Annotated in this window: 55 protein-coding genes, 4 tRNA genes and 1 pseudogene (1 of these 60 cut by a window edge); 14 read left to right on the top strand and 46 right to left on the bottom strand. The window is 70.3% G+C overall.

Features of this window, described 5'->3' with window-relative positions:
* The 12 genes from rpsQ to gdhA form a co-directional block, all read right to left on the bottom strand.
* Positions 1-238 carry the 5' portion of a 30S ribosomal protein S17 gene (gene rpsQ / locus AB0398_RS00300; RefSeq protein ID WP_366371028.1) on the bottom strand. 47 nt of this gene lie to the left of the window's left edge, so only the first 238 of its 285 coding nucleotides appear in the window; the start codon lies at positions 236-238; the stop codon falls past the left edge of the window.
* Positions 238-462 (bottom strand): 50S ribosomal protein L29, encoded by a 225-nt coding sequence (rpmC, locus tag AB0398_RS00295; protein WP_017239580.1) that lies wholly within the window; start codon positions 460-462, stop codon positions 238-240. Before rpmC ends, rpsQ begins: the two co-directional genes overlap by 1 nt.
* A complete protein-coding gene (rplP, locus tag AB0398_RS00290) occupies positions 462-881 on the bottom strand; it encodes a 50S ribosomal protein L16 (protein WP_015035580.1) in 420 nt (139 codons plus the stop codon). The genes rpmC and rplP overlap by 1 nt, the downstream gene beginning before the upstream one ends.
* A gap of 5 nt (positions 882-886) precedes the next feature.
* Positions 887-1,738: a 30S ribosomal protein S3 gene (gene rpsC / locus AB0398_RS00285; RefSeq protein ID WP_030214015.1), complete on the bottom strand. Its 852-nt coding sequence runs from the start codon at positions 1,736-1,738 to the stop codon at positions 887-889.
* Positions 1,738-2,085 carry a 50S ribosomal protein L22 gene (gene rplV, locus AB0398_RS00280; protein WP_016645177.1) on the bottom strand — a complete coding sequence of 116 codons (348 nt, stop codon included), beginning with the start codon at positions 2,083-2,085 and terminating at the stop codon, positions 1,738-1,740. The genes rpsC and rplV overlap by 1 nt, the downstream gene beginning before the upstream one ends.
* 42 nt (positions 2,086-2,127) lie before the next feature.
* The gene (gene rpsS / locus AB0398_RS00275) at positions 2,128-2,409 is read right to left on the bottom strand and encodes a 30S ribosomal protein S19 (RefSeq protein ID WP_015035577.1); all 282 of its coding nucleotides are present in this window, start codon (positions 2,407-2,409) and stop codon (positions 2,128-2,130) included.
* Positions 2,410-2,421: 12 nt separating this feature from the next.
* On the bottom strand, positions 2,422-3,258 hold the full coding sequence (gene rplB, locus AB0398_RS00270; protein WP_030208986.1) for a 50S ribosomal protein L2: 837 nt from the start codon (positions 3,256-3,258) through the stop codon (positions 2,422-2,424).
* 39 nt (positions 3,259-3,297) lie between these two features.
* Positions 3,298-3,621, bottom strand: a complete 324-nt coding sequence (rplW, locus tag AB0398_RS00265; protein WP_053646169.1) for a 50S ribosomal protein L23 — start codon at positions 3,619-3,621, stop codon at positions 3,298-3,300.
* Positions 3,621-4,271 carry a 50S ribosomal protein L4 gene (rplD, locus tag AB0398_RS00260; protein ID WP_366371027.1) on the bottom strand — a complete coding sequence of 217 codons (651 nt, stop codon included), beginning with the start codon at positions 4,269-4,271 and terminating at the stop codon, positions 3,621-3,623. The genes rplW and rplD overlap by 1 nt, the downstream gene beginning before the upstream one ends.
* A gap of 7 nt (positions 4,272-4,278) precedes the next feature.
* Complete coding sequence (gene rplC / locus AB0398_RS00255; RefSeq protein ID WP_366371025.1) at positions 4,279-4,923, bottom strand: 50S ribosomal protein L3; 645 nt, start codon at positions 4,921-4,923, stop codon at positions 4,279-4,281.
* A 13-nt stretch (positions 4,924-4,936) separates the two neighbouring features.
* Positions 4,937-5,245 (bottom strand): 30S ribosomal protein S10, encoded by a 309-nt coding sequence (rpsJ, locus tag AB0398_RS00250; RefSeq protein ID WP_003948644.1) that lies wholly within the window; start codon positions 5,243-5,245, stop codon positions 4,937-4,939.
* A gap of 441 nt (positions 5,246-5,686) precedes the next feature.
* Positions 5,687-7,054 carry an NADP-specific glutamate dehydrogenase gene (gdhA, locus tag AB0398_RS00245; RefSeq protein WP_366371024.1) on the bottom strand — a complete coding sequence of 456 codons (1,368 nt, stop codon included), beginning with the start codon at positions 7,052-7,054 and terminating at the stop codon, positions 5,687-5,689.
* 307 nt (positions 7,055-7,361) lie between these two features.
* Here gdhA and AB0398_RS00240 point away from each other — a divergent pair, with 307 nt between their 5' ends.
* Positions 7,362-9,353: a PIG-L family deacetylase gene (locus tag AB0398_RS00240; protein ID WP_366371023.1), complete on the top strand. Its 1,992-nt coding sequence runs from the start codon at positions 7,362-7,364 to the stop codon at positions 9,351-9,353.
* Positions 9,354-9,461: 108 nt separating this feature from the next.
* Here the strand turns inward: AB0398_RS00240 and tuf are convergent, their stop codons facing one another.
* From tuf to rpsL, 4 genes are all read right to left on the bottom strand, one after another.
* Complete coding sequence (gene tuf / locus AB0398_RS00235) at positions 9,462-10,655, bottom strand: elongation factor Tu (protein WP_026058274.1); 1,194 nt, start codon at positions 10,653-10,655, stop codon at positions 9,462-9,464.
* 151 nt (positions 10,656-10,806) lie between these two features.
* A complete protein-coding gene (gene fusA, locus AB0398_RS00230) occupies positions 10,807-12,933 on the bottom strand; it encodes an elongation factor G (protein WP_053646178.1) in 2,127 nt (708 codons plus the stop codon).
* A 39-nt stretch (positions 12,934-12,972) separates the two neighbouring features.
* Positions 12,973-13,443 carry a 30S ribosomal protein S7 gene (gene rpsG / locus AB0398_RS00225; protein ID WP_015035567.1) on the bottom strand — a complete coding sequence of 157 codons (471 nt, stop codon included), beginning with the start codon at positions 13,441-13,443 and terminating at the stop codon, positions 12,973-12,975.
* 2 nt (positions 13,444-13,445) lie between these two features.
* Positions 13,446-13,817, bottom strand: coding sequence for a 30S ribosomal protein S12 (gene rpsL / locus AB0398_RS00220; RefSeq protein WP_003948652.1), 372 nt, complete (start codon positions 13,815-13,817; stop codon positions 13,446-13,448).
* Positions 13,818-14,155: 338 nt separating this feature from the next.
* On the opposite strand from rpsL, the gene AB0398_RS00215 reads away from it, so the two are divergent.
* Positions 14,156-16,570 (top strand): YfhO family protein, encoded by a 2,415-nt coding sequence (locus tag AB0398_RS00215; protein ID WP_366371020.1) that lies wholly within the window; start codon positions 14,156-14,158, stop codon positions 16,568-16,570.
* 125 nt (positions 16,571-16,695) lie between these two features.
* On the opposite strand, the gene AB0398_RS00210 is transcribed toward AB0398_RS00215, so the two are convergent.
* From AB0398_RS00210 to AB0398_RS00165, 10 genes are all read right to left on the bottom strand, one after another.
* Positions 16,696-20,595, bottom strand: a complete 3,900-nt coding sequence (locus tag AB0398_RS00210; protein ID WP_366371018.1) for a DNA-directed RNA polymerase subunit beta' — start codon at positions 20,593-20,595, stop codon at positions 16,696-16,698.
* A gap of 100 nt (positions 20,596-20,695) precedes the next feature.
* Complete coding sequence (rpoB, locus tag AB0398_RS00205; protein WP_366371016.1) at positions 20,696-24,178, bottom strand: DNA-directed RNA polymerase subunit beta; 3,483 nt, start codon at positions 24,176-24,178, stop codon at positions 20,696-20,698.
* Positions 24,179-24,739: 561 nt separating this feature from the next.
* The gene (gene rplL, locus AB0398_RS00200) at positions 24,740-25,126 is read right to left on the bottom strand and encodes a 50S ribosomal protein L7/L12 (RefSeq protein ID WP_366371014.1); all 387 of its coding nucleotides are present in this window, start codon (positions 25,124-25,126) and stop codon (positions 24,740-24,742) included.
* A gap of 113 nt (positions 25,127-25,239) precedes the next feature.
* Entirely contained in the window at positions 25,240-25,770 is a 531-nt protein-coding gene (gene rplJ, locus AB0398_RS00195) for a 50S ribosomal protein L10 (protein ID WP_062752794.1), read from the bottom strand.
* A 252-nt stretch (positions 25,771-26,022) separates the two neighbouring features.
* Positions 26,023-26,952, bottom strand: coding sequence for a hypothetical protein (locus tag AB0398_RS00190; protein WP_366371012.1), 930 nt, complete (start codon positions 26,950-26,952; stop codon positions 26,023-26,025).
* Positions 26,953-27,069: 117 nt separating this feature from the next.
* Positions 27,070-27,798, bottom strand: coding sequence for a 50S ribosomal protein L1 (gene rplA / locus AB0398_RS00185; RefSeq protein ID WP_121831424.1), 729 nt, complete (start codon positions 27,796-27,798; stop codon positions 27,070-27,072).
* A gap of 77 nt (positions 27,799-27,875) precedes the next feature.
* Positions 27,876-28,310 carry a 50S ribosomal protein L11 gene (gene rplK, locus AB0398_RS00180; protein ID WP_030318720.1) on the bottom strand — a complete coding sequence of 145 codons (435 nt, stop codon included), beginning with the start codon at positions 28,308-28,310 and terminating at the stop codon, positions 27,876-27,878.
* Positions 28,311-28,468: 158 nt separating this feature from the next.
* Entirely contained in the window at positions 28,469-29,350 is an 882-nt protein-coding gene (nusG, locus tag AB0398_RS00175) for a transcription termination/antitermination protein NusG (protein WP_366371009.1), read from the bottom strand.
* Positions 29,351-29,394: 44 nt separating this feature from the next.
* Entirely contained in the window at positions 29,395-29,682 is a 288-nt protein-coding gene (gene secE / locus AB0398_RS00170; protein WP_030208944.1) for a preprotein translocase subunit SecE, read from the bottom strand.
* Positions 29,683-29,785: 103 nt separating this feature from the next.
* Positions 29,786-29,858: transfer RNA gene (locus AB0398_RS00165), tRNA-Trp, on the bottom strand.
* Between the two features lie 215 nt (positions 29,859-30,073).
* Between AB0398_RS00165 and AB0398_RS00160 the strand changes: the two genes are divergently transcribed.
* From AB0398_RS00160 to AB0398_RS00150, 3 genes are all read left to right on the top strand, one after another.
* Positions 30,074-31,300: a pyridoxal phosphate-dependent aminotransferase gene (locus AB0398_RS00160; RefSeq protein WP_351972183.1), complete on the top strand. Its 1,227-nt coding sequence runs from the start codon at positions 30,074-30,076 to the stop codon at positions 31,298-31,300.
* Between the two features lie 116 nt (positions 31,301-31,416).
* Positions 31,417-32,439 carry an adenosine deaminase gene (locus AB0398_RS00155; protein ID WP_366371007.1) on the top strand — a complete coding sequence of 341 codons (1,023 nt, stop codon included), beginning with the start codon at positions 31,417-31,419 and terminating at the stop codon, positions 32,437-32,439.
* Between the two features lie 28 nt (positions 32,440-32,467).
* Entirely contained in the window at positions 32,468-33,106 is a 639-nt protein-coding gene (locus AB0398_RS00150; RefSeq protein ID WP_366371006.1) for an NAD(P)H-binding protein, read from the top strand.
* 14 nt (positions 33,107-33,120) lie between these two features.
* Here the strand turns inward: AB0398_RS00150 and AB0398_RS00145 are convergent, their stop codons facing one another.
* The 6 genes from AB0398_RS00145 to AB0398_RS00120 form a co-directional block, all read right to left on the bottom strand.
* Entirely contained in the window at positions 33,121-34,176 is a 1,056-nt protein-coding gene (locus AB0398_RS00145; protein ID WP_366371004.1) for a UDP-N-acetylmuramate dehydrogenase, read from the bottom strand.
* Between the two features lie 104 nt (positions 34,177-34,280).
* Positions 34,281-34,709, bottom strand: coding sequence for a MaoC family dehydratase (locus AB0398_RS00140; RefSeq protein WP_366371002.1), 429 nt, complete (start codon positions 34,707-34,709; stop codon positions 34,281-34,283).
* 2 nt (positions 34,710-34,711) lie between these two features.
* Entirely contained in the window at positions 34,712-35,164 is a 453-nt protein-coding gene (locus tag AB0398_RS00135) for a MaoC family dehydratase N-terminal domain-containing protein (protein WP_366371000.1), read from the bottom strand.
* Positions 35,165-35,247: 83 nt separating this feature from the next.
* Complete coding sequence (gene rpmG / locus AB0398_RS00130; RefSeq protein WP_003956487.1) at positions 35,248-35,412, bottom strand: 50S ribosomal protein L33; 165 nt, start codon at positions 35,410-35,412, stop codon at positions 35,248-35,250.
* 89 nt (positions 35,413-35,501) lie between these two features.
* Positions 35,502-35,574: transfer RNA gene (locus AB0398_RS00125), tRNA-Met, on the bottom strand.
* 43 nt (positions 35,575-35,617) lie between these two features.
* Positions 35,618-35,690: transfer RNA gene (locus tag AB0398_RS00120), tRNA-Thr, on the bottom strand.
* A 206-nt stretch (positions 35,691-35,896) separates the two neighbouring features.
* On the opposite strand from AB0398_RS00120, the gene AB0398_RS00115 reads away from it, so the two are divergent.
* On the top strand, positions 35,897-37,198 hold the full coding sequence (locus AB0398_RS00115) for an amidohydrolase family protein (protein WP_366370998.1): 1,302 nt from the start codon (positions 35,897-35,899) through the stop codon (positions 37,196-37,198).
* Positions 37,199-37,200: 2 nt separating this feature from the next.
* Positions 37,201-37,857, top strand: coding sequence for an SDR family oxidoreductase (locus tag AB0398_RS00110; protein WP_366370996.1), 657 nt, complete (start codon positions 37,201-37,203; stop codon positions 37,855-37,857).
* A gap of 63 nt (positions 37,858-37,920) precedes the next feature.
* Here AB0398_RS00110 and AB0398_RS00105 read toward each other — a convergent pair.
* A tRNA-Tyr gene (locus AB0398_RS00105) sits at positions 37,921-38,002 on the bottom strand.
* Between the two features lie 171 nt (positions 38,003-38,173).
* Between AB0398_RS00105 and AB0398_RS00100 the strand changes: the two genes are divergently transcribed.
* From AB0398_RS00100 to AB0398_RS00090, 3 genes are all read left to right on the top strand, one after another.
* Positions 38,174-38,665 (top strand): YajQ family cyclic di-GMP-binding protein, encoded by a 492-nt coding sequence (locus AB0398_RS00100; RefSeq protein WP_366370994.1) that lies wholly within the window; start codon positions 38,174-38,176, stop codon positions 38,663-38,665.
* A gap of 96 nt (positions 38,666-38,761) precedes the next feature.
* Positions 38,762-39,259, top strand: a complete 498-nt coding sequence (locus AB0398_RS00095; RefSeq protein ID WP_366370992.1) for a methylated-DNA--[protein]-cysteine S-methyltransferase — start codon at positions 38,762-38,764, stop codon at positions 39,257-39,259.
* Positions 39,256-39,882 carry an alpha-ketoglutarate-dependent dioxygenase AlkB gene (locus tag AB0398_RS00090; RefSeq protein WP_366370990.1) on the top strand — a complete coding sequence of 209 codons (627 nt, stop codon included), beginning with the start codon at positions 39,256-39,258 and terminating at the stop codon, positions 39,880-39,882. Before AB0398_RS00095 ends, AB0398_RS00090 begins: the two co-directional genes overlap by 4 nt.
* A gap of 5 nt (positions 39,883-39,887) precedes the next feature.
* Here the strand turns inward: AB0398_RS00090 and AB0398_RS00085 are convergent, their stop codons facing one another.
* The 13 genes from AB0398_RS00085 to AB0398_RS00025 all read right to left on the bottom strand — a co-directional run bounded on the left by AB0398_RS00085 (position 39,888) and on the right by AB0398_RS00025 (position 51,723).
* Positions 39,888-40,295 carry a YccF domain-containing protein gene (locus AB0398_RS00085; RefSeq protein WP_366370988.1) on the bottom strand — a complete coding sequence of 136 codons (408 nt, stop codon included), beginning with the start codon at positions 40,293-40,295 and terminating at the stop codon, positions 39,888-39,890.
* Positions 40,292-41,155 carry a zinc metalloprotease HtpX gene (htpX, locus tag AB0398_RS00080; protein ID WP_366370986.1) on the bottom strand — a complete coding sequence of 288 codons (864 nt, stop codon included), beginning with the start codon at positions 41,153-41,155 and terminating at the stop codon, positions 40,292-40,294. The genes AB0398_RS00085 and htpX overlap by 4 nt, the downstream gene beginning before the upstream one ends.
* 147 nt (positions 41,156-41,302) lie before the next feature.
* Positions 41,303-41,758, bottom strand: coding sequence for a large conductance mechanosensitive channel protein MscL (gene mscL, locus AB0398_RS00075; RefSeq protein WP_366370984.1), 456 nt, complete (start codon positions 41,756-41,758; stop codon positions 41,303-41,305).
* A gap of 34 nt (positions 41,759-41,792) precedes the next feature.
* On the bottom strand, positions 41,793-43,334 hold the full coding sequence (locus AB0398_RS00070) for an NADH-quinone oxidoreductase subunit N (RefSeq protein ID WP_366370983.1): 1,542 nt from the start codon (positions 43,332-43,334) through the stop codon (positions 41,793-41,795).
* The gene (locus AB0398_RS00065; protein WP_366372314.1) at positions 43,331-44,884 is read right to left on the bottom strand and encodes an NADH-quinone oxidoreductase subunit M; all 1,554 of its coding nucleotides are present in this window, start codon (positions 44,882-44,884) and stop codon (positions 43,331-43,333) included. The genes AB0398_RS00070 and AB0398_RS00065 overlap by 4 nt, the downstream gene beginning before the upstream one ends.
* 27 nt (positions 44,885-44,911) lie before the next feature.
* On the bottom strand, positions 44,912-46,888 hold the full coding sequence (locus AB0398_RS00060; RefSeq protein WP_366370981.1) for an NADH-quinone oxidoreductase subunit L: 1,977 nt from the start codon (positions 46,886-46,888) through the stop codon (positions 44,912-44,914).
* On the bottom strand, positions 46,885-47,262 hold the full coding sequence (nuoK, locus tag AB0398_RS00055) for an NADH-quinone oxidoreductase subunit NuoK (protein ID WP_366370979.1): 378 nt from the start codon (positions 47,260-47,262) through the stop codon (positions 46,885-46,887). The genes AB0398_RS00060 and nuoK overlap by 4 nt, the downstream gene beginning before the upstream one ends.
* Complete coding sequence (locus tag AB0398_RS00050; protein WP_366370977.1) at positions 47,262-47,837, bottom strand: NADH-quinone oxidoreductase subunit J; 576 nt, start codon at positions 47,835-47,837, stop codon at positions 47,262-47,264. Before AB0398_RS00050 ends, nuoK begins: the two co-directional genes overlap by 1 nt.
* Entirely contained in the window at positions 47,834-48,382 is a 549-nt protein-coding gene (locus AB0398_RS00045) for an NADH-quinone oxidoreductase subunit I (protein WP_366370975.1), read from the bottom strand. The genes AB0398_RS00050 and AB0398_RS00045 overlap by 4 nt, the downstream gene beginning before the upstream one ends.
* Positions 48,382-49,350, bottom strand: a complete 969-nt coding sequence (locus AB0398_RS00040; protein ID WP_366370973.1) for a complex I subunit 1 family protein — start codon at positions 49,348-49,350, stop codon at positions 48,382-48,384. Before AB0398_RS00040 ends, AB0398_RS00045 begins: the two co-directional genes overlap by 1 nt.
* Positions 49,347-50,711, bottom strand: a complete 1,365-nt coding sequence (locus AB0398_RS00035; protein ID WP_366370971.1) for an NADH-quinone oxidoreductase subunit C — start codon at positions 50,709-50,711, stop codon at positions 49,347-49,349. Before AB0398_RS00035 ends, AB0398_RS00040 begins: the two co-directional genes overlap by 4 nt.
* Positions 50,708-51,304: an NADH-quinone oxidoreductase subunit B family protein gene (locus AB0398_RS00030; RefSeq protein ID WP_366370969.1), complete on the bottom strand. Its 597-nt coding sequence runs from the start codon at positions 51,302-51,304 to the stop codon at positions 50,708-50,710. The genes AB0398_RS00035 and AB0398_RS00030 overlap by 4 nt, the downstream gene beginning before the upstream one ends.
* Entirely contained in the window at positions 51,295-51,723 is a 429-nt protein-coding gene (locus tag AB0398_RS00025) for an NADH-quinone oxidoreductase subunit A (RefSeq protein WP_366370968.1), read from the bottom strand. The genes AB0398_RS00030 and AB0398_RS00025 overlap by 10 nt, the downstream gene beginning before the upstream one ends.
* A 153-nt stretch (positions 51,724-51,876) precedes the next feature.
* Here AB0398_RS00025 and AB0398_RS00020 point away from each other — a divergent pair, with 153 nt between their 5' ends.
* The 4 genes and pseudogenes from AB0398_RS00020 to AB0398_RS00005 all read left to right on the top strand — a co-directional run.
* On the top strand, positions 51,877-53,076 hold the full coding sequence (locus tag AB0398_RS00020) for a sensor domain-containing protein (RefSeq protein ID WP_366370966.1): 1,200 nt from the start codon (positions 51,877-51,879) through the stop codon (positions 53,074-53,076).
* 166 nt (positions 53,077-53,242) lie between these two features.
* On the top strand, positions 53,243-54,529 hold the full coding sequence (locus AB0398_RS00015) for a sensor domain-containing protein (protein ID WP_366370964.1): 1,287 nt from the start codon (positions 53,243-53,245) through the stop codon (positions 54,527-54,529).
* Positions 54,530-54,689: 160 nt separating this feature from the next.
* The gene (locus tag AB0398_RS00010) at positions 54,690-55,349 is read left to right on the top strand and encodes a response regulator transcription factor (protein WP_366372313.1); all 660 of its coding nucleotides are present in this window, start codon (positions 54,690-54,692) and stop codon (positions 55,347-55,349) included.
* A 321-nt stretch (positions 55,350-55,670) separates the two neighbouring features.
* Positions 55,671-55,873 (top strand): annotated as a pseudogene (locus tag AB0398_RS00005) (2-oxoglutarate ferredoxin oxidoreductase subunit alpha); the annotation flags it as partial.

Below are 55,873 nucleotides of genomic sequence, written 5' to 3'. Positions count from 1 at the left end.
CGGACAGCTTCCGGGTCTCCATCAGGAGGACGCGGTCGCCGATGCCGGCAGCGTTCTGCTCGTCGTGAGCCTTGAGCTTGTTCGTACGGCGGATGACCTTGCCGTACAGCGCGTGCTTGACGCGGTCCTCGACAGCGACGACGACGGTCTTGTCCATCTTGTCGCTGACGACGAGGCCCTCGCGGACCTTGCGAGCGTTGCGCTCGGTCTTCTGCTCAGTCACGTTGCTCTCGCTCATCAGGCGTTCTCCACCGTCTCGATGCCCAGCTCACGCTCACGCATCAGGGTGTAGATCCGGGCGATGTCCTTACGGACGGACTTGAGCCGACCGTGGTTCTCGAGCTGACCCGTCGCCGCCTGGAAGCGGAGGTTGAACAGCTCTTCCTTGGCCTCGCGGAGCTTGTTGAGAAGCTCCTCGTTGCCCAGCTCGCGCAGCTCGGACGCCTTGGTACCGGCCGACATCACAGCTCACCTGCTTCGCGCTTCACGATCTTGCACTTCATCGGCAGCTTGTGGGCCGCACGGGTCAGGGCCTCGCGCGCGATCTTCTCGTTCGGGTAGGACAGTTCGAACATCACCCGACCCGGCTTGACGTTCGCGATCCACCACTCGGGAGAACCCTTACCGGAACCCATGCGGGTCTCGGCGGGCTTCTTCGTGAGGGGGCGGTCCGGGTAGATGTTGATCCAGACCTTGCCGCCACGCTTGATGTGGCGGGTCATCGCGATACGAGCCGCCTCGATCTGGCGGTTGGTCACGTACGCCGGCGTGAGGGCCTGAATGCCGTACTCGCCGAACGCAACCTGCGTACCACCCTTGCTCATGCCCGAGCGCTTGGGGTGGTGCTGCTTGCGGTGCTTGACCCTACGGGGGATCAGCATTTCGGTCAGGCCTCCGTTCCGGTGCTCTCAGCCGGAGCGGCAGCGGCGGCGGGAGCGTCGGCCTTGGGGGCCTCGGCAGCCGGCGCGGACTGCTGCTGCGGCTTGCGGCCGCGGCCGCCACGCTCGCCACCGCGGCCACCACGGCCGGCGGGACGGTCGCCAGCGCCACCCGCGCCACGGGCCGGGCGGTTACCCGCACGGGCCGCGGCGTTCTCGGCGCGGACCTCGGCGATGTTCTTGACGTCGCCCTTGTAGATCCAGACCTTCACGCCAATGCGACCGAAGGTCGTCTTGGCCTCGAAGAAGCCGTAGTCCACGTTCGCGCGGAGCGTGTGCAGCGGCACACGGCCCTCGCGGTAGAACTCCGAGCGGGACATCTCGGCGCCGCCGAGACGGCCACCGCACTGGATCTTGATGCCCTTGGCGCCGGCCTTCATGGTGCCCTGCATGCTCTTGCGCATGGCACGGCGGAAGGAGACGCGGGAGGAGAGCTGCTCGGCGACGGCCTGGGCGACCAGCTGGGCGTCCATCTCGGGGTTCTTGACCTCGAGGATGTTCAGCTGGACCTGCTTGCCCGTCAGCTTCTCGAGGTCGCCGCGGATGCGGTCGGCCTCGGCGCCGCGGCGGCCGATGACGATGCCGGGACGCGCGGTGTGGATGTCCACACGCACACGGTCACGGGTGCGCTCGATCTCCACCTTCGAGATGCCGGCGCGCTCCATGCCGGACGTCATCATCCGACGGATGGCGACGTCTTCCTTGACGTAGTCCTTGTACAGCTTGTCGGCGTACCAGCGGGACTTGAAGTCCGTGGTGATGCCGAGCCGGAACCCATGCGGGTTAACCTTCTGGCCCATTACCGGGTTCCTTCCTTGCTGCTGACGACCACGGTGATGTGGCTGGTCCGCTTACGGATCCGGTAGGCACGGCCCTGGGCACGCGGACGGAACCGCTTCAGGGTCGGGCCCTCATCCACGTACGCCTCGCTGATGACCAGCGAAGAGGCGTCACTGTGGTCGTAGTTGTGCGCGGCGTTGGCGATGGCGCTGTCCAGCACCTTGCCGACCGGCACGCTCGCGGCCTGCGGGGCGAAACGCAGGACCGCCTGAGCCTCCGTGGCATCCATGCCACGGATAAGGTCCACCACGCGGCGGGCCTTCATGGGCGTAACGCGGATGTACCGCGCCTGGGCCCTGGCTTCCATGGTTGTCCTTCCAGTGTCTGTCATGGTCATTCCACCCCGCTACTAGCGGCGCTTCGACTTCCGGTCGTCCTTCACGTGACCCCGGAAGGTGCGCGTCGGCGAGAACTCGCCGAGCTTGTGGCCGACCATCGACTCGGTGACAAACACCGGAATGTGGGTCTTGCCGTTGTGCACCGCGATCGTGTGGCCGAGCATGGCCGGGATGATCATCGAGCGACGGGACCAGGTCTTGATGACGTTCTTGGTACCGGCTTCGTTCTGGGCGTCCACCTTCTTGACGAGGTGGCCGTCGACGAAGGGTCCCTTCTTGAGACTGCGCGGCATCTAAACCCGCTCCTAGCGCTTCTTGTTCGTCTTGCGGCGGCGGACGATGTACTTGTTCGAAGCCTTCTTCGGCGAACGAGTACGACCCTCCTTCTGACCCCACGGGGAGACCGGGTGGCGACCACCGGAGGTCTTGCCCTCACCACCACCGTGCGGGTGGTCGACCGGGTTCATCGCCACACCGCGGACGGTCGGGCGAACACCCAGCCAGCGCTTACGGCCGGCCTTGCCCCAGTTGATGTTCGACTGCTCGGCGTTGCCGACCTCGCCGATGGTGGCGCGGCAGCGGGCGTCGACCAGACGGATCTCGCCGGAGGGCATGCGGAGGTGGGCCATCGTGCCCTCCTTCGCCAGCAGCTGCACGGAGGCACCGGCCGAGCGCGCGAACTTGGCGCCGCCACCGGGACGGAGCTCGATCGCGTGGATCGTGGTACCGACCGGGATGTTGCGGAGCGCCAGGTTGTTGCCGGGCTTGATGTCCGCGCCGGGGCCGTTCTCGACGCGGTCACCCTGCGTCAGACCCTTGGGGGCGATGATGTAGCGCTTCTCGCCGTCCACGTAGTGGAGGAGCGCGATGCGCGCGGTGCGGTTGGGGTCGTACTCGATGTGAGCGACCTTGGCCGGCACGCCGTCCTTGTCGTGACGACGGAAGTCGATCACGCGGTAGGCGCGCTTGTGGCCACCGCCCTGGTGACGGACGGTCACACGACCGGTGTTGTTACGGCCGCCCTTGCTGTGCAGGGGGCGGACCAGCGACTTCTCCGGCGTGGACCGCGTGATCTCGACGAAGTCGGCTACGGAGGAGCCACGACGGCCCGGCGTAGTCGGCTTGTACTTGCGGATACCCATTTCTCAGTCCTCGTCCGATATCGGACGACTCGACCGCCGTCAGGCGGTCGGGCCGCCGAAGATGTCGATTCGGTTGCCCTCAGCAAGGGTCACGATGGCGCGCTTGGTGTCCTTGCGCTTGCCGAAACCGGCCTTGGTCCGCTTGCGCTTGCCCTGGCGGTTGATCGTGTTGACCCCGGTGACCTTGACCGAGAAGACCGCCTCGACGGCCTGCTTGATCTGGGTCTTGTTGGAGCCGGGCGCGACGATGAACGTGTACTTGTTCTCGTCGAGCAGGGCGTAGCTCTTCTCCGAGACGACCGGCTTGACGAGGATGTCACGCGGGTCCGAGAAGGTCTTGCTGGTGACGACGGCCTCGCTCATCAGGCGTCGCTCCCTTCGGTCTCAGCGGTCTGGGGGCCAGACACGAAGGACTCGAGGGCGGCCTTGGTGAAGACCACGTCGTCGGAGACGATCACGTCGTACGTGTTGAGCTGGCCCGGCTCCAGGATGTGCACCTGGGGCAGGTTACGAGCGGACAGCCACGCGGCCTCGTCGGAGCGCTCGGCGACCAGGAGCAGGTTCTTGCGCTCCGAGATCTTGCCGAACAGCGTCTTCGCGGCCTTGGTGGAGATCTCACCCTCGACCACGCCGGAGACGACGTGGATGCGGGAGTGGGTGGCCCGGTCCGAGAGGGCACCACGGAGAGCGGCGACCTTCATCTTCTTCGGGGTCCGCTGCGAGTAGTCACGCGGCTGGGGGCCGTGCACGACGCCACCACCGGCGAACTGCGGGGCGCGGGTCGAACCCTGACGGGCGCGGCCGGTGCCCTTCTGGCGGTAAGGCTTCTTGCCACCACCGCGGACTTCGCCACGGGTCTTGGTCTTGTGCGTGCCCTGACGGGCCGCGGCCAGCTGCGCGACGACGACCTGGTGGATCAGCGGAACGCTGACCTTGGCGCCGAAGATCTCCTCGGGGAGCTCGACGGTCCCGGTCTTGTCGCCTGCCGGCGAAAGGATGTCAATGGTGCTCATCGGTTCCTCAAACCCCCTTGGCCGCGGTGCGGACCAGGACGAGGCCACCGTTGGGGCCGGGGACGGCGCCCTTGATGAGCAGCAGACCCTTCTCGGCGTCAACGGCGTGGACGGTCAGGTTCTGGGTGGTCACGCGCTCGTTGCCCATGCGACCAGCCATCTTCATACCCTTGAAGACACGGCCCGGGGTGGCACAGCCACCGATGGAACCGGGCTTGCGGTGCACGCGGTGGGCACCGTGCGACGCCTTGCCACCACGGAAGTTGTGGCGCTTCATGACGCCGGCGAAGCCCTTGCCCTTGCTCTTCGCGGTGACGTCGACCTTCACGCCGGCCTCGAAGAGCTCGGCGGTGATCTCCTGGCCGAGCGTGTACTCGGAGGCGTCGGCGGTGCGGAGCTCCACCAGGTGACGGCGCGGGGTGACGTCGGCCTTGGCGAAGTGACCCTTGAGGGGCTTGTTCACCTTGCGCGGGTCGATCTCGCCGAAGGCGATCTGGACCGACTCGTAGCCGTCGTTGTCGTTCGTGCGGACCTGGGTCACGACATTCGGACCGGCCTTGACGACGGTGACCGGGACGACCCGGTTGTTCTCGTCCCAGACCTGCGTCATGCCGAGCTTCTCGCCCAGGATGCCCTTGATGTTCTTAGCCATCTCGCGCGTCACCTCAGAGCTTGATCTCGATGTCGACGCCCGCCGGCAGGTCGAGACGCATGAGCGAGTCGACCGTCTTCGGCGTGGGGTCGAGGATGTCGATGAGGCGCTTGTGCGTGCGCATCTCGAAGTGCTCGCGCGAGTCCTTGTACTTGTGCGGCGACTTGATGACGCAGTACACGTTCTTCTCAGTGGGCAGCGGCACCGGGCCCGCGACCGACGCACCAGTGCGGGTCACCGTCTCGACGATCTTCTTCGCCGAGGAGTCGATGACCTCGTGGTCGTAGGCCTTGAGCCGGATGCGGATCTTCTGTCCCGCCATGGCTACTAGTAGTCCTTTGTCTCGTAACGCTCTGGCACTCGGGGGTTCTCACGACTCCGCCTCCGACCCACGCGGTCGGGCGTGTCGCGCTCCCTCTACGCAGAAGTCCCTGAGGACTTCCCAACCAAGGGGGCGCGGTCCCGAGAACCGCGAGCCGGGGGCAGAACACCCACCGAGCGCCTGGCCGGTACCCCGCTGACGCTTCCCAGAAGATTCCCGTACGTCCGCCCCTGACGAGGGGCGACGAGTACTGTGGGACTCGCTTCCGGTCCTCCCGACGGGAGGCGCGCAGCATCGGCACTCAACCGAGCAACCCCGACAGTCTGCCACACCGGGCCGTCCCGCCGCCAATCGGGGTCGAAGACTGTACCCCACGTCACGTGGACCCATGCGCCGGGGCGCACGCGCCGAAGCGGTGCGCCCCTCCGTCGGCCTCGGGGATCAGATGACGCCCTGCGCCAGCATCGCCTCCGCGACCCGCTCGAAGCCCGCGATGTTGGCCCCCGTGACGTAGTCGCCCGGAGCGCCGTACCGCTCGGCCGTCTCGTGGCAGGCGGTGTGGATCGAGGTCATGATCCCGGCGAGCTCCGCCTCCACCTTCTCCGCGCTCCAGGACGTGCGGGAGTGGTTCTGGGCCATCTCCAGGGCGCTGACGGCGACGCCGCCCGCGTTGGCGGCCTTGCCCGGGCCGAAGGCGACGCCGGCCCGCTGGAACAGGTGCACCGCCTCCGCCGTGGTGGGCATGTTGGCGCCCTCGGCGACGGCCTTCACGCCGTTGCGGACCAGGGTCGCCGCGTCCTCCTCGCCGAGCTCGTTCTGCGTCGCGGACGGCAGGGCGACGTCGGCGGGGACCTCCCAGACCCGGCCGCCGGGCACGAAGCGCGCGGAGGCGCCCCGGCGCTCGGCGTAGTCGGCGACCCGGCCGCGCTCGACCTCCTTGATCCGCTTCAGCAGGTCGAGGTCGATGCCCTTGTCGTCGTACACGTACCCGCTGGAGTCGGAGCAGGTGAGCGGGTTGGCGCCGAGGGCGAGCAGCTTCTCGATCGTATACAGCGCCACGTTGCCGGAGCCGGAGACGACGGCCGTCTGGCCCTCCAGGTCCTCGCCGCGCTCGCGGAGCATCGCCGCCGTGAAGAGCACGCTGCCGTAGCCGGTGGCCTCCGGGCGGATCGCGGAGCCGCCCCAGCCCGCGCCCTTGCCGGTGAGGACGCCGGCCTCCCAGCGGTTGGTGATCCGCCGGTACTGGCCGAAGAGGTAGCCGATCTCCCGGCCGCCGACGCCGATGTCACCGGCCGGCACGTCGGTGTGCTCGCCGAGGTGCCGGTACAGCTCGGTCATGAACGACTGGCAGAACCGCATGACCTCGGCGTCGCTGCGCCCGTGCGGGTCGAAGTCGCTGCCGCCCTTGCCGCCGCCGATGCCGAGACCGGTCAGCGCGTTCTTGAAGATCTGCTCGAAGCCGAGGAACTTGACGATGCCCAGGTTCACGGAGGGGTGGAAGCGCAGGCCGCCCTTGTACGGGCCGAGCGCGCTGTTGAACTCGACGCGGAAGCCCCGGTTGACGTGCGTCCGGCCCCGGTCGTCCTGCCACGGCACCCGGAAGACGATCTGCCGCTCGGGCTCGACGAGCCGCTCCAGGAGGCCGGGCTCGGCGAACTCGGGCCGGGCCACGAGCACCGGGGCGAGGCTGTCGAGCACCTCGTGGACGGCCTGGTGGAACTCGGGCTGCGCCGGGTTGCGGTGCTCGATCTCGGCGCGGAGGGCGTCGAGGGTGGAGCGGGCGGTCTGCGGGTCGGGTCGGTTCGGCACGTGGAACCCCCTTCTGGCACGGCTGGACGCCGGCGGAGAACCGGGTGGGAGCGCTCGGCGCCGTTGCCGCGCGCGGGGAGGGATGGACGGCCGCTCCGGGACTCCGTCGTCCCCGCCGCCGTGCCCACTGTTACATCCATGTGAATGCAAGCACCAGTAAGCGGACGTCGGGGTCCGCCATCCGAGACGGTCGCGGACCCTCCGTACGCCCGTCCCCTCCTCCGGCGCGCACGCCCCTCTCGCACACGCACAACCCCTTCGCACAGATTTCCGTCTTCCAGGGGACCGACGAGCGAAGGGCCCCGCAGTGCAGCACACCCGACCCCCCAGACGGGCGGTGCTCGCCACCGCCCTCGCCGTCACCGCGGCCGCCGCCGGGTGCTCCGTACCGGAGCCGCGCCGGAGCGCGCCGACCGCCGACCCGGCGCCGGGGAAGCCGATCGCCTCGGCACGGGCCGGCCGGGCGCTCCTGATGCAGTTCGCCGCACACCCGGACGACGACCTGTACTTCATGAACCCCGACTCGCAGCGGCTGCTCGACGCGGGCGTCCCGCTCGTCTCCGTGTACGTGACGGCCGGCGAGCACAACGGCGTGAACCGCGTCGCGGGGATGCCCGGGACGCCCCCGGACCCGGCCGCCTACTCCGCCGCCCGCCACCAGGGCCTGCGCCAGTCCTACGCGGCGGCGCTCGGCCTGCCGCTGTTCACGCCGTGGCGGCGGAAGGCCCTGGACCTCCCCGGCGGCCAGCGGGCCGAGGCCGACGTCCTCGCCCACGGCGGGCGCCGGGTCGAGCTGGTCTTCCTCAACCTGCCGATGCACACCCCCCGCCGCTACATGGCCCTGCCCGCGCTCTGGGAGGACCGCGCCCTGGAGCTGCGGACCCACCTGTCCGCCGGCTCCCCCGTCACCCGGGTGGACACCTACGACTACGACGGCCTCGTCGGCGTCCTCGCCGGGCTGCTCGCCCGCTACCGGCCCACGGTGGTGCACACCCTGGACCCCGACCCGGACGTCCAGCACAGCGACGAGGCCACCCGGCGGCGGGACTCCGAACAGCCGGGCTACGCCGACCACGGGGACCACACGGCGGTCGCCTGCTTCACCTGGGCGGCGCTGTGCCGCCGGGTCTCGGACGCGGTGCGGGACGGCGAGCCGATACCGGCGTTCACGACGACGGCCTTCCGCGGCTACTACAACCGCCACTGGCCCAAGAACCTCCCGCCGAAGGTCCTGGAGGAGAAGGCCGCCCGCCTCGTCCCGTACGGTGGCGACCCCTCCTGGCGGTGCGGCAACCCCTCGGGCTGCGGCGACTACGGCGTCGGCGGCGACCGCCCGCTGACCAACCGCAAGGGCTGGGTCCGCTCCACCCACCACCGCTGGCCCGGCGCCCGCCCGGCCCTCGCCGAGGAGCCGGACGGCCGGCTCGCGGCGTACGGGGTGCTGGGCCTGCGCGCGGTCCGCCGGCGCGAGTCGGCCCCCGGCAGCGGCGTCTGGGGCGAGCCGGAGGACCTCGGCGGCGGCCCGCTCGCCCCGGCGCTCGGTTCGGCGGTCCTCCCCGACGGCCGGGTGCTGCTCCTCGGGGTGCGGTTCGCCGCGCTCGACGGGCACGGCGGCGCCAACCGCCGGGAGGTCGCCCTCCTCGAACAGCGGTCCCCAGGCGGCCCGTTCCTCGCCTGGCGGAGCCTGGGGAACCCGGAGCGCGGGGACGACCGGGGGCGCCGGCTCGGCTCCCCGGTGGCCGTCGCGGCCCCCGACGGCCGGGTCCACCTCTTCGTACGGAACGCGGACAAGCGCCTCTCGACCCGGGTCCGGTCGGCGGACGGCTCCTGGAGCCCGTGGCGGACGCTCCCCGGGGACGCCGAGGTCCAGGACGGCCCGGCCGTCTCGGTGGACGCGGCGGGCCGGATCCACGTGTACGCGGCGGGCCGGGAGTCCGTACGGCACTGGGTGGACGGGCGGGAGCGGACGGAGCGGCTGCCGCTCTCCGGGTCCGCGGTGGCGAGCGCGGACGGCGAGCTGTTCCACCGGCCCCCGGCGGACGCCCGGCTGCTCGGCCCGGACGGCGACACCGGTCTCGACGGGTACGGGGAGGTGGTCGCCGCGCGTTCGGCGGCGCTCGGCACCGTCCTGCTCGGCACCGACCCGCGCGGCCGGACGGCGGTGCGGACCGGGGGCCGGACCCGGGTCCGTACGACGGGGGGCGCGGCGGCGGCCCCGGCCGCGCTGCACCTGGGGGCGCGGGGGGCGACCGTGGTGGGTCTCGGCGCGGACGGCCGGCCCTGGAGCTGGAAGCCGTAGAAGCCCCGGGAACACGAGCCCGGGAACGCGAAGAAGCCCCGCACCTTCCGGTGCGGGGCTTCTCCCTACTGCTCAGCGGCTCCTGGGAACCACCAGGTCAGCGCAAGATCAGGCAGTGATCTTGACGACCTGGCCGGCGCCGACGGTCCGGCCACCCTCACGGATGGCGAACTTGAGGCCCTCCTCCATGGCGATGGGCTGGATCAGCTCAACGCTCATGGCGGTGTTGTCGCCCGGCATGACCATCTCGGTGCCCTCGGGGAGGGTCACGACGCCGGTCACGTCCGTGGTACGGAAGTAGAACTGCGGGCGGTAGTTGTTGAAGAACGGGGTGTGACGGCCACCCTCGTCCTTCGACAGGATGTAGGCCTGGGCCTCGAAGTTCGTGTGCGGCGTGACCGAACCCGGCTTGATGATGACCTGGCCGCGCTCGACGTCCTCACGCTTGATGCCACGGAGGAGCAGACCGACGTTCTCACCGGCCTGGCCCTCGTCGAGCAGCTTGCGGAACATCTCGATACCGGTGACCGTGGTGGTGGTCTTCTCGGTCTTGATGCCGATGATGTCGACGGTCTCGTTGACCTTGAGGATGCCGCGCTCGATACGACCGGTGACGACGGTGCCACGACCGGTGATCGTGAAGACGTCCTCGATCGGCATCAGGAACGGCTTGTCGACGTCACGCTCGGGCTGCGGGATGGACTCGTCCACCGCGTGCATGAGGCCGAGGAGCTTCTCGCCCCACTCCTTGTCGCCCTCGAGCGCCTTGAGCGCCGAGACGCGGACGACCGGAAGGTCGTCGCCCGGGAACTCGTACTCGGAGAGGAGCTCACGCACCTCGAGCTCGACGAGCTCCAGGATCTCCTCGTCGTCCACCATGTCGGCCTTGTTCAGGGCGACGACGATGTACGGAACGCCGACCTGGCGGGCCAGGAGCACGTGCTCCTTGGTCTGCGGCATCGGGCCGTCGGTGGCGGCGACCACGAGGATGGCGCCGTCCATCTGCGCGGCACCCGTGATCATGTTCTTGATGTAGTCCGCGTGACCGGGGCAGTCGACGTGGGCGTAGTGACGCGACTCGGTCTGGTACTCGACGTGCGCGATCGAGATGGTGATACCGCGCTGGCGCTCCTCGGGAGCCTTGTCGATCTGGTCGAAGGCCGAGGCCTCGTTCAGGTCCGGGTACGCGTCGTGCAGCACCTTGGTAATGGCGGCCGTGAGGGTCGTCTTACCGTGGTCGATGTGACCGATGGTGCCGATGTTGACGTGCGGCTTAGTCCGCTCGAACTTCGCCTTCGCCACGGGGGTCCTCCTGGAGAGTGGTTCTGTACGCCTTACTCATCGGCGCCAGGTGATCTTTGCTGGGATGCCATCCGCCGGAGCCCGGTTCCTCGGGTCTCGGGGGCCGAGCCCCGGCGTCTGGTGTCAAGCCTAAAGCGTGAACTCGGGAGAGTTACTCGCCCTTGGCCTTCGCGATGATCTCCTCGGCGACGTTCCGGGGAACCTCGGCGTAGGAGTCGAACTGCATCGAGTAGCTTGCGCGACCCGAGGTCTTGCTGCGGAGGTCTCCGACGTAGCCGAACATCTCCGAAAGGGGCACGAGGCCCTTCACGACGCGAGCGCCGCTGCGCTCCTCCATGGCCTGGATCTGGCCACGGCGGGAGTTGATGTCGCCGATGACCTCACCCATGTAGTCCTCGGGCGTGGTGACCTCGACGGACATCATGGGCTCGAGGATGACCGGCGAAGCCTTCCGCGCGGCCTCCTTGAAGGCCTGCGAACCGGCGATCTTGAACGCGAGCTCGGAGGAGTCGACCTCGTGGTAGCCACCGTCGAGAAGAATGACGCGGACGCCGGTCATCTCGTAGCCGGCCAGGATGCCGAACTGCATGGCCTCCTGCGCACCCGCGTCGACCGAAGGGATGTACTCCTTCGGGATGCGGCCACCGGTGACCTTGTTCACGAACTCGTAGGAGGCGTCGCCACCCTCGATGGGCTCGATCGCGATCTGCACCTTGGCGAACTGACCGGTACCACCGGTCTGCTTCTTGTGGGTGTAGTCCACGCGCTCGACGGTCTTGCGGATCGTCTCGCGGTACGCGACCTGCGGCTTGCCGACGTTCGCCTCGACCTTGAACTCGCGACGCATGCGGTCGACGAGGATGTCGAGGTGGAGCTCGCCCATGCCACCGATGATGGTCTGGCCGGTCTCCTCGTCCGAGTGGACCTGGAAGGAGGGGTCCTCCTCCGCGAGACGCTGGATGGCGACACCCAGCTTCTCCTGGTCACCCTTGGACTTGGGCTCGATGGCGACCTGGATGACCGGCGCCGGGAAGTCCATGGACTCCAGGATGACCGGGTTCTTGTCGTCGCACAGCGTCTCACCGGTGGTGGTCTGCTTGAGGCCCATGACGGCGACGATGTCGCCGGCGCCCACCGAGTCGATCTCCTCACGCTTGTTCGCGTGCATGCGGTAGATCTTGCCGATGCGCTCCTTCTTGCCCTTGACGGAGTTCAGCACCGCGGTGCCGGCCTCCAGGCGACCGGAGTAGATCCGGACGAAGGTGAGCTTGCCGAGGTGCGGGTCGCTCGCGATCTTGAACGCGAGGGCCGACAGCGGCTCGTCGTCGGACGGCTTGCGCCGGACGACGACCTCGGGGTCCTTGACGTCCTGGCCCTCGATGGCCTCGACGTCCAGGGGCGAGGGCAGGTAGCGGACGACCGCGTCGAGCAGGGGCTGGACGCCCTTGTTCTTGAACGCGGTGCCACAGAACACGGGGGTGACCGTGGTCTCGCCGCCCTTGCCGGAGGCGATGGTGATGCGACGGACAGCCGCGTAGAGCTGCTCCTCGGTGGGCTCGACGCCCTCCAGGAAGAGCTCCATGAGCTCCTCGTCGTTCTCCGCGACGGTCTCGACCAGCTTGCCGCGGTACTCCTCGGCGAGCTCGGTGAGGTTGGCCGGGATGTCGACGACGTCGTACATCTCGCCCTTGCTGGCCTCGGCGGACCAGACGAGGGCCTTCATGCGGACCAGGTCGACGACGCCCTCGAAGTCGGCCTCGGCACCGATCGGGAGCTGCATGACGATCGGGGTGGCGCCGAGGCGGCCCACGATCATGTCGACGCAGCGCAGGAAGTCGGCGCCGGTGCGGTCGAGCTTGTTGACGAAGCAGATGCGCGGAACGCCGTAGCGGTCCGCCTGACGCCAGACGGTCTCGGACTGGGGCTCGACGCCGGCCACACCGTCGAACACGGTGACAGCACCGTCGAGCACGCGCAGCGAACGCTCCACCTCGACGGTGAAGTCGACGTGGCCCGGCGTGTCGATGATGTTGATCGTGTGATCGACATTCTCGAGCGGCCAGTGACAGGTCGTCGCGGCGGACGTGATCGTGATGCCGCGCTCCTGCTCCTGCTCCATCCAGTCCATCGTGGCAGCGCCGTCGTGGACTTCACCGATCTTGTACGAGACACCGGTGTAGAACAGGATCCGCTCGGTGGTGGTCGTCTTGCCCGCGTCGATGTGCGCCATGATGCCGATGTTGCGCACCTTGGCAAGGTCAAGCGAAGTGGTAGCCATATCGGCTCAGTCTTCTCTCGGTCTCGATGTGGGTTGCGACTACCAGCGGTAGTGCGCGAAGGCCTTGTTGGACTCGGCCATCTTGTGCGTGTCCTCACGCTTCTTGACGGCAGCACCGAGGCCGTTCGAGGCGTCGAGGAGCTCGTTCATGAGGCGCTCGGTCATGGTCTTCTCGCGACGGGCGCGGGAGTAACCGACGAGCCAGCGGAGGGCAAGGGTGGACGCGCGGCCCGGCTTGACCTCGATCGGCACCTGGTAGGTGGCGCCACCGACACGGCGGGACTTGACCTCAAGAGCCGGCTTGACGTTCTCCAGCGCGCGCTTCAGCGTGATGACCGGGTCCTGGCCGGTCTTCTCGCGAAGACCCTCCATGGCGCCGTACACGATGCGCTCGGCGGTGGAACGCTTGCCGTCCAGCAGGATCTTGTTGATCAGCGAGGTGACAAGAGGAGAGCTGTAGACCGGGTCGATGATGACCGGGCGCTTCGGGGCGGGGCCCTTACGAGGCATTCTTACTTCTCCTTCTTGGCGCCGTAGCGGCTGCGAGCCTGCTTACGGTTCTTGACGCCCTGCGTGTCGAGGGAACCGCGGATGATCTTGTAGCGAACACCCGGCAGGTCCTTCACACGGCCACCGCGCACGAGCACGATGGAGTGCTCCTGCAGGTTGTGACCCTCACCCGGGATGTAGGCCGTGACCTCGATGCCGGAGGTCAGACGCACACGCGCGACCTTACGGAGCGCCGAGTTCGGCTTCTTCGGGGTGGTCGTGAACACACGCGTGCAGACGCCGCGACGCTGAGGGGAACCCTCGAGTGCGGGCGTCTTGTTCTTCTCGACCTTGTCCTGCCGGCCCTTGCGGACCAGCTGCTGGATCGTAGGCACTACTTCTCCGGTTTCTGTGTGCCGTCGGTAAAACTAACCTGGAACATTCACCGACCCACGCGGTCGGGTGTGTCGGATCCCGCGGACCCCCGCCGAGGGCGGGAAAAAGCGCGGATCACGGTGGCCGGTACGGAACTCGCCGTGCGGTTGAGGACACGCACACGAGCCCAGGCACACCCCAGGCACAAGGCTTGAGCGTACCTATCGCACGGACTCCGGTCAAAACAAATGCCTAGGACCCCCCTGCGGGCACGGCCCCGGGCGCCCCGTCGGGCTCTTCGGACCGCCACCTAAACTGTCCGAACGAGCCATCGTATCGAGTTTCAGGGAGCCACACATTGGCGAGCCGGATCAAACGGCTGTACGCCCCCCTGCTCGCCTTCGCCCTCACCTCCGTAGCGTTCTGCACGGCATGGGCGCTGCGCGGCACCTTCCCCTTCGGGAACACCGGGCGGGCCATCAACGACCAGGCCAACCAGTACATCCCCTTCCACCGGGCGCTCTGGGACCTGGTGCACGGGCAGGCCGCCGGTGACGCGCTGTTCACCTGGCGGGGGGCCTTCGGGCAGCAGTTCCTGTCCGACTACTACACCTACCTGGGCAACCCGTTCTCCTGGCTGGTGACCCTGGTGCCGCGGGCCCACGTGGACCTGGTGGTCTTCGCGATCTCCCCGCTGACCATGGGGCTGGCCGCCGCGCTGATGGCCGTCTACCTGGGCCGGCTGGTGCCGGGCCCCTGGTGGCAGCGGGGCGTGCTCGGCGCGGCGTACGGGCTGTGCGGGTGGGCGCTCAGCGACGCCTCGTACATCCCGATGTGGCTGTGGGGCCTGGTCGCGCTCCCCATGCTGGGGATCGCCGTCGAGTGGTGTCTGGAACAGCGCCGCTGGCCGGCCGTCGCCCTGCTGGTGACGCTGGCCTGGGTGGGCAACTTCTACACCGCGATGATGGCGACGATGGCGGCCTGCGTGCTGCTGGCCATCCGCCTGATCACCCGGGACATGACCGGTGAGCAGCGGCTGCGCGCCGTGTTCCGGGCCGCCACCGCGGCCGCCACCGGCATCCTCCTCGTCCTGCCGCTGCTGCTCCCCTCCTTCCTCTCCAGCGGCGCGGCCCAGCCCACCAGGGCCGCCGAGTTCGATCCGCAGCGGCTGGACGTGTTCCTCACCGGGATGCTGCCCGCCACCCACCTCTGGGGCGGCCGGCCGAGGCTCTACATCGCCACCCTGGGCCTGATCCTGGCGCTCTCCTTCCTGATGAACTCCGCGATCGCCAGGAAGACCCGGCTGGTGTGGGGGCTGGCCGTGGTGCTGGTGGCGGCCTCGTTCCAGTTCCCGCCGACCCAGTACGTCTGGCACGGCCTGGCGGTCCCGAACGGCAACCCGTACCGCGAGGCCTTCGTGTTCAGCGGGATGCTGGTGATCCTGGCCTGGATGGCGCTGGCCCACCGCCCGCGCCCGCTGCACCTGGCGATCGCGACCGGCGTGATCGTCGTGGCCACCTTCCTGCTCAGGAACACCGACGACTTCTCGGTGGAGACCTGGTACGCGGTCCTGGGCGGCGGCGCGCTGTCGCTGCTCGCCCTGCTCCTGCTGCGCGCGGGCGAACACCGCCGCGCGCTGATCCCGGTGGCCGCCGTGCTGATGGTCGGCGTGGTCTTCGCCGAGTCCGCCCTGTCCGCCTTCAACGCGGACGAGAAGCGGGTCCGGGAGCGGTGGGCCACCCCGGCCGTCACGTCGAACCAGTCGATCGCCAACCACTTCGACGCCGTCCGCTCCGTGGACGGCTGGCCCGCCTACCGGACCGACTCGGGGAAGCCGCAGACCTCGTACAACGACGCGCTGGCCCTCCAGGCGGAGGGTCCGCAGTACTACAGCAGCTACCTGCCCGAGACCACCTTCCGGGCCCTGGAGCCGCTGGGCTACGGCTACAAGAACGACGGCCGCACCTTCTTCGGCGCCGACAACCCGGTCCTGGACGCCATCTTCTCCATCGGCGCCCGGGTCTCCCGGGTCCCCGGCGAGAAGAACGCCTGGGCCGGCCGGACCTTCCCCGCGCCCCCGCTGGTGACCGTCCGGAACGCCGCCTTCACGTCCCCCGCCCCGGCCGGCAGCGTCTGGGCCCACCAGGAGGACGTCCTGGGCAGCGCCGTGTACGAGGTGCCCCGCACGACCCCCGGCGGTACCGCGACCGAGCAGACGTACACCGCGTCCTGCCGTCCCGGCACGGAGGCCTACTGGTACTCCCCCGCCCTCAACGGCACGCTCACCACCGCCGGCACCCGGCTGCGCCTCGAAGACCGCCTCACCGGGGTCCTCGGGCTGGGCCCGGTCCCGGCGGACGGCACCCTCCGGGTCACCGTCAGGACCAAGAGCGACGCCCGGGCGCCGGAGCACCCCGTCGGCTGCCTGAACCGCCCCGCCCTCGACAAGGCCGTCCAGGGCCTCACCGCCACCGGAGCCACCGCGGTGAAGGCCGGCGGCCACACCATCGAGGCCACCCTGCCCGCGGGCAGCGGGGGGACCGCGGTGTTCGCCATGACCGACGTCCCCGGCTGGCAGTGCTCGGCCCCCCGGAAGGAGTTCCACGGCCTGGTGGCCCTGGACCTCTCCCCCGGCACGGAGAAGGTCTCCTGCACCTTCACGCCCAAGGGCCTCCTGCCCGGTCTGGCCGCCGCCGCCCTGGCCCTCCTCACCCTGGTCACCGTCACGGTGGTCTCCCGCCGCCGGAACCGCGCGCACGCACCGGCGGAGTGACCTCCCCCTCCCCCGGGGATCCACCCCGGGGGAGGGAAGGGGGGCGGTACCGCGCACGCAGCACGAAGAAGCCCCCCGCCGCTCCTCTCGGAGCGGCGGGGGGCTTCTCGTCACGCGGGTGACTCTCAGCCGTTGTACGGGCCGTAGTCGTAGTCCTCCAGCGGAACGGCCTGGCCGGAGCCGGAGCCGAACGGCGAGTAGTCGATGTCGTCGTAGCCGACGGCCGAGTACATCGCGGCCTTCGCCTCCTCGGTCGGCTCGACCCGGATGTTGCGGTAGCGGGACAGACCCGTACCGGCCGGGATGAGCTTACCGATGATGACGTTCTCCTTGAGGCCGATGAGGCTGTCGGACTTGGCGTTGATCGCCGCGTCCGTCAGGACTCGGGTCGTCTCCTGGAAGGAGGCGGCCGACAGCCAGGACTCCGTCGCGAGCGAGGCCTTGGTGATACCCATCAGCTGCGGACGGCCGGAGGCGGGGTGACCGCCCTCGGTGACCACACGACGGTTCTCGGTCTCGAACTTCGACCGCTCGACCAGCTCGCCCGGAAGCAGCTCCGCGTCGCCGGACTCGATGATCGTCACGCGGCGCAGCATCTGCCGGATGATGATCTCGATGTGCTTGTCGTGGATCGACACGCCCTGCGAGTTGTAGACCTTCTGGACCTCGCCGACCAGGTGGACCTGGACCGCGCGCTGACCGAGGATCCGGAGCACGTCGTGCGGGTTGGTGGCACCCACGGTGAGCTTCTGGCCCACCTCGACGTGGTCGCCCTCGCCCACGAGCAGACGGGCACGCTTCGAGATCGGGAACGCCGTCTCGTCGGTGCCGTCGTCCGGGGTGACGACGATCTTCTTGGTCTTCTCGGTCTCCTCGATGCGGACGCGGCCGGCCGCCTCCGAGATCGGGGCGACACCCTTCGGCTGCCGGGCCTCGAAGAGCTCGACGACACGGGGCAGACCCTGCGTGATGTCGTCACCGGCCACACCACCGGTGTGGAAGGTACGCATCGTCAGCTGGGTACCGGGCTCACCGATGGACTGGGCGGCGATGATGCCGACCGCCTCACCGATGTCGACCAGCTTGCCGGTGGCGAGCGAACGGCCGTAGCAGAACGCGCAGGTGCCGACGGCCGACTCACAGGTCAGGACCGAACGGGTCTTGACCTCCTCGACGCCCGCGTTGACCAGGGCGTCGATGAGCACGTCACCCAGGTCGACGTTGGCCGGCGCGATGACCTTGCCGTCCACGACGACGTCCTCGGCGAGCATCCGCGCGTACACGGAGGTCTCGACGTCGTCCGTCTTGCGCAGGACACCCGTCTCGTCCTTCGCCGCGATCCGCAGCTTCAGACCGCGCTCGGTGCCGCAGTCCTCCTCGCGGATGATGACGTCCTGCGAGACGTCCACCAGACGACGGGTCAGGTAACCCGAGTCGGCGGTACGCAGGGCGGTGTCGGCGAGACCCTTACGGGCACCGTGCGTCGAGATGAAGTACTCGAGGACGGACAGACCCTCGCGGAAGGACGCCTTGATGGGACGCGGGATGGTCTCGTTCTTCGCGTTCGACACCAGACCACGCATACCGGCGATCTGCCGCATCTGCATCATGTTTCCTCGGGCACCCGAGTCAACCATCATGAAGATGGGGTTCGTCTTGGGGAAGTTCGCGTTCATCGCCTCGGCGACCTCGTTGGTCGCCTTGGTCCAGATCGCGATGAGCTCCTGCGTGCGCTCTTCCTTGGTGATCAGACCGCGCTCGTACTGCTTCTGGACCTTCTCGTCCTGCGCCTCGTACCCGGCGACGATCTCCTTCTTCGCCTCGGGGACGACGACGTCGGAGATGGCCACGGTGACGCCGGAGCGGGTCGCCCAGAAGAAGCCGGACGCCTTCAGGTTGTCGAGCGTCGCCGCCACGATGACCTTGGGGTAGCGCTCGGCCAGGTCGTTGACGATCTCGGAGAGCTGCTTCTTGCCCACCGAGTAGTCGACGAACGGGTAGTCCTCGGGCAGCAGCTCGTTGAAGAGCGCGCGGCCCAGGGTGGTGCGCAGACGGAACGAGTCCCCCTGCTGCCACTCGGGCTCGCCCTCCTCGCGCGCCGGCGGGGTCCAGCCGCGCGGCGGGATGGTGCCCACCGGGAAGCGGATGTCGATCGGCGACTGCAGCGCGAGCTCGCCGGCGTCGAACGCCATGATCGCCTCGGCCGTGGAGCCGAACGCGCGGCCCTCGCCCTTGGTGTCACGGAGCTCGCCGTCGGTGGTCAGGAAGAACAGACCGAGGACCATGTCCTGGGTCGGCATCGTGACCGGGCGGCCGTCGGCCGGCTTGAGGATGTTGTTCGAGGACAGCATCAGGATGCGGGCCTCGGCCTGCGCCTCCGCGGAGAGCGGCAGGTGGACGGCCATCTGGTCACCGTCGAAGTCCGCGTTGAACGCGGTGCAGACGAGCGGGTGGATCTGGATGGCCTTGCCCTCGACCAGCTGCGGCTCGAAGGCCTGGATGCCGAGGCGGTGCAGCGTGGGCGCACGGTTCAGGAGGACCGGGTGCTCGGCGATGACCTCTTCGAGGACGTCGTACACGACCGTGCGGCCGCGCTCGACCATCCGCTTGGCCGACTTGATGTTCTGCGCGTGGTTCAGGTCGACCAGGCGCTTCATCACGAACGGCTTGAAGAGCTCCAGGGCCATGGCCTTCGGCAGACCGCACTGGTGCAGCTTGAGCTGCGGGCCGACGACGATGACGGAACGGGCCGAGTAGTCGACTCGCTTGCCGAGCAGGTTCTGACGGAAACGACCCTGCTTGCCCTTGAGCATGTCGCTCAGGGACTTCAGCGGGCGGTTGCCGGGACCGGTGACCGGGCGACCGCGACGACCGTTGTCGAAGAGGGCGTCCACGGCCTCCTGGAGCATGCGCTTCTCGTTGTTCACGATGATCTCGGGCGCGCCGAGGTCGAGAAGCCGCTTCAGGCGGTTGTTGCGGTTGATCACGCGGCGGTACAGGTCGTTCAGGTCGGAGGTCGCGAAGCGGCCACCGTCCAGCTGCACCATCGGACGCAGGTCCGGCGGGATGACCGGCACGCAGTCGAGAACCATGCCCTTGGGGCTGTTCGCGGTCTGCAGGAACGCGGAGACGACCTTGAGGCGCTTGAGCGCACGGGTCTTCTTCTGGCCCTTGCCGGTGCGGATGATCTCGCGGAGGCGCTCGGCCTCCTCCTCCAGGTCGAAGGACTCCAGGCGCTTCTGCAGCGCCGCGGCACCCATCGAGCCGTCGAAGTACGTGCCGAAGCGGTCACGCAGCTCGCGGTAGAGGAGCTCGTCGCCCTCCAGGTCCTGGACCTTGAGGTTCTTGAAGCGCGACCAGACCTCGTCCAGACGGTCGATCTCGCGCTGCGCGCGGTCGCGCAGCTGCTTCATCTCGCGCTCGGCACCCTCGCGCACCTTGCGGCGCACGTCGGCCTTGGCGCCCTCGGCCTCCAGCTCGGCGAGGTCGTTCTCGAGCTTCTTGGCGCGGGCCTCCAGGTCGGAGTCGCGACGGTTCTCGATCTGCTGGCGCTCGACGGAGACGTGCGCCTCCAGGGAGGGCAGGTCACGCGTACGGCGCTCGTCGTCGACGTACGTGATCATGTACGCCGCGAAGTAGATGACCTTCTCCAGGTCCTTCGGGGCGAGGTCGAGCAGGTACCCGAGGCGCGACGGGACGCCCTTGAAGTACCAGATGTGGGTGACGGGAGCGGCGAGCTCGATGTGGCCCATCCGCTCGCGGCGCACCTTGGCGCGGGTGACCTCGACGCCACACCGCTCGCAGATGATGCCCTTGAAGCGGACGCGCTTGTACTTGCCGCAGTAGCACTCCCAGTCCCGGGTCGGACCGAAGATCTTCTCGCAGAAGAGTCCGTCCTTCTCGGGCTTGAGCGTGCGGTAGTTGATGGTCTCCGGCTTCTTGACCTCGCCGTGGCTCCACTGACGGATGTCGTCAGCGGTGGCCAGACCGATCCGGAGCTCGTCGAAGAAGTTGACGTCGAGCACTATGCGTCAATCCCTCTCAGGGTTGTAAGGCTGTGGGTCTGATACGGGGGTCCTGGGGCCGGCGGGGGGACCGTGACTGGTCCCCCCGACCGGACTCCCGTCAGACCTCTTCGACGCTGCTCGGCTCGCGCCGGGACAGGTCGATGCCGAGCTCCTCCGCTGCGCGGAAGACGTCCTCGTCGGTGTCGCGCATCTCGATGGACATGCCGTCCGAGGACAGCACCTCCACGTTGAGGCACAGGGACTGCATCTCCTTGATGAGCACCTTGAAGGACTCGGGGATGCCGGGCTCAGGGATGTTCTCGCCCTTGACGATGGCCTCGTAGACCTTCACGCGGCCGGTCACGTCGTCGGACTTGATCGTCAGCAGCTCCTGGAGGGCGTACGCGGCGCCGTAAGCCTCCAGCGCCCACACCTCCATCTCACCGAAGCGCTGGCCACCGAACTGGGCCTTACCACCCAGCGGCTGCTGGGTGATCATCGAGTACGGGCCGGTCGAACGCGCGTGGAGCTTGTCGTCGACCAGGTGGTGGAGCTTGAGGATGTACATGTACCCGACGGAGATCGGGTCCGGGAACGGCTCGCCGGAGCGGCCGTCGAACATCCTCGCCTTGCCGGTCGGGAGCACCATGCGCTCGCCGTCGCGGTTCGGGATGGTGTGGTTCAGCAGGCCCGCGAGCTCGTCCTCGCGCGCACCGTCGAAGACCGGGGTGGCGACGTTGGTGCCGGGGGCGACCTGGTCGGCGCCGATGGCCTGGAGGCGCTGCGCCCAGTCGTCCGCGAGGCCGGAGACGTCCCAGCCGCGGCTGGCGAGCCAGCCGAGGTGGATCTCCAGGACCTGTCCCGGGTTCATTCGGGACGGGACACCCAGCGGGTTGAGGATGATGTCGACCGGGGTGCCGTCCTCCAGGAACGGCATGTCCTCGATCGGCAGGATCTTCGAGATGACGCCCTTGTTGCCGTGACGGCCGGCGAGCTTGTCACCGTCGGTGATCTTGCGCTTCTGGGCGACGTAGACGCGGACCAGCTGGTTCACGCCGGGGGGAAGCTCGTCGCCCTCCTCGCGGTCGAAGACGCGCACGCCGATGATCTTGCCGATCTCGCCGTGGGGCACCTTCAGGGAGGTGTCGCGGACCTCGCGGGCCTTCTCACCGAAGATCGCGCGGAGCAGGCGCTCCTCCGGGGTCAGCTCGGTCTCGCCCTTGGGCGTGACCTTGCCGACCAGGATGTCGCCGGCGACGACCTCGGCACCGATGCGGATGATGCCGCGCTCGTCGAGGTCGGCGAGGACCTCCTCGGAGACGTTCGGGATGTCCCGGGTGATCTCCTCGGGGCCCAGCTTGGTGTCACGGGCGTCGACCTCGTGCTCCTCGATGTGGATCGAGGAGAGGACGTCGTCCTGCACGAGGCGCTGCGACAGGATGATCGCGTCCTCGTAGTTGTGGCCCTCCCACGGCATGAACGCCACGAGCAGGTTCTTGCCGAGCGCCATCTCGCCGTCTTCGGTGGCGGGACCGTCGGCGAGGACCTGGCCCTCGATGACGCGGTCGCCCTCATCCACGACGACCTTCTGGTTCACAGAGGTGCCCTGGTTGGAGCGGGAGAACTTGTGCAGGCGGTACGTGATGTACGTGCCGTCGTCGTTGGCGACCGTGATGTAGTCGGCCGACAGCTCCTGGACGACACCGTCCTTCTCGGCCTTGAGCACGTCGCCGGCGTCGGTGGCGCAGCGGTACTCCATGCCGGTGCCGACGAGCGGGGCCTCGGACTTGATGAGGGGCACGGCCTGGCGCATCATGTTCGCGCCCATGAGGGCGCGGTTGGCGTCGTCGTGCTCCAGGAACGGGATCATCGCGGTCGCGACCGACACCATCTGGCGCGGCGAGACGTCCATGTAGTCCACGTCGGCCGGGAGGACGTAGTCGACCTCGCCGCCACGCTTGCGGACCAGGACGCGGTTCTCGGTGAAGCGCAGGTCGTCGTCGAGGCCGGCGTTGGCCTGCGCGATGACGAAGCGGTCCTCCTCGTCGGCGGTGACGTAGTCGACCTCGTCGGTGACCTGGCCGTCGACGACCTTGCGGTACGGCGTCTCGATGAAGCCGAACGCGTTGACGCGGCCGTACGAGGCGAGCGAACCGATCAGACCGATGTTCGGGCCTTCGGGGGTCTCGATCGGGCACATGCGTCCGTAGTGGGACGGGTGCACGTCTCGGACCTCGAAGCCGGCCCGCTCGCGGGACAGACCACCGGGACCCAGCGCCGAGAGACGACGCTTGTGCGTCAGACCCGACAGCGGGTTGTTCTGGTCCATGAACTGCGACAGCTGGCTGGTGCCGAAGAACTCCTTGATGGAGGCGACGACCGGCCGGATGTTGATCAGGGTCTGCGGCGTGATCGCCTCGACGTCCTGCGTGGTCATCCGCTCGCGGACGACGCGCTCCATCCGGGCCAGGCCCGTGCGGACCTGGTTCTGGATGAGCTCGCCGACGTTGCGCAGACGACGGTTGCCGAAGTGGTCGATGTCGTCGGTCTCGACGACGATCTCGTTGCCGTTCTCGCCGATCGTCTCGGTCTCGCCCGCGTGGAGCTTCACGAGGTACTTGATCGTGGCGATGACGTCGTCGGTGGTGAGGACGCCGGCGTCCAGCGGCTCGTCCGCGCCGAGCTTCTTGTTCACCTTGTAGCGGCCGACCTTCGCGAGGTCGTAGCGCTTCGGGTTGAAGTAGAGGTTCTCGAGCAGCGTCTGAGCGGCCTCACGGGTCGGCGGCTCGCCCGGACGGAGCTTGCGGTAGATGTCGAGCAGCGCGTCGTCCTGGCCCTGGGTGTGGTCCTTCTCCAGGGTGGCGCGCATGGACTCGTACTCGCCGAACTCCTGGAGGATCTGCTCGGTGGTCCAGCCGAGGGCCTTCAGGAGGACGGTGACCGACTGCTTGCGCTTGCGGTCGATGCGGACGCCGACCAGGTCGCGCTTGTCGATCTCCATCTCCAGCCAGGCACCCCGGGACGGGATGATCTTGGCGGAGAAGATGTCCTTGTCGGACGTCTTGTCGATCGAGGAGTCGAAGTAGACGCCCGGCGAACGGACCAGCTGCGACACCACGACACGCTCGGTGCCGTTGATGACGAAGGTGCCCTTGTTGGTCATGAGCGGGAAGTCGCCCATGAAGACCGTCTGGGACTTGATCTCGCCGGTCTCGTTGTTGGTGAACTCGGCGGTGACGAAGAGCGGGGCGCCGTACGTGAAGTCACGGTCCTTGCACTCGTCGATCGAGTTCTTCGGCGGCTCGAAGCGGTGGTCGCGGAAGGTCAGCGACATCGACCCGGAGAAGTCCTCGATCGGGGAGATCTCCTCGAAGATCTCCTCCAGGCCGGACTTCGTGGGGACGTCCTGTCCCGACTCAAGGGCAGCCTCGACGCGAGCCTTCCAGGCGGCGTTGCCGAGCAGCCAGTCAAAGCTCTCGGTCTGCAGCGCGAGGAGGTTCGGAACCTCGAGGGGCTCCTTGATCTTTGCAAAGGAGATGCGCAGCGGGGCGGTGCTTGCGCCGTTGTTCGTATTGGTCGAGGCGTTGCGCGAGGCGGCCAAGAGGGGGTCCTTCCGAGGGCTCGGACTCACTACGCGCGTACCGGTCCCCAGCAGAGCTTCAGGGCAGACGTTTCCTGAAATGACCGAAAGGCCAGGTCAGAAGGGGTCGGCCGATGAAACGGATGCGAAGGTATGCCCCTGGTGACGGGCAGGGGGCAGCTAACAGGCAGCGCAAAGGGTCAGTGTAGCCACTTGGCTCACTGATGTCCAGGGCGAGTTCTTCGCGACCCTCGTTGCTCTCAACTCCGCGCTACTTCGCGCCGTGCGGCGCACCTCGATACTGCCCGTTCCGCCGTCGATCCATGCCTCGGATACGGATCGTTGTGACGACGCGTCCTGAGAATTGCGCGCTGCGTGCGGTTCGTCAAGGGGCCCCGCCTCGCGGGGCGCACGGCGAAGATCACCATACTCCGCTTCCGACGGCCCCCCGGACGCCCGCCACGCCCGCTTCCGGGAACGCCGAAAGGCGACCACCCATGTGGATGATCGCCCTTCGGTGCTCCCGCGTTACACGGACGCGTCACACGGGAGCAGGAGTCGGCTCAGCGAACCGAAACGGCCTTACTTGACCGTGACAGCGGCACCGGCGGCCTTGAGGGACTCGGCGGCCTTCTCGGCGACGTCCTTCGCGACCTTCTCGAGGACCGGCTTCGGGGTGCCGTCGACGAGGTCCTTGGCCTCCTTGAGGCCCAGGGAGGTGAGCTCGCGCACGACCTTGATGACCTGGATCTTCTTGTCGCCGGCACCCTCGAGGATGACGTCGAACTCGTCCTGCTCCTCGACGGCGGCGGCGGCGTCGCCACCACCCTGACCCGGGGCGGCGACGGCGACGGCCGCGGCGGCGGTGACGTCGAACTTCTCCTCGAAGGCCTTCACGAACTCGGAGAGCTCGATGAGGGTGAGCTCCTCGAACTGGGCGAGGAGTTCGTCCTGGGTGAGCTTCGCCATGATGGGCGATCCTTCCACTAATTCGGCAGGTGCCGGAGGTGTGTAGAGGCGGGCGTACTGTCGGCCCGCTGCGATCCGCGCACTAGGCGGCGCGGATCAATGCGCGAGCCGAATTACTCGGCACCGCCCTGCTCGGCGAGCTTGACGCGAAGCGCCTCCGCGGTGCGGACGAACTTCGACGGCAGCGCCTGGAAGAGCGAGGCAGCCTGGGACTGCTTGCCCTTGAACGCGCCGGCCAGCTTGCTGAGCAGAACCTCGCGGGACTCGAGGTCCGCGAGCTTCTTGATCTCATCGGCGGAGAGCGCCTTACCGTCAAGGACACCGCCCTTGATGATGAGGTTCGGGTTCTCCTTGGCGAAGTCACGCAGGGCCTTCGCCGACTCCACCGGGTCACCGGTGACGAAGGCGACCGCGGTCGGACCAGCGAAGTGCTCGTCCAGCGCGGTGATCCCGGCCTGGTTGGCCGCAATCTTGGTCAGCGTGTTCTTCACCACGGCGTACTGGGCGTTCTCACCGAGCGAACGACGCAGCGTCTTGAGCTGCGCGACGGTGAGACCCCGGTACTCGGTCAGCACAGCGGCGTTCGAGCTGCGGAACTGGTCCTCCAGCTCGGCCACCGAGGCAGCCTTGTCGGGCCTTGCCATAAGCGTCGGCCTCCTTCCGGGTGATGGGACCGCTCGGAAGGGGCTGAACAAAAACAAAACGCCCCGGGCGCAGGCGCACGGGGCTCAGCTCGACCGTTTCACAAGGAATCGGGAACTCTTCCACAGTCACCTGCGCGGGTCGTTCGCGTCTCTCAGCGAATCCTTCGGCCACCGCACCCGTATGGGCGCGGAGACGACCAGCGGTCTTTGGCTTCTGTGGAAGCGTACGCGACCGGGTCGGTCAGGGGCAAATCAGCCCTGCCCCAGCTCCTTCAGCATCGTGAAGAGGTCGAAGGTGTCGGCGGCGGGCGGGGCCTGGACGGCGGTCCTGGTGCCGTAGTCGCTGTAGTCGGCGCGCATCCGCATCGAGCCGGCGGCCATGGTCATGCCGAGGTCCATGCGGGCCGGGTAGCCGTCCTCGTTGACCCAGATCTCGGTGTCGTAGCCCTTGAGCCCGGACTTCCTCGCGCCGGCGACGAGGGCCTCGTAGTCCTTCTCGGGGAGGAGCTCGGAGGCCTCGTTCGCCTTGAGCATCTGCTCGAGGGTGAGCGTGCCCTTGTAGTGCTGCGTCTCCATGCCGTTGATCTTCTCGGCCCCCACGTGCTTGAGGTCCGGGGAGTCGAGCAGCAGGGCGAGCTGCCGGGCCGGGTCCTGGTTCATGCTCTCCAGGCCGCCGGTCATCTGCTTCTGCAGCGCCTTGTCGCCGGAGGCCTCGGCGGCGGCCTTCAGGTCCAGCTTCATCCAGCGCTTGCCGTCCATCTCGGCGGCCTGCTCGGCACCCATGTCCATGTACATGACGTCATCGAGCATGATCATGCGGGCCTGCTGCGGGCCCGCCGGGTCGCCCGCGCCGAGCAGGGGGCCCTTCATGGTGATGTCCATCACCGCGGGGTCCCAGCCCTGGACGCCGGTGAGCTGCGTCGTGCCGGACTCCGCCCCGGCGCCGCTCAGGCTCATCGTCATCCTGACCTTGGCGGCCTTGGCCTCGGAGGTCTTCGTGTACGCGGCCTGGATGACCTTCGTGACCTCGCCGAGGGTCTGCGTCTTCGGCGCGGCGGGCGCCGGGGCCGCCGCCGGCTTCTTCGCGCCCTCGTCCCCGTCGTCCTGACAGCCCGCGAGGCCCGTCACGACGGCCGCGGCCGTCAGGACGACGCCCGCGCGCTTCCATGCGGACATGCCCATGTTCCCCACCCCTGGTCATCCATGTTCTTCGCAGTCTTTTGAACCGTAGCAAAAAGCCGGCCCCGCACCTCCGGAGAGGTGCGGGGCCGGCTGACCACTTCAGCGAGCCGATGGGGCTCAGACCGCGGCCGGGTCCTCCTCGACGAGGAGGTTGCGGGTGCGGTTGGAGTCCAGCGGGATGCCGGGGCCCATCGTCGTCGTCAGGGTCGCCTTCTTGATGTAGCGGCCCTTGGCGGCGGACGGCTTCAGACGGAGGATCTCCTCCAGGGCCGCGGCGTAGTTCTCGACCAGCTTCGTCTCGTCGAAGGAGACCTTGCCGATGATGAAGTGCAGGTTCGAGTGCTTGTCGACGCGGAACTCGATCTTGCCGCCCTTGATCTCGTTGACGGCCTTGGCGACGTCGGGGGTGACGGTGCCGACCTTCGGGTTGGGCATGAGACCACGCGGGCCGAGGACGCGGCCGAGACGGCCGACCTTGCCCATGAGGTCCGGGGTGGCCACCACGGCGTCGAACTCGTTCAGGCGGTTGCCCTTGGAGATCTCGTCGATGAGCTCGTCGGAGCCGACGATGTCGGCGCCCGCGGCGATCGCGGCCTCGGCACGCTCACCGGTCGCGAAGACCAGGACCCGGGCGGTCTTGCCGGTGCCGTGCGGGAGGTTCACGGTGCCACGGACCATCTGGTCGGCCTTGCGCGGGTCGACACCCAGGCGGAAGGCGACCTCGACGGTGCCGTCGAACTTCGTGGTGGCGGTGTCCTTGGCGAGACGGACGGCCTCGAGGGGAGCATAGTTCCGCTCGCGGTCGACCTTGGCGTCCGCGCCGCGGAGAGCCTTGCTGCGCTTCACTTCTTCTCCTGTTGGTTCAGGTATGGAGTCGTGGTGCGGGCCGCGCCGGCCCTACCACTGGGTCACGAGGGGGCTGGTCAGCCCTCGACCGTGATGCCCATGGAACGGGCGGTGCCAGCGATGATCTTGGACGCGGCGTCCAGGTCGTTGGCGTTCAGGTCGGGGAGCTTGACCGTGGCGATCTCGCGGACCTGGGCGGCGGTGAGCTTGGCGACCTTGGTCTTGTGCGGCTCGCCGGAGCCCTTGTCCACACCCGCGGCCTTGAGGATCAGCTTGGCGGCCGGCGGAGTCTTGGTGATGAAGGTGAAGGAGCGGTCCTCGTAGACCGTGATCTCCACCGGCACGACCATGCCACGCTGCGACTCGGTCGCGGCGTTGTAGGCCTTGCAGAACTCCATGATGTTGACGCCGTGCTGACCCAGTGCGGGACCGACCGGCGGGGCCGGGTTGGCCGCACCGGCGTTGATCTGGAGCTTGATAAGCCCCGTGACCTTCTTCTTCTTGGGAGGCATTGCTCTCTCCGGGTCCTAGTGAGAGTGTTCAGCCCGCCATCCGGACATACGGATGGAGGCATACCGCACAACAATAACGGGTATATACGTGCGGCTAAAAACCGAGCAGGTCAGAGCGGCTGTCGCAGCCACTCTGACCTGGTCGGAAAACCGTGTGATCAGTTCTTCTGGATCTGGTCGAAGCTGAGCTCGACCGGGGTCTCGCGGCCGAAGATCTCGACGAGGCCCTTGACCTTCTTCGAGTCGGCGTTGATCTCGTTGATCGTGGCCTGGAGGGTGGCGAAGGGGCCGTCGGTGACGGTGACCGAGTCGCCGACCTCGAAGTCCAGGACCTGGACCTCCAGCTTGCGGGCCGGAGCCGGCTTACCCTCGGCCTCGGCGGCCTCGCGGGCGGCCTTCTCCTCGGCCTCCGGGGCGAGCATCTTGACGATCTCGTCCAGGGTCAGCGGGTACGGGTCGTAGGCGTTGCCCACGAAGCCGGTGACGCCGGGGGTGTTGCGGACGACGCCCCAGGACTCGTTCGTGAGGTCCATGCGGACGAGCACGTAGCCGGGGAGCTTGTTCTGCTTGACGTTCTTCCGCTCGCCGCCCTTGATCTGGACGATCTCTTCCTCGGGGACCTCGGCCTGGTAGATGAAGTCCTCGACGTTGAGCGAGACGGCGCGCTGCTCCAGGTTGGCCTTCACGCGCTTCTCGTAGCCCGCGTAGGTGTGGATGACGTACCACTCGCCGGGGAGAGTGCGCAGCTCCTCGCGGAGCGCGGCGACCGGGTCGACCGGAGCGGCCTCCTCGGCCTCCTCGGCCTCCTCCTCTTCCTCGACCTCGGCGACGACCTCGTCCTCGTCGTCCTCGTCGGACTCGACCGCGTCGGCGGCGTCCTCGTCCTCCGCGACCTCGTCCTCGACGGTCTCGTCGGCGGCGGCCTCGTCGGCAGCGTCCTCAGCAGCGTCGGCCTGGTCCTCGTCGGCGGCCTCGACGATGTCCAGCTCGTCCTCGACGGACTCGGACTCGAAGGCGTCGTTCAGGTTCGCGTCAGACACGGTGGCTGCTTCTTCCTGCGATACAGATGGGGTGGAACAAAAAGTCAGCCGAAGACGTACTTGACTGCTTCCTGGAAGCCATAGTCAATCACGGTGACAAGGCCGATCATGATGACGACGAAGATGATCACCACGGTGGTGTACGTCGACAGCTGGCTGCGCGTGGGCCAGACGACCTTGCGGAGCTCCGCGATGATCTGACGGTAGAAGAGCGCGAGGCGGCCCAGTGGGCCCTTCTTCCCGCGCTTTCCGCCCTTGCGGGACTTCTTCTTCGACTCTGCCGTCTCGTCGTCGGCATCAGGCGTGTCGATGGAGCCTACGGCGTCCGTCACGATGTCTCACCTGATTCCGGGTCGGCCGTGCCGCGCCCGGGTGGAGCCGCACGGCGGTGCAATGAAGTACGTACATGCGCACAACACCTGGCGGTGTGTGTAGCAGGGCCGGAGGGACTTGAACCCCCAACCGCCGGTTTTGGAGACCGGTGCTCTACCAATTGAGCTACGACCCTTTGCCAATGCCCCAACCTACCGCATCGTGAGACGCGGCCGGTGCGGACCAACGAGGAGTGAGCATACGTGGTCTTGGGCCCCTACGTCGAACAGGAGGCGCCCCGACCTGCCGCAGACCCGCCGCGGGACGCGTGTACGACCGGGAATGACCGTTCCTGTCCGGTCCGTGAAACCTGTGTGCCCGGCCAGGACGCGGTCTGGGACGATGGGCCGCATGAGCGCTGCTACCCCTCCCACCGAGCGTCGGGTCTCCGCCCGTATCGGTGCGATCTCCGAGTCCGCCACCCTCGCCGTCGACGCCAAGGCCAAGGCCCTCAAGGCCGCCGGCCGTCCGGTGATCGGTTTCGGCGCGGGCGAGCCCGACTTCCCGACCCCCGACTACATCGTCGAGGCGGCCGTGGAGGCCTGCAAGAACCCGAAGTACCACCGCTACACGCCGGCCGGCGGCCTGCCCGAGCTGAAGTCCGCCATCGCCGCCAAGACGCTGCGCGACTCCGGCTACGAGGTCGACGCCTCCCAGATCCTGGTGACCAACGGCGGCAAGCAGGCGATCTACGAGGCCTTCGCCGCGATCCTCGACCCGGGCGACGAGGTCATCGTCCCGGCGCCGTACTGGACGACGTACCCCGAGTCGATCCGTCTCGCGGGCGGCGTGCCGGTGGAGGTCGTGGCCGACGAGACGACCGGCTACCGGGTCTCGGTGGAGCAGCTGGAGGCGGCCCGCACGGAGAAGACCAAGGTCGTCCTCTTCGTCTCCCCCTCGAACCCGACCGGCGCCGTCTACAGCGAGGCCGACGCCGAGGCGATCGGCCGCTGGGCCGTCGAGCACGGCCTGTGGGTCCTCACGGACGAGATCTACGAGCACCTGGTCTACGGCGACGCGAAGTTCACCTCGCTGCCGGCGATCGTGCCCGAGCTGCGCGACAAGTGCGTCGTGGTCAACGGCGTGGCGAAGACGTACGCGATGACGGGCTGGCGCGTCGGGTGGATCGTGGGCCCCAAGGACGTCGTGAAGGCCGCCACGAACCTCCAGTCGCACGCCACGTCCAACGTGAGCAACGTCGCGCAGGTCGCCGCGCTCGCCGCCGTCTCCGGGAACCTGGACGCGGTCGCGGAGATGCGCACCGCCTTCGACCGGCGCCGCCAGACGATCGTGCGGATGCTGAACGAGATCGACGGCGTCGTCTGCCCGACCCCGGAGGGCGCGTTCTACGTGTACCCGTCGGTGAAGGGGCTGCTCGGCAAGGAGATCCGCGGCAAGCGCCCGCAGACCTCGGTCGAGCTGGCCGCCCTGATCCTGGACGAGGCCGAGGTCGCGGTCGTCCCGGGCGAGGCCTTCGGCACCCCGGGCTACCTGCGCCTGTCGTACGCGCTCGGCGACGAGGACCTGGTGGAGGGCGTGTCCCGGATCCAGAAGCTGCTGGCCGAGGCGACGGACTGATCGCAGCCGCGCACGGGCCCCGGTTCTTCGGAACCGGGGCCCGTTTCTGCGTTCGGGAGGGCCCCGATCGGGGAAAGGGGCTGTCCTCCCCCATTCGGGTGCGGCAGGATCGGTCGATGGAGCACAAAGACCGCGACCTCACCCTGTTGCCCAAGGCCCATCTGCACCTGCACTTCACCGGTTCGATGCGGCCCACGACGCTGATCGAGCTGGCCGACAAGTACGGCGTGCACCTCCCCGAAGCGCTGAGCAGCGGTACGCCCCCCAAGCTGCGGGCGACCGACGAGCGCGGCTGGTTCCGCTTCCAGCGCCTCTACGACATCGCCCGCTCCTGCCTGCGCTCGCCCGAGGACATCCGGCGGCTGGTCCGCGAGGCGGCCGAGGAGGACGTCAGGGACGGTTCGGGGTGGCTGGAGATCCAGGTCGACCCCACCTCGTACGCCCCGCACCTCGGCGGGCTCATCCCGGCCCTGGAGATCATCCTGGACGCGGTCGAGTCGGCGTCCCGGGAGACCGGGCTCGGGATGCGGGTCCTGGTGGCGGCGAACCGGATGAAGCACCCCCTGGAGGCGCGCACCCTGGCCCGGCTCGCGGTGCGGTTCGCGGACCGGGGCGTGGTGGGCTTCGGGCTCTCCAACGACGAGCGCCGGGGCATGGCCCGGGACTTCGACCGGGCGTTCGCGATCGCCCGGGACGGCGGCCTCCTCGCGGCCCCACACGGCGGCGAGCTGACGGGCCCGGCGTCGGTGCGGGACTGCCTGGACGACCTGCGGGCGGCGCGGGTCGGCCACGGGGTGCGGGCGGCGGAGGACCCGAGGCTGCTGCGGAAGCTGGCGGAGCGCGGGGTCACCTGCGAGGTCTGCCCGGCGTCGAACGTGGCCCTCGGGGTGTACGAGCGGCACGAGGACGTACCGCTGCGGACGCTCTTCGACGCCGGGGTGCCGATGGCGCTCGGCGCGGACGACCCGCTGCTCTTCGGCTCGCGGCTCGCGGCGCAGTACGAGATCGCCCGCCGCCACCACGGCTTCACGGACGCGGAACTGGCCGAGCTGGCACGGCAGTCGGTGCGGGGTTCGGCGGCCCCGGAGGGGGTACGGGAGAAGCTGCTCGCGGGGATCGACGACTGGATCGGGTCCTGAACGAGCCCTGCCACGGGGGAGGCACGGAATGACGAGGTTCACCGTCTTCGGCGCGACCGGCGGCGTCGGCCGGGAGGTCGTCCGCCAGGCGCTGGCCGCGGGCCACGAGGTGACGGCGGTGGTACGGGACCCGGCGCGGCTCGCGGTCACCGGGACGCGGCTCGTGGTCCGGCGGGCCGAGGACCTGTCCGACCCGGAGGCCCTGCGCGCGGCGGTCGCCGGCCGGGACGCGGTCCTCTCCGGCCTGGGCGCCAGGAGCCGCGCGGACGCGGGCGTGGCGGCCCGGCTGACCCGCTCGCTGCTCGCGGCGGCGGAGGCCGAGAAGGTGCGCCGCCTGCTGGTGGTCAGCGCGGCCCCGCTGGGCCCGGTCCCGGCCGGTCAGGGCGTCCTGGACCGGGCGGTCCTCGCGGTCGTCGGCACCGCCCTGAAGGAGGTCTACGACGACCTGCGGGCCATGGAGTCCGACCTCGCGGCGAGCGGTGCCGACTGGACCGCCGTGCGCCCGCCCCGGCTGACGGACGGACCGGTCACCGGCCGGTACCGCACGGTCGTCGGCGGCACCCCGCCCCGGGGCCGCTTCCTGTCCCGCGCGGACGTGGCGCACGCGATGCTGGCGATGGTCGACGAACCGGCGACGATCAAGCAGGGCGTGGGCGTCGCGTACTAGCGGTACCGGCCGTACTAGATCTCGACGCCGACGGTGACGGGCTCGTTGACGAGGGTGATCCCGAAGGCGTCCCTGACCCCGGCGACGACCTCGCGGGCGAGGGCGAGCAGGTCCTCGGTGGTCGCCCCGCCCCGGTTGGTGAGGGCGAGCGTGTGCTTGGTGGAGATCCGGGCGGGCCCGGAGCCGTACCCCTTGGTGAACCCGGCCCGGTCGATCAGCCAGGCCGCCGAGGTCTTCACCGCGTCGTCGCCGGCGGGGAAGGCGGGCGGGGCGACGTCCGGGCCGAGGCGCTCGGCCACGCGCGCGAGGAACGCCTCGTACTGCCCGGCCGTGAGGATCGGGTTGGTGAAGAAGGAGCCGGCCGACCAGGTGTCGTGGTCCTCCGGGTCCAGGACCATGCCCTTCCCGGCGCGCAGCTTCAGGACGGTCTCGCGGGCGGCGGCGAGCGGGACGCGGTCCCCGGCCCCGACGCCGAGGGCGCGGGCTGTCTCGGCGTACTTGATCGGCGCGGAGAGCCCGTCGGCGTCTTCGAGCTCGAAGCGGACCCGCAGCACGACGTACCGCTCGGGGTGCTCCTTGAAGCGGCTGTGCCGGTACGAGAAGGCGCACTCGGCGCCTGCCAGCGTGACCGTCTCGCGGGTGGTCCGGTCGTACGCGACGACCTCGGTGACGGTGGCGGAGACGTCCTGTCCGTACGCGCCGACGTTCTGGATCGGGGTGGCCCCGGCCGAGCCGGGGATCCCGGCCAGGCACTCGATCCCGGCGAGCCCGGCCTCGACGGTCCGCGCGACGGCGTCCGTCCAGACCTCTCCGGCGGCCAGCTCAAGGCGGGTCCCGTCGAGGGAGAAGCCGGTGGTGGCGATCCGGAGCGCGGTGCCGTCGAAGCCCTTGTCCCCGATGACCAGGTTGGACCCGCCGCCGATGATCAGCAGCGGCGTCCCGGCGTCGTCGGCCTCGCGGACGGCCGCGATCACCTCGTCGTCGGTGGTCGCGGTGACGAGCCGGGAGGCGGGGCCGCCGAGACGGAAGGTGGTGAGGGGGGCGAGGGGGGCGTCGTTGAGGAGCTGCACGGGCCCAGCGTACGTGGGGCGTCCATTTCGATGGACATTCCGTTTCACGAGTGAAACGGCGGCGCCCCGGCGCCGTCGGACACCGGGGCTCTCGTACGTACCCCTCAGGCGAGCCGCACCACGGCCCGGCTCATCCCCAGGACCTTCTGGCCCGCGCTGGTCGCGGTGAGGTCCACCCGTACCAGGCCGTCGTCCAGCTTGGCCGCGACCTTGGCGGCGACCTCGATCAGGGCGCCGGTGTCGTCGTTGGGGACGACGACGGGCTTGGTGAAGCGGACGCCGTACTCGACGACGGCGGCGGGGTCGCCGGCCCAGTCGGTGACGACGCGGATCGCCTCGGCCATGGTGAACATGCCGTGGGCGATGACATCGGGCAGGCCGACCCCGACGGCGAACTTCTCGTTCCAGTGGATGGGGTTGAAGTCCCCGGAGGCACCGGCGTACCGGACGAGGGTGGCGCGGGTCACGGGGAAGCTCCGCGCGGGGAGCTCGGTGCCGACCTCGACCTCGTCGTAGGCGATCTTCGCGGTCATGGTCAGGCCTCCTCGGGCGCTCGGGAGACGAGCTTGGTCCAGGCGGTGACGACGTGCTCGCCGGTCTCGTCGTGGACCTCGCCGCGGATGTCCAGGATGTCGTTGCCCGCGAGGGACTTGATCGCCTCGATGGTGGAGGTGACGGAGAGCTGGTCCCCGGCCCGTACGGGGCGGGTGTAGACGAACTTCTGGTCGCCGTGGACGACCCGGCTGTAGTCGAGGCCGAGCTGCGGGTCCTCGACGACCTGTCCGGCCGCCTTGAACGTGATGGCGAACACGAAGGTGGGCGGGGCGATCACGTCGGGGTGGCCGAGCGCCTTGGCCGCCTCGGCGTCGGTGTACGCGGGGTTGGCGTCCTCGATCGCCTCGGCGAACTCGCGGATCTTCTCGCGGCCGACCTCGTAGGGCGGGGTGGGCGGATAGGTCCGGCCCACGAAGGACTGGTCGAGCGCCATGGACTCGATACCTCCTGGAATTCGTTTCCGACAAACGACACGAGGCCGCCCCCGAACGGGGACGGCCTCGTGTACGAGCCTGATTAACGCGTCTCGCGGTGCGCGGTGTGCGAGTTGCAGCGAGGGCAGTGCTTCTTCATCTCAAGACGGTCCGGGTTGTTGCGCCGGTTCTTCTTGGTGATGTAGTTCCGCTCCTTGCACTCCACGCAGGCCAGCGTGATCTTCGGGCGGACGTCGGTGGCAGCCACGTGAGTGCTCCTTGGACGGACGGTTGGACGGATGAACGCATAAAAGGGTAGCCGATCGAAGGACCGACCCCGCAATCGGCTACCGTGTGTAGCGGTGACCGGACTTGAACCGGTGACACAGCGATTATGAGCCGCTTGCTCTACCGACTGAGCTACACCGCTTTGATGATCCGGATCCCGCCCGAAGGCGGGTCCTTCTCACCAGAGCCCCAATACGGAATCGAACCGTAGACCTTCTCCTTACCATGGAGACGCTCTACCGACTGAGCTATTGGGGCGAGCGAGGAAGACATTACACGGTCTCCGGCCCATCTCCCAAATCCGTTTCCCGGAGCCGTTCCGGCCCTTCCCACCAGGTGTCACGTACGCCACACGTGCCCTCATCGGGTACGTCCGCCGCGCCCCTCCCCGCAGGTCATCGCGGGCGCCCTAGGCTCGGGCCCACGCCGGGTGATCCCGATCCCGAGGAGGCGCGAGGAGCCGGATGTCAGCCGACAGCAAGCGGCCCCGGCCGCCCGGGGACGGCGCCGCCGGCGGCGCCGGACCGACCTCGCTCCTGCTCTCGCACGCGCGGCTCGCCGACGGGCGGACCGTGGACGTGCGGCTCGTGGGCGACCGGATCGAGGCGGTCGGCACGGCGGGCAGCCTCGCGCCCGTGACCGCGGGCGCCCGGGTGGACCTCACCGGCCATCTGCTGCTGCCCGCGCCCGCCGAGCCGCACGCCCACGCCGACAGCGCGCTCTCCGCCGACTCCCCCGGCCCCGTCCCGTACGGCGGGGAGGAGGTGCGGCGGCGGGCCACGGAGGCCGCGCTGCTCCAGCTCGGGCACGGCGCGACCGCGCTGCGCGCGCACGTGCGGATCGGCGACGACCGCGGGCTGGGGCCGCTGGAGGCGGTGCTGCGGGTCCAGGGGTCGCTGCACGGCCTCGGCGTGCTGACGCCGGTGGCCGTGCCGCGGCTGCTCGGCGGGGCGGCGGGCGCGGAGGGGCGGGCGCTGCTGCGGGAGGCGGTGCGGAGGGGTGCGGGCGCGGTCGGCGGGCGTCCGGACCTGGATCCGGATCCGGCCGGGCACGTGGCGGCGGTCCTGGAGGTGGCGGCGGAGTACGGGGTGCCGGTGGACCTGCACACGGAGGGGGACGATCCGGCGTGGCTGGCCCGCCTGGCGGCGATGGCCGATGGGCTGGTCCCCGGGGTGACGATCGGACCGTGCGCGGGCCTCGCCCGGCTCCCGTCGGAGGTGGCGGGGCGGGCGGCGGAGCGGCTGGCGGAGGCCGGCGTGGCGGTGGTGTGCCTGCCGCAGGGCGGGTGCGCGGACGCGGGGGCGCGGGACGGCGGGCCCCGGGGCGTGGCGCCGGTGCGGCTGCTGCGGGCGGCGGGGGTGCGGGTGGCGGCCGGGAGCGGGGCGCTGCGGGACGCGGCGAACCCGGTGGGGCGCGGGGACCCGCTGGAGGCGGCCTATCTGCTGGCCTCGCAGGGCGGGCTGTCGCCCGAGGAGGCGTACGGGGCGGTGAGCACGGAGGCCAGGGCGGTGATGGGCCTTCCGGAGGTACGGGTGGAGGCGGGCTTCCCGGCGGAGCTCCTGGCGGTGCGGGGCGAGCGGCTCGCGGGCGTGCTGTCCCTGGCGTACAGCCGGATCGTGGTGCATCGGGGGCGGGTGGTGGCGCGGACGAGCGCGGTGCGGGAGTACTGCGACTCGGCGGCGGCGCTCGACCTGCCGCGGCAGGCGCGGACGAGGCGGCCGCCCGAACCGGGGAGCCCTCAGGCCGGTCCCGTCGTACGGTCGTGAGTATGCGCATCGTCATCGCTGGAGGACACGGACAGATCGCCCTGCGCCTGGAGAGGCTGCTCTCGGCAGGCGGACACGAGGTGGCGGGGATCATCCGCCGGCCGGAACAGGCGGCGGACCTGCGGGAGGCGGGTGCCGAACCCGTCGTCCTGGACCTGGAGACGGCGTCGTCCCACATGGTCGCCGACGCCCTGAAGGGCGCCGACGCGGTGGTCTTCGCCGCGGGCGCGGGCTCGGGCAGCGGCGCGGACCGCAAGGACACGGTGGACCGGGGGGCCGCGGTGCTCTTCGCGGACGCGGCGGAACGGGCGGGGGTGCGGCGGTACGTGGTCGTCTCCTCGATGGGCGCGGACGCGTCCCACCCGGGCGACGAGATCTTCGACACCTATCTGCGGGCCAAGGGCTCGGCCGACGACGAGATCCGCTCCCGTACGGCCCTGGACTGGACGATCCTGCGCCCGGGCGCCCTCACGAACGACGCGGGCACGGGCCTGGTCCGCCTGGAGGCCCGCACGGGCCGGGGCCACGTTCCCCGCGACGACGTGGCGACGGTCCTCGCGGAACTCCTGGAGACCCCGGCGACGTCCGGCCTCACCCTGGAACTGACCTCGGGCTCGACGCCGGTCCCGGTGGCGGTGAAGTCGGTGGCCGGGAACTGATCCGCCCCCCGGCACAACGAGAGAAGGTCCCCGGTACGGGTACCGGGGACCTTCTTCATCGCGTGGCGACGCCAGGATTCGAACCTGGGTAGGCTAAGCCGACGGATTTACAGTCCGCTCCCATTGGCCGCTCGGGCACATCGCCATGAGATCGCTGCCGTGGAGCCGCTTTTCGGCGGTGTTCCTTGGCAACGACGTAAACAATACCTGATCCCCCGGGGTGCTCCGCCACCGGATTGATCAGCGGTTCGGGCCGTGGCGCACCCCCTAGGCTTCGGTCTGTAACCCACAGCATCCGAGCAAGGAGCCACGAGTCATGGCCGACTCCAGTTTCGACATCGTCTCCAAGGTCGAGCGGCAGGAGGTCGACAACGCCCTCAACCAGGCCGTCAAGGAGATCTCGCAGCGCTACGACTTCAAGGGGACCAACGCCTCGATCTCCTGGTCGGGCGAGAAGATCCTCATGCAGGCGAACGGCGAGGAGCGGGTCAACGCGATCCTCGACATCTTCCAGTCCAAGCTGATCAAGCGCGGGATCTCGCTCAAGTCGCTGGAGGTCGAGGGCGAGCCGCAGCTCTCCGGCAAGGAGTACAAGCTCTTCGCCTCGGTCACCGAGGGCATCTCGCAGGAGAACGCCAAGAAGGTCGCGAAGGCCATCCGGGACGAGGGCCCCAAGGGCGTCAAGGCCCAGGTCCAGGGCGACGAGCTGCGGGTCAGCTCGAAGAGCCGCGACGACCTCCAGGCCGTGCAGGCCCTCCTCAAGGGCAAGGACTTCGACTTCGCGATCCAGTTCGTGAACTACCGCTAGTCCCGCGTCGAAGGTCGTGTCCGAATCCCGCCAGCCCCCCGGCCGGCGGGCCCGCACACTGGGTCGTGGAAGGCTCGTGCGGGAGAGGAAGCAGTCATGACCGTGTACGCGTACGTCGACGGCCCCCTGGGCGAGATGCTGCTCGTCGGGCGGCTCTCGCCGGGGGGTCGGGTCGTGTTGCGCTCGCTGTCCCTGCCGGGGCAGAAGGGGGGCGTCGTGGTCGAGGACGGGTGGACGTGCGCTCCGGAGACGTTCGAGGAGGTCGCGGGGCAGTTGCGCGAGTACTTCGCCGGGGAGCGGGAGCGGTTCGAGGTGGAGTTCGACGGGGACGCCGGGACGGAGTTCCAGCGGCGCGTCTGGCGGGCGCTCGAAGAGGTGCCGTACGGCGCGACCGTCTCGTACGGGGAGATCGCCCGGCGGGTCGGCTCGGCCGGGGCCGGGGTGCGGGCCGTGGGGACCGCGATCGGGCGTAATCCGCTGCTCGTGGTGCGGCCCTGCCACCGGGTGATCGGGGCCGACGGGGCCCTGCGCGGCTATGCCGCCGGGGTCGAGCGGAAGGAGCGGCTGCTGGGCCTGGAGGGGGTCCTGGTGTGAGTGAGGGGCTCTTCCCCCGGGAACGGGTCGTCGTGGCGCCCGGGGCCGTGCACGTGCCCGCGTGGCTGCCGTTCTCGCGGCAGCGGGAGCTGGTGGACGCCTGCCGGGAGTGGGGGCGCGGGCCCGTGCCGTACCGGCGGACCGTGCTGCCGGGCGGGGGCGTCATGTCGGTGCGGTCGCTGTGTCTGGGGCGGCGGTGGGTGCCGTACCGGTATCTCGACGCCGTCGGGCTCGAACTGCCCGGGTGGCTCGTCTCGCTCGGGCGGGAGGCCGTCGCCGAGGCTTACGGGGACCACGGTGGCTTCGCGCCCGACACCGCGCTCGTGAATTTCTACGCGCCGGAGGCGCGGATGGGGATGCACCAGGACCGGGAGGAGCGCTCCGGGGCGCCGGTGGTGTCGCTGAGCCTCGGGGACCGGTGCGTGTTCCGCTTCGGGAACGCGGAGGATCGGGGGCGGCCCTACCGGGACGTCGAGCTGGCCTCCGGGGACCTGTTCGTCTTCGGCGGTCCCTCCCGGTGGGCGCACCACGGGGTGCCCCGGGTGTTTCCCGGGACCGCCGAGCCCGGTCTCGGATTGAAGGGGCGGCTCAACGTCACCTTGCGAGAGACCGGGATTCCGTAGTCCGGTCAGTAGCTCTGGGGGACGTGGACGCCCGCGGCCCTGTCCGTGGAGACGATCTCCTTGCCCAGGGGCAGCAGCGAGACCGGGATCAGCTTGAAGTTCGCGATGCCCAGCGGGATGCCGATGATCGTGATGCAGAGGGCGATGCCGGTGGTGATGTGGCCGAGCGCCAGCCACCAGCCGGCGAGGATCAGCCACAGGACGTTGCCCACGCAGGAGGGCGCGCCCGCGTCGCGGCGGTCGACAACCGTCTTGCCGAAGGGCCACAGGGCGTAGACGCCGATGCGGAAGGCGGCGAGCCCGAAGGGGATGCCGATGATCGTGATGCAGAGCAGGAGTCCCGCGAGCATGTAGCCCAGGAACATCCAGAATCCGCACAGGATCAGCCAAATGACGTTCAGGATCGTCTTCACGGGCGTCGACCTGCCATCTGTTCGAGCCGGGCGATGCGTTCGGCCATCGGCGGGTGGGTGGAGAACATCTTGGAGAGGCCCTGGCCGGGCCGGAACGGGTTCGCGATCATCATGTGGCTCGCGGTCTCGATCCGGGGCTCGGGCGGCAGCGGCAGCTGCTTGGTGCCGGCCTCCAGCTTCCGCAGGGCGCCCGCCAGGGCGAGCGGGTCGCCGGTGAGCTGGGCGCCGGAGGCGTCGGCCTCGTACTCCCGGGAGCGGGAGATGGCGAGCTGGATGACCGAGGCGGCGATCGGGCCCAGGATCATGATCAGCAGCATGCCGAGCAGTCCGGGGCCGTCGTCGTCGTTGGAGCGGCCGACCGGGATCAGCCAGGCGAAGTTGACCAGGAACATGATCACGGAGGCGAGCGCTCCGGCGACCGACGAGATCAGGATGTCCCGGTTGTAGACGTGGCTCAGCTCGTGGCCGATGACCCCGCGCAGCTCGCGCTCGTCCAGGAGGGCGAGGATGCCCTCGGTGCAGCAGACCGCGGCGTTGCGCGGGTTGCGGCCGGTGGCGAAGGCGTTGGGCGCCTGGGTCGGCGAGATGTAGAGCCGGGGCATGGGCTGGCGCGCCTGCGTGGAGAGCTCGCGCACCATCCGGTAGAGCGCGGGCGCCTCGAACTCGCTGACCGGGCGGGCGCGCATGGCCCGCAGCGCCAGCTTGTCGCTGTTCCAGTACGCGTACGCGTTGGTGCCGAGCGCCACGACGAGCGCGACGATCAGTCCCGTGCGCCCGAAGAAGCTGCCGATGACGATGATGAGGGCCGAGAGCCCTCCGAGGAGTACGGCGGTCCTCAGCCCGTTGTGCCGGCGGTGCACGGTACGCCCTCCAAGTGGTGCGGCAGGGGAACCCTTTTCTTCGTGGTGGTCCACTCGTCCAGTGGACCCTTCCGTACTGGTCAACGCCAGGCGGGAGGTTCGGGTTCCCCGGCCGCGCCGGGGTGTCCGTGTGGGCCGTTCGGGTGATCAGCGGGGGGCCGGGAGCTCGACCTTCTCCAGGAGGGTGCCGACGGGCTCGACCTCGCCGGTGCAGAAGGCGCAGCGGGAGGCGATGGCCGGGATCTCGCTGTAGCAGTGGGGGCAGTCGCGCTTCTCCGACTTGGGGTCGGCGGCCTCTTCCTTGGCGAACTTGTGCTGGATGCCCGTCATGGGGACGACGATCAGGAAGTAGAGGACCGCCGCGGTGATGACGAAGGCGATGGTCGCCGAGATGGCCAGGCCGTAGGGGAAGACCGTCCCGCCGATGTGGAACGTCGCGTCGTTGAAGTTGCCGACGGTGCCGGTCGCGAGACCGATGAGGGGGGTGATGAAGGCCTTGCTGAAGCCCGTGACGACGGAGGTGAACGCCGTTCCGACGGCCAGACCGATGGCCATCGAGATGACATTCCCGCGAAGTATGAAGTCCTTGAATCCGTTCAGCACGGGGTCCTGCTCCTAGGTTCTGCTCGGGTGGGGATCAGAAGAGGCCGTTCGCCGCGAAGCGGAGGGCGAACTGCGGGTAGCCCGACAGGACCGCTCCGGCCGCGGTGGTCAGCGCGATCGCCAGGGTGATCGGCGCGGAGGGCCGGCGGAGGGCGACGCCGCCCTCCGGGGCGCCTTCCGGAGCGCCTTCCGGGGCCTCTCCAGGTGCTCCTTCCGGGGTGCGGAAGAGCAGGGCCGTCCAGCGGAGGTAGTAGTACAGCGCGATCACGACGTTGAGCGCCATGACCACGGCCAGCCAGCCCAGGCCCGCGTCGACGGCCGCCGAGAAGACGGTCACCTTGGCGAAGAGGCCGATGATACCCGGGGGCAAACCGGCCAGATTCAGGAGGAAGAAGGCGAGCGCGAGGGCGGCGGCGGGGTTCGCCGCGTACAGGCCGCGGTAGTCCTCGATCCGGTTCCGGGGGCGCACGCGCGCGACGAGCGCGACGACCGCGAAGGCACCGAGGTTCACGACGGCGTACATCAGGGCGTACGCGACGGTGGCGCCGATCTGGTCGTTCCCGGAGTACGCGGCGGCCGCGATCGGCACCAGGAGGTAGCCCGCCTGGGCGACGGAGGACCAGGCGAGCAGCCGGACCGCGCTCCACGCGCGCGTGGAGGACTGGCGCAGGGCGGCGACGTTCCCCGCGGTCATGGTGAGCGCGGCGAGGACGGCGAGCGCCGGGCCCCACACGTCCGCGTACGAGGGGAAGGCGACGACGGTCACCAGGATCAGGCCGGTGAAGCCGACGGCCTTGCCGACCACGGAGAGGTAGGCGGCGACGGGCAGCGGGGCGCCGACGTAGGTGTCCGGGACCCAGAAGTGGAAGGGGACGGCGGCCGTCTTGAAGGCGAAGCCGACGAGGGTGAGGGCGACGCCCGCCTCGGCGAGGGTCTGGAACTGCCCGGGGACCTCGTCGAGGCGCTGGGCGATCTCCGTGAGGTGGAGGGTGCCGGTCGTCGCGTACACGAAGCTCGCGCCGAGCAGGGTGACGGCGGTGGCGGTGACGGAGGAGAGGAAGAACTTGAGGGCGGCCTCGCCGGACATGCGGTCGCCGCGCTTGAGGCCGACGAGCGCGAAGGCGGGCAGGGAGGCCACCTCCAGGGCGACGACGAGGGTCGCGAGGTCCCGGGAGGCGGGCAGCAGGGCGGCTCCGGCGGCGGAGGAGAGCAGCAGGAACCAGTACTCGCCGGCCGGGAGCCGCTCGCGGGTCTCGTCCAGGGAGAGCAGCGCGGTGAGGAGCGCCCCGCCGAGGACGAGGAGCTGGACGACGAGGGTGAAGTGGTCGGCGGTGTAGCTGCACGCCGTGACCCGGGTGTCGGGGGTGAGGCAGAAGGTGGAGCGGTCGCCGGCCCGCAGCGGGACGAGGAGGGCGAGGGCGGCGGTGAGGCCGCCGATCGCGGTCCAGCCGAGGAGCCGCTTGCGCTCCGGCGGGAGGAAGAGGTCGGCGACGAGGACGGCGAGGGCGACCGCGGCCGTGAGGACGGGGGGCGCGATCGTGAGCCAGTCGACGGACTGGACGAGCTGCGACGTCACTGGGTGCCTCCGGCGAGGAGCTTCTGGACGGCCGGGTCGGTGAGGCCGAGGAGGACGGCGGGCCAGAGTCCGGCGAGGACGGTGAGGGCGACGAGCGGGGTCCAGGCGGCGAACTCGTACCCCTGGACGTCGGCGATCGGGGTCTCCCCGGCGGGCCGGGGGCCGCCCATGCAGACGCGGCGGACGACGATCAGGAGGTACGCGGCGGTCAGCAGGGTGCCGAAGGCGCCGATCGCCGTGAAGGTGAGGAAGGCGGGGCGGCTGAGGCCCTCGGCCGGGTCGAAGGCGCCGAAGAGGGCCAGCATCTCGCCCCAGAAGCCGGCCAGGCCGGGCAGGCCGAGGGAGGCGACGGCGGCGAAGGCGAGGAGGGCGCCGAGGCGGGGCGCGCGGCCGTAGAGGGCTGCCCCGGTGGCGCCGGCGAGGGTGTCGAGGTCGGCGGTGCCGTACCGGTCCTTGACCGCGCCGACCAGGAAGAAGAGCAGTCCGGTGACGAGGCCGTGGGCGACGTTGGCGAAGAGCGCGCCGTTGACCCCGGTGGGGGTCATGGAGGCGATGCCGAGGAGCACGAAGCCCATGTGGCCGACGGAGGAGTACGCGATGAGGCGCTTGAGGTCGCCCTTGGCGCCGGGGCGCGCGAGGGCGAGGCAGGCGAGCGAGCCGTAGACGATCCCGGCGACGGCGAAGGCGGCGAGGTACGGGGCGAAGGTCCGCATGCCGTCGGGCGCGATCGGCAGGACGATCCGGACGAACCCGTACGTGCCCATCTTGAGCAGGACGCCGGCGAGGAGGACGGAGCCGACGGTGGGGGCGGCGGTGTGGGCGTCCGGGAGCCAGCTGTGCAGCGGCCACATCGGGGTCTTCACGGCGAGCCCGAGCCCGATCGCGAGGACGGCGGTGACCTGCACGGACGTGGTCAGTCCCCGGCCGTTGCCGGCGGCGAGCGCCACCATGTCGAACGTGCCCGCCTTCACGCCGACGAGGAGCAGGCCGAGCAGCATGACGACGGAGCCGAGCAGCGTGTAGAGGACGAACTTCCAGGAGGCGGCGCGCCTGCCCTCGCCGCCCCAGCGGGCGATGAGGAAGTACATCGGGATGAGGACCGTCTCGAAGGCCAGGAAGAACAGGACGAGGTCGAGGACGGCGAAGGTGGCGAGGGTGCCGGACTCCAGGACGAGGAGCAGGGCGACGAAGGCCTTGGGGGAGGGCCCGCTCGGCGTCTTGAAGTAGCTGTGGAGCGCGCAGAGGAAGCCCAGGAGGGCGGTCAGGACCAGGAGGGGCAGGGAGATGCCGTCGACACCGAGGTGGATGCGCACGTCCAGTGCCCTGATCCAGCCGATGTCCGTCGTGGCCTGCGTCCTCGACGGGTGGTCGTGGTCGAAGCCGAGCGCGAGGACGATCGCGGCGAGCAGGATCGCGCCGGTGACGGTGACGCCGTGGCGCAGGACGGCCTGGTCGGGCGACTTCCCCTTCAGTCCGGGCGGGGCCGGGAGGAGGGCGGCGACGGCGCCGAGGAGCGGGCCGGCGACGATCAGTACCAGGAGGAACTGCATCACGGTTTCGTTGAGGTCGATCACGGCTCACGCTCCGGCGACGGCGTTGGCGAGGGCGACTGCGGCGATCGCCAGGACGACGGAGCCGGCGAGCAGGGCGCTCAGATAGGTCTGGAGGTTGCCGGTCTGGGCGCGGCGGACGAGCCACCCCAGGCCCTTGGCCGAACCGGCGGCGCCCCGGACGTACGTCTCGACGACCTCGCGGTCCAGGAAGCGGACCAGGGAGGCGGCGGCGAGTACGGGGCGGACGAAGGCGGCGCGGTAGACGGCGTCCAGGTGGAAGCCGTCGGCGGCGGGGCGGTACAGGCGTCCGAGGAGGACGCGGCCCGGGTCGGCCGGGTCCTCGCCGGGCTGCGGCAGGTGCAGCGCCTCGGCCTCGACCAGGCCCGCTTCGGCGTCCGGGTGGGCGACGTGCTGGGTGGGGACGACGGGGGCCCGGGCGGCGAGCGTGCGCCAGACCGCGTAGGTGACGGCGGCTCCGGCGACGGCGAGGCCGGTGCCGAGGACGGCGGTGGTGAGGGTCGGGGCGAGTTCGTTCCCGTCGAACCACTCGGGGAGGTACCGGACGGTCAGGCCGAAGCCGAGGGAGGGGACGGCCAGGACCCACAGGACGGAGGTCATGGCGATCGGCTGGCGTCCGTGGTCCGGAGCCTCCGCGCCGCGGCCCCGGAAGGCGCGCAGCCAGAGGCGGAGGGCGTAGGCGGCGGTGAGGAGGGCGGTCAGGAGGCCCGCCACGAGGACGGTCCAGCCGGCTCCGGCGGGGGCGACGGTCCGGTCCCCGAGCGCGGTGTGCTCGGCGGCCACCAGGACGGCCTCCTTGGAGAAGAAGCCGGCGAAGGGCGGGATCGCGGCGAGGGCGAGGAGGGCGACGGTCGTCGTCCAGTACGCGTCCGGGATCCGCTTCGCCAGGCCGCTCATGCGGGACATGGCGGTCAGCGAGTTCGTACCGGCGGCGTGGATGACCACCCCGGCGGCGAGGAAGAGCAGCGCCTTGAAGGCGGCGTGCGAGAGGAGGTGGAAGACGGCGGCGCCCCGGTCGCCGACGGCGAGGGCCCCGGCCATGTAGCCGAGCTGGCCGATCGTCGAGTAGGCGAGGACCCGCTTGATGTCGTCCTGGGCGAGCGCGGCGAGCGCCGAGCCGACCATCGTGATCGCGGCCATCACGGCGAGGACGGTCATCGCGGCGGCGGAGGCCGCGAAGACGGGAAGCAGCCGGGCCGTGAAGTAGACGCCGGCGGCGACCATCGTCGCCGCGTGGATGAGCGCGGAGACGGGGGTGGGACCGGCCATGGCGTCCGGGAGCCAGGTGTGCAGCGGGAACTGCGCGGACTTGCCCGCGACGCCGGCGAGCAGCAGCAGCGCGATCAGGGTGGGATGGTCGAGGCCGCCGGTCGCGACGGCGCCGAGGACCCCGGTGATCCGGAAGGTGCCGGCGTCGACGGCGAGCGCGAACAGCCCGATGAGGAAGGGCACGTCGCCGAGCTTGGTGACGAGGAAGGCCTTGAGGGAGGCGGACCGGGCCTCGGGGGTCTCCCAGTAGTGGCCGACGAGGAAGTACGAGCAGATGCCCATGACCTCCCAGCCGACCAGGAGCACCATCAGGTCGCCGGAGTAGACGACGAGGAGCATCGCGGCGGTGAAGAGGGAGACGAGCGCGGCGTACGAGGGGTAGCGCGGGTCGTCGCGGAGGTAGCCGGTCGAGTAGATCTGCACGCAGGTGGCGACCACGCCGACGAGTACGGCGACGAGGGCGGCGAAGCCGTCGACGTGCAGGGCCAGGTCGATCGGGACCGAGCCGGTGGGGGTGAGCTGGGTGGCGGCGTCGATCGCCTTCCCGCCGCCCTGGCGGACCGCCACGAGCACGGCCAGGACGGCGGCGGCGAGGGTCGGGAGGACGGCGAGGGGGCGGACGAAGCCGGGGGCGGTGCGGCCGAGGAGGAGGCCGGCGGCGGAGCCGAGGAAGGGGAGGAGGGGGACGAGGACGGCGAGGCTGGTGGTGGTCACGCGGCGGCCTCGGCCTTCTCGTCGGATGTCTTGTCCCTGCCCGGGTCCGGGTCCGCGTCCGGATGCGGGTTCTCCGCCGTGTCGCGGAGGCGGTCGACGTCCGAGGTGCCGCGGTTGCGGTGGACCATCAGGACGATCGCGAGGCCGATGCCGATCTCCGCGGCGGCGACGGCGATGGTGAAGAGGGTGAGGGCCTGGCCGGCGTGGAGGGCGTCGCGGAGCCAGACGTCGAAGGCGACGAGGTTGAGGTTGACGGCGTTGAGCATCAGCTCGACGGACATCAGGACGAGGATCGCGTTGCGGCGGGCGAGGACGCCGTAGAGGCCGGTGCAGAAGAGGAGGGCGGCGAGGACGGCCGGGTAGGCGAGGTGCATCAGCGCTCCCCCTCCTTCTTCTTCCGGGAGAGCACGATGGCGCCGACCAGGGCGGCCAGGAGGAGCACGGACAGCGCCTCGAAGGGCAGCACCCAGTGCCGGAAGAGGATCGAGCCGGTGACCTCGGTGGAGCCCTGCACGGCGCCGTCCAGGTCGATCCAGGTCGTGCGGAACGCGTCGACGACCACCCAGACGAGCGCGGCCGCGGCGGCCAGGGCCACGGCGAGGGCGACCGGGCGGTTGCCCGAGTCCGTGTCCGGGGAGCGGCCGATGGGGGCCTTGGTGAGCATGAGGCCGAAGAGGAGGAGGACGACGACGGAGCCGACGTAGATCAGCACCTGGACCCAGGCGATGAACTCGGCGGTCAGGAGCAGGTACTCGACGGCGAGCCCGCCGAGGGCCACGACCAGCCAGAGGGCGGCGTGCACCAACTGGCGGGTGGTGACGGTGACGACGGCGGCGCCGAGGGTGACGAGGCCGACGAGGAGGAAGGCGATCTCGACGCCGGTGGGCGAGAGGAAGCCGTGGCCTTGCGCGGCCTGCTGCTGTGCCGTGTGTACCGCTGTCAGGATCACCGCTGTTCCCCCTCGGCGGCCGCCGCGGCCGCCGCCTTCTCCGCCGCCTTGCGGGCGGCGGCGATCTCCTTCGGTTCCTCCGCGCGCGGGTCGAGCGCGGGCGGTTCCGGGACCGTCCACATCCACTCGCGGAGCTTGTCGCGCTCGTGCGTCAGCTCGTGGATGTCGGTCTCCGCGTACTCGAACTCGGGCGACCAGAACAGCGCGTCGAAGGGGCACACCTCGATGCAGATGCCGCAGTACATGCAGAGCGCGAAGTCGATGGCGAAGCGGTCGAGGACGTTCCGGCTGCGCTCGCGGCCGCCGGGGGCGGCGGGCGGCACCGTCTCCTTGTGGGAGTCGATGTAGATGCACCAGTCGGGGCACTCGCGGGCGCAGAGCATGCAGACCGTGCAGTTCTCCTCGAACAGGCCGATGACCCCGCGGGTGCGGGGCGGGAGTTCGGGCTGCACGTCGGGGTACTGCGCGGTGACGGTCTTCCTCGTCATCGTGCGGAGGGTGACGGCGAGGCCCTTGGCGAGGCCGGAACCTGGAATCGGTGCCATTACTGGATCGCCACCTTCACGATGCCGGTGAGCGCGATCTGCGCGAGGGCGAGCGGGACGAGCGTCGTCCAGGCGAGGCGCTGGAGCTGGTCCTCGCGCAGGCGCGGGTAGCTGACCCGCAGCCAGATGACGACGAAGGCGAGGACGGCGGTCTTCAGGAGGGTCCAGACCCAGCCGAGGCCGTCGGCGCCGAGGGGGCCGTGCCAGCCGCCGAGGAAGAGGACGGTGGTGAGGCCGCAGAGGACGACGATGCCGGCGTACTCGGCGAGCAGGAAGAGCGCGAAGCGGAGGCCGGTGTACTCGGTGTACGCGCCGAAGATGATCTCCGAGTCGGCGACCGGCATGTCGAACGGCGGCCGCTGGAGCTCGGCGAGGCCGGCCACGAAGAAGACGAGCGCGCCGACGATCTGCCAGGGCAGCCACCACCACTCGAAGGCGTTCAGGATGCCGGGGAGGGAGACGGTGCCGGCGGCCATCGCGACGGAGGCGGCGGCGAGGAGCATCGGGAGCTCGTACGCGAGGAGCTGGGCGGCGGTCCGCAGACCGCCGAGCAGCGAGAACTTGTTCGCGGACGCCCAGCCGGCCATGAGGCTGCCGAGGACGCCGACGCCCATCACGGCGAGCACGAAGAAGATGCCGGCGTCGACGACCTGGCCGACGGCCCCTTCCTCCGGGCCGACCGGGATCGCGACGAGGACGAGGAGGTACGGGAGGAGGGCGACGGCCGGCGCGAGCTGGAAGACCCGCCGGTCGGCGTCCTTCGGGACCACGTCCTCCTTCTGCGCGAACTTCACGCCGTCGGCGACGAGCTGGGCCCAGCCGTGGAAGCCGCCGGCGTACATGGGGCCGAGGCGGCCCTGCATGTGGGCCATGACCTTGTGCTCGGTCTGGCCGACGACGAGGGGCAGCACGAGGAAGACGGCGAAGACGACGAGGAGCCGGAGGGCGACGTCGAGTACGTCGTTCACGCGGGATCGCCTCCGGCGGGGTGGGTGGGGTCGGCGGGCTTTCCGTTGCCGGGCCCGTCGGGGTCGGGGGCGTCAGGGACGTCGGGGTCCGTGTCGGACTTGGAGGCCGGGTCGGGGCCGGGGGCCGGGTCGGGGCCGGTGCCGGGCTCCGTCGGGGTGGTGGGCTCGGTGGCGGTGGCCGGCTCGGTGGCGGTGGCCGGCTCGGTGGCGGTGGCCGGTTCCGCCGGGGTGTCCGGGATCTCCGGAGCGGCCGGTTCCGTCGGAGCAGCGGGCTCGGTCCGGGTCTCCGGAGTGGCCGGGGCCGCCGGGGTGTCCGGCTCCGCCGATTCCTCGTCGAAGGCCGGGCGGGCGTGGTGCCAGGGGGCGTCCGTGCTGCGGGTGTGCCGGGGGGCCGGCGGCTCCTGGGGCGTCTGGCTCACCGAGCCGTCGGACGCCGAGCGGGAGCGGCGCGGGGGGCGCGCCGCCGCGTCCGGAGCCGCCGTCTGGCTCGCGGAGCCGTCCGAGGCGGAACGGGAGCGGCGCGGCGGGCGCGGCGCCTCGGGCGGGGTGCCCGCCGTCGCGTCTCCTGCCTCGGCCGCCGTCGCGTCCCCCGACTGGCTCGCCGAACCCTCCGAAGCCGAGCGGGTACGGCGTACCGGAGCAGCCGCCCCCTCCTGGCTCGCCGAGCCCTCCGAAGCCGACCGCGCACGGCGTACCGGAGGTGTCGTCGTCGGGTCGGCCGGGGTCGTCTCCGTCGTCGTGCGGGTGCGGCGGGCCGGGCGTTCGGCTCGGGTGGGGGCCGGGGGGAGCTGGCCCTTGAGGGGGCCCCATTCGTTGGGGTCCGGGACGCCCGGGGGGAGCATCTGGCGGCGCTTGGGGCCGCCGTCGTGGGACTCGCCCGGCTCCTTCGCGCCCGGCCACGCCTTGGCGACCCGGGCCGCGAGGACGAAGTCCTTGCGCAGCGGGTGGCCCTCGAAGTTCTCGGGGAGGAGGAGCGGGGCCGGGTTCGGGTGGCCCGTGAAGTCCACGCCGAACATCTCGTGGGTCTCGCGCTCGTGCCAGCCCGTGCCCGCGTACACCTCCACCGCCGTGGGGAGGACGGGCGCGGAGTGCGGGACCGTCGTGCGGACCAGGAGGCGGCGCGGGCGGCCCCCGCCGAGGGACGCCACGTGCGCGCAGACGCGGAACCCGGTGCCCGGCTCGTCGACCGCGCTCAGCCAGTCGAAGTAGGTGCAGCCCAGCTCGTCGCGGGCCGTGGTCAGGGCGGTGATCCAGGAGGACGGCGGGACGTCGACGGTCAGCAGGTCGTACGCCCGTTCCGCCGTCGCCTCCTCGCCGAAGATCTCCGTCACCGCGTCGGGGAGGCCGTCGTACGCGTTCATGCCGTGCCTCCCGGCGGGGGCGTCAGCGGGCTCGTCAGCTCCGGCACCGACGCGGACCGTCCGTAGCGCTCCGCGAGGCTCTCCCGGGCGATCTTCTCCTGGAGCTTGAGGATGCCCTGGAGCAGCGCCTCGGGCCGGGGCGGGCACCCCGGCACGTACACGTCGACCGGGATGATCTGGTCGACGCCCTTCGTCACGGAGTACGAGTCCCAGTACGGGCCGCCGCAGTTGGAGCAGGCGCCGAAGGAGATGACGTACTTCGGCTCGGGCATCTGCTCGTAGAGGCGCTTCACGGCCGGTGCCATCTTGTCCGTCACCGTGCCCGAGACGATCATCAGATCGGCCTGGCGCGGGCCGGGCGCGAAGGGGATCACGCCGAGGCGGATGAAGTCGTGCCGGGCCATCGACGCGGCGATGAACTCGATCGCGCAGCAGGCGAGTCCGAAGTTGAAGACCCACAGGCTGTAGCGGCGGCCCCAGTTGAGGACCACCTTCATCGGTTCGGGGGCCAGCCGGGCGAGCGGTCCCAGCTTCGGAGCGGGCAGGGCCACGGGCTCGGCGGCGGTTCCGGGGACTCCGGGTGTTACGTCCATGTCAGGACGCCCTTCTTGTACGCGTAGAGCAGCCCCACGGCCAGGAAGCCGAGGAAGACGAACATCTCGACCAGGGTCGTGGCGCCGTAGCCGGGCGCGGCGAAGACCGTCGCCCAGGGGAAGAGGAAGATCGAGTCGACGGCGAAGATCACGTAGAGGAAGGCGTACACGTAGTAGCGGACCTGGGTGTGCGCCCAGCCCTCCCCCACGGGGTCGACGCCGCACTCGTACGTGAGGAGCTTCTCGGGCGTCGGCACGACGGGCCGGAGCAGCCGGCCGGCGCCGAACGCCACGGCGACGAAGAGCACGCCGACGACGGCGAGCAGGCCGACGACGGAGTACGTCTGGAAGTAGTCCGCCGCGTCGGCCGCGACGACGGTCGGTTCCCGCACGTCCACCCCTCGGTCCAGGTGCCCCATGAGTCACTTCTGTTCTGTACGCACGCGAGTCTAGGCCCTGCTAAAGGGACCGTAAGCAGTCGCGGTGGCCGGTTCCGGTGGGGTTAACCCCCTCCCCCACCGGCCCACCTCCCCCATGGCGGCGCACGAGCCGCGCCGGGCACCCTGGGGCCCATGAGCGCCGATCACGACTCCGCCGCCGGCTCTGCAGCCGCCTCTTCCACGGGTTCCGCCGCCGTCCCGGCGCGCCCCCGCACCGCCTACGGGAAGGAGACCTGGAAGGAGATCGCCTTCCTCCTCTCCAACCTGGTCACGGCGCTGGTCGGTTTCGTCTACGCGGTGGTGAGCGTCCTGCTCGGCGTGGGCCTCTCGGTCACCGTGATCGGCCTGCCGCTGCTCGCCCTCGGTCTCGGCGGCGCCCGGCTGATCGGCCGGTCGGAGCGGGCGCGGGCCCGGGGCCTGCTCGGCGTCGCGGTCCGGGAGCCGTCCCCGCTGCCCCGGCGCGGCGGCTTCTTCGGATGGCTGTGGTCGGCGCTGAAGGACCCGGTGGCCTGGCGGGCCCAGCTCTACCACCTGATCCGACTGCCATGGGGGATCCTGACGTTCACGGTCACCCTGGTCTCGCTCCTCGTCCTCTGGCCCGTCCTGCCCTTCGTCTCGCGGCTGCTCGCGAGCGCCGACCGGGGCATGGTCCGGGGGCTGCTCTCGCCCTCCGACGAGCTGGAGCGGCGGATCGTCGAGCTGGAGACGGACCGGGGCGTGGTCGTCGACACCGCCGCCGCCGACCTGCGGCGCATCGAGCGCGATCTGCACGACGGCGCGCAGGCCCGGCTCGTCGCCCTCGCGATGGGGCTCGGCCTGGCCAAGGAGAAGCTCCTCGACGACCCGGAGGCCGCCGCCGCGATGGTCGACGAGGCGCACGGCGAGGTGAAGCTCGCGCTCCAGGAGCTGCGGGACCTGGCCCGGGGCATCCACCCGGCCGTCCTCACCGACCGGGGCCTCGGCGCCGCCCTGTCCTCGGTCTCCGCGCGCTGCACGGTCCCGGTGCGGGTCGACGTCGACCTGGCCGAGCGGCCGGCCGAGGCCATCGAGGGCATCGCGTACTTCACGGTGTCGGAGCTGCTCCAGAACGTCTCCAAGCACTCCCGCGCCCGGTCCGCCTCCGTGGAGGTGTGGCGGGCGGGCGACCGGCTGATGCTCCGGGTCGAGGACGACGGCACCGGCGGGGCGCGCCTCGACGGCGGCACGGGGCTCGCCGGGCTCGGGGAGCGCCTCGGCGCGGTCGACGGCGTGCTCGTCGTGGACTCCCCGGCGGGCGGCCCGACGACGGTCACGGCGGAACTGCCGTGGCGGGACCGGCCGGTCGCGCGGTAACCGCTCGCCTCCCGGGCCCCGGGGTGGGGAAAACCCCCGCCCGCAGAGGCCGACTCCCCTCATGGTCCGGCACCGGCCGGAACGGAATCCTGGAACGCGTACCGCCCCGAGCCCACCGGCAGAACACCAGCAGAGCCAGCAGAGCCAGCAGAGAAGGACGTTCGCCATGCCCTCCCACCGACTTCCCGCCGCGATCCGCGCGCCGTTCGAGGGCCGCACCTGGCGCGCCCTCGGATACGTGCTGATCGGACTCCCGCTGAGCGTCTGCTGGTTCGCGCTCTCCGTCTCCCTCGTCTCGACCGGCGCCGGACTGCTGATCACCTTCCTCGGCGTGCCGGTCCTGGCCGGGGCGCTCGCCCTGTGCCGGGGCTTCGGAGCGGTGGAGCGGGCCAGGGCGCGGGCGCTGCTCGGCCTCGACGTGACGGCGCCGGAGCCGGTGCGCGGCCGGACCGGCGGAGCGTTCTCGTGGATGGGGGCCATGTTGAAGAGCGGAGCCTCGTGGCGGCACCTGCTGTACGCGGTCGTGCACATGCCGTGGGCGGTCTTCTCCTTCTCGGTGACGGTGGCGTTCTGGGGCTGGGGCTGGAGCCTCTTCACCTATCCGCTGTGGCAGTGGACGTTCCCCGCGTACGTCGGGCAGGACGGGATCCAGCTGTACGGCGACGGGACGCACGGCCTCTACCTGGACTCGCCGTTCGAGATCGCGGCGACCTGCCTGGTCGGCCTGCTGTTCGTGATGGCGGGGCCGTGGCTGCTGCGCGGGTTCGTCGCCGTCGACCGGTTCCTGGTGGCCGGGCTGCTCGGCCCGTCCCGGCCGGCCTCGCGCGTGACGGAGCTGGAGTCGGACCGGGGCGTCCTCGTGGACACCGCCGCCGCCGACCTGCGGCGCATCGAGCGCGCGCTGCACGACGGCGCGCAGGCCCGGCTCTCGGCGCTCGCCATGGACCTCGGCCTGGCGAAGGAGAGGCTGGCGGAGGACCCGAAGGCGGCGGCGGTCCTGGTGGAGGAGGCGCACGGCGAGGTGAAGCTCGCGCTCCAGGAGCTGCGGGACCTGGCCCGGGGCATCCACCCGGCCGTCCTCACCGACCGGGGCCTGGACGCGGCCCTGTCGGCGGTGGCCTCGCGCTGCGCGGTCCCGGTGTCGGTGGACGTGGACCTGCCGGCGCGGCCGGTCCCGGCCATCGAGGGCATCGCGTACTTCACCGTCTCGGAGCTCCTGCGGAACGTCACCGAGCACGCGCGGGCGCGGCGCGCCCGGGTCGACGTGTGGCGCGCGGGCGACCGGCTGATGCTCCAGGTCGGGGACGACGGCGTCGGTGGCGCGGAGACGGTGGCCGGGCGGAGCCTGGCGACGCTCTCCGAGCGGGTCGGGGCGGTGGACGGGGTCCTCACCGTGGACTCCCCGGCGGGCGGCCCGACGACGGTAACGGCCGAACTGCCCTGGCGGGCTTAGGTCCTGTGCGGCGGACCGGGGCCGCGCCCCCGGCCGTGAACCGCCGGACGGACCCCGGGCACGCACCGGCTCCCGGGTGCGATGCTGGGCCCCTACGGAAGACCGGACGACCTGATCATGGGGGCTGTGGGGCGTGGGAGAGCGGGACGTGGCGGAGCGGGTGCGGGTGGTCATCGCCGAGGATTCGGTACTGCTCCGGGAGGGGCTGACCCGGCTCCTGACCGACCTGGGGCACGAGGTCGTCGCCAAGGTCGGCGACGGCGAGGCGCTGGTGGAGACGGTGGGGAAGCTCGCGGCCGAGGGGGCGCTGCCGGACGTGGTGGTGGCGGACGTGCGGATGCCGCCGACCCACACGGACGAGGGCGTGCGGGCGGCGGTGCGGCTGCGCAAGGACCACCCGGGGCTCGGGGTCCTCGTCCTGTCGCAGTACGTGGAGGAGCAGTACGCCACCGAGCTCCTGGCCGGTTCCAGCCGGGGCGTGGGCTACCTCCTGAAGGACCGGGTCGCGGAGGTCCGCGAGTTCGTGGACGCGGTCGTCCGGGTCGCCGGGGGCGGCACGGCCCTGGACCCGGAGGTCGTGCAGCAGTTGCTCGGCCGCAGCCGGCAGCAGGACGTCCTGGCGAACCTGACCCCGCGCGAGCGGGAGGTCCTGGGCCTGATGGCGGAGGGGCGGACGAACTCGGCGATCGCGAAGGCGCTGGTCGTGAGCGACGGCGCGGTGGAGAAGCACATCAGCAACATCTTCCTGAAGCTGGGGCTCTCGCCGAGTGACGGCGATCATCGACGGGTACTCGCCGTGTTGACGTACCTGAGGTCCTGAGAACGCCCCGAGAGGTCCCGAGGGCAGGCTCGCGGGCGGACTCACGGGCGGGGCTCGCGGGGCCTTAGGGGGTCCTTAGGCGACCCTGAAACGACAAAAAACCGGAATCAGACCTTCCGTAGCACTTCGGACAGTGGCACAGCGTGACGAATCCTGACAGAACGGATCTCGAAAAGCGGTCCATGATGCAAGAAGTCCAGGGAGACTCGACCCCGCCGTCGTAGGGTGGGCAACGGGACGGACGGTGATCGGCCGACCGCGCCCCGAGCTCCTCCCCGCCTCCGGCGGAGAGTCCCCTTGCCACGAGGGAGGTCCAGTTCAGTGACCAGCCAGGTCAGCAGCGAGGCCGGCGAGGCCCTGCTCGGGGAGCAGAGAGGCGCCCCGGCCACGCCCCACGACGGCAACGCGAAGGAAGTCCGTCGACTCGATCGGGTGATCATTCGTTTTGCGGGTGATTCGGGTGATGGTATGCAGCTCACGGGGGATCGGTTCACGTCGGAGACGGCGTCGTTCGGGAATGATCT

This window comes from Streptomyces sp. NPDC086147 (genome assembly GCF_040702165.1).
In the GTDB taxonomy this organism is placed as follows: domain Bacteria; phylum Actinomycetota; class Actinomycetes; order Streptomycetales; family Streptomycetaceae; genus Streptomyces.
This window is presented reverse-complemented; position numbering and strand designations above follow the sequence as displayed.

Coding starts and splice junctions, on each gene's coding strand:
- rpmC (WP_017239580.1), bottom strand. CDS start 462: ATGTCGGCCGGTACCAAGGCGTCCGAGCTGCGCGAGCTGGGCAACGAG.
- rplP (WP_015035580.1), bottom strand. CDS start 881: ATGCTGATCCCCCGTAGGGTCAAGCACCGCAAGCAGCACCACCCCAAG.
- rpsC (WP_030214015.1), bottom strand. CDS start 1,738: ATGGGCCAGAAGGTTAACCCGCATGGGTTCCGGCTCGGCATCACCACG.
- rplV (WP_016645177.1), bottom strand. CDS start 2,085: ATGGAAGCCAGGGCCCAGGCGCGGTACATCCGCGTTACGCCCATGAAG.
- rpsS (WP_015035577.1), bottom strand. CDS start 2,409: ATGCCGCGCAGTCTCAAGAAGGGACCCTTCGTCGACGGCCACCTCGTC.
- rplB (WP_030208986.1), bottom strand. CDS start 3,258: ATGGGTATCCGCAAGTACAAGCCGACTACGCCGGGCCGTCGTGGCTCC.
- rplW (WP_053646169.1), bottom strand. CDS start 3,621: ATGAGCGAGGCCGTCGTCACCAGCAAGACCTTCTCGGACCCGCGTGAC.
- rplD (WP_366371027.1), bottom strand. CDS start 4,271: ATGAGCACCATTGACATCCTTTCGCCGGCAGGCGACAAGACCGGGACC.
- rplC (WP_366371025.1), bottom strand. CDS start 4,923: ATGGCTAAGAACATCAAGGGCATCCTGGGCGAGAAGCTCGGCATGACG.
- rpsJ (WP_003948644.1), bottom strand. CDS start 5,245: ATGGCGGGACAGAAGATCCGCATCCGGCTCAAGGCCTACGACCACGAG.
- fusA (WP_053646178.1), bottom strand. CDS start 12,933: ATGGCTACCACTTCGCTTGACCTTGCCAAGGTGCGCAACATCGGCATC.
- rpsG (WP_015035567.1), bottom strand. CDS start 13,443: ATGCCTCGTAAGGGCCCCGCCCCGAAGCGCCCGGTCATCATCGACCCG.
- rplL (WP_366371014.1), bottom strand. CDS start 25,126: ATGGCGAAGCTCACCCAGGACGAACTCCTCGCCCAGTTCGAGGAGCTC.
- rplJ (WP_062752794.1), bottom strand. CDS start 25,770: ATGGCAAGGCCCGACAAGGCTGCCTCGGTGGCCGAGCTGGAGGACCAG.
- AB0398_RS00190 (WP_366371012.1), bottom strand. CDS start 26,952: ATGGGCATGTCCGCATGGAAGCGCGCGGGCGTCGTCCTGACGGCCGCG.
- rplK (WP_030318720.1), bottom strand. CDS start 28,310: ATGCCTCCCAAGAAGAAGAAGGTCACGGGGCTTATCAAGCTCCAGATC.
- AB0398_RS00160 (WP_351972183.1), top strand. CDS start 30,074: ATGAGCGCTGCTACCCCTCCCACCGAGCGTCGGGTCTCCGCCCGTATC.
- AB0398_RS00155 (WP_366371007.1), top strand. CDS start 31,417: ATGGAGCACAAAGACCGCGACCTCACCCTGTTGCCCAAGGCCCATCTG.
- AB0398_RS00150 (WP_366371006.1), top strand. CDS start 32,468: ATGACGAGGTTCACCGTCTTCGGCGCGACCGGCGGCGTCGGCCGGGAG.
- AB0398_RS00140 (WP_366371002.1), bottom strand. CDS start 34,709: ATGACCGCGAAGATCGCCTACGACGAGGTCGAGGTCGGCACCGAGCTC.
- AB0398_RS00135 (WP_366371000.1), bottom strand. CDS start 35,164: ATGGCGCTCGACCAGTCCTTCGTGGGCCGGACCTATCCGCCCACCCCG.
- AB0398_RS00115 (WP_366370998.1), top strand. CDS start 35,897: ATGTCAGCCGACAGCAAGCGGCCCCGGCCGCCCGGGGACGGCGCCGCC.
- AB0398_RS00110 (WP_366370996.1), top strand. CDS start 37,201: ATGCGCATCGTCATCGCTGGAGGACACGGACAGATCGCCCTGCGCCTG.
- AB0398_RS00100 (WP_366370994.1), top strand. CDS start 38,174: ATGGCCGACTCCAGTTTCGACATCGTCTCCAAGGTCGAGCGGCAGGAG.
- AB0398_RS00095 (WP_366370992.1), top strand. CDS start 38,762: ATGACCGTGTACGCGTACGTCGACGGCCCCCTGGGCGAGATGCTGCTC.
- AB0398_RS00065 (WP_366372314.1), bottom strand. CDS start 44,884: ATGCAGTTCCTCCTGGTACTGATCGTCGCCGGCCCGCTCCTCGGCGCC.
- nuoK (WP_366370979.1), bottom strand. CDS start 47,262: ATGCACCTCGCCTACCCGGCCGTCCTCGCCGCCCTCCTCTTCTGCACC.
- AB0398_RS00045 (WP_366370975.1), bottom strand. CDS start 48,382: ATGGCACCGATTCCAGGTTCCGGCCTCGCCAAGGGCCTCGCCGTCACC.
- AB0398_RS00035 (WP_366370971.1), bottom strand. CDS start 50,711: ATGAACGCGTACGACGGCCTCCCCGACGCGGTGACGGAGATCTTCGGC.
- AB0398_RS00030 (WP_366370969.1), bottom strand. CDS start 51,304: ATGGACGTAACACCCGGAGTCCCCGGAACCGCCGCCGAGCCCGTGGCC.
- AB0398_RS00025 (WP_366370968.1), bottom strand. CDS start 51,723: ATGGGGCACCTGGACCGAGGGGTGGACGTGCGGGAACCGACCGTCGTC.
- AB0398_RS00020 (WP_366370966.1), top strand. CDS start 51,877: ATGAGCGCCGATCACGACTCCGCCGCCGGCTCTGCAGCCGCCTCTTCC.
- AB0398_RS00015 (WP_366370964.1), top strand. CDS start 53,243: ATGCCCTCCCACCGACTTCCCGCCGCGATCCGCGCGCCGTTCGAGGGC.